The following is a 55,590-nucleotide window of genomic DNA, read 5'->3' on the forward strand; positions in this document are numbered from 1 at the left end:
TGACCGGCCTGGATCGTGTAGGTGAACACCAGCTGGTTGCCGCCGGTCCCCGAGGCGTAGCTGGCCTGCACCGTCGTGCCGCCGATGTTCAGCGCCAGCTGTGGCGTGCCGGTCACCGTGACGGCCTCGTTGAAGGTCACGGTGACGCTGACCACGTCGCCGGCATTGAGCGTGTTGTTCTGCGCGCCCGTCGCGCTGGTGATTGCCTCGGTGCTCACCGTCGGCGCGGCCGTATCGACCTTGAAGCTGGCATTGTCGACCACCGCCGCTGCGGTCAGCACCGCCGCGTTGCCGGCGGCATCCGTGATCGCGCCGCCGTTCAGGCTCAGCGCGTTGGCATCGAGGCTGATGCCGTTGGCGTCGGTCTGACCGGCCTGGATCGTGTAGGTGAACACCAGCTGGTTGCCGCCGGTCCCCGTGGCATAGCTGGCCTGGACCGTCGTGCCGCCGATGTTCAGCGCCAGCTGTGGCGTGCCGGTCACCGTGACCGCCTCGTTGAAGGTCACCGTGACGCTGACGACGTCGCCGGCATTGAGCGTATTGTTCTGTGCGCCGGTCGCGCTGGTGATCGCCTCGGTGCTTACCGTCGGTGCGGCCGTGTCGACCTTGAAGCTGGCATTGTCGACCACCGCCGCTGCGGTCAGCACCGCCGCGTTGCCGGCGGCATCCGTGATCGCGCCGCCGTTGAGGCTCAGCGCATTGGCGTCGATGCTGATGCCGTTGGCGTCGGTCTGGCCGGCCTGGACCGTGTAGGTGAACACCAGCTGGTTGCCGCCGGTCCCCGTGGCGTAGCTGGCCTGCACCGTCGTGCCGCCGATGTTCAGCGCCAGCTGCGGCGTGCCGGTCACCGTGACCGCCTCGTTGAACGTCACCGTGACGCTGACGACGTCGCCGGCATTGAGCGTGTTGTTCTGTGCGCCTGTCGCGCTGGTGATCGCCTCGCTGCTCACCGTCGGTGCGGCCGTGTCGACCTTGAAGCTGGCATTGTCGACCACCGCGGCTGCGGTCAGCACTGCCGCGTTGCCGGCGGCATCCGTGATCGCGCCGCCGTTGAGGCTCAGCGCATTGGCGTCGATGCTGATGCCGTTGGCGTCGGTCTGGCCGGCCTGGACCGTGTAGGTGAACACCAGCTGGTTGCCGCCGGTCCCCGTGGCATAGCTGGCCTGCACCGTCGTGCCGCCGATGTTCAGCGCCAGTTGCGGCGTGCCGGTCACCGTGACCGCCTCGTTGAACGTCACCGTGACGCTGACGACGTCGCCGGCATTGAGCGTGTTGTTCTGTGCGCCCGTCGCGCTGGTGATCGCCTCGGTGCTCACCGTCGGTGCGGCCGTGTCGAGCGTGACGACAAGGGCTGCGGTCGTCGACGTATTGCTGAAGCCGTCGCTGAGCTCTGCAGAGATCGACTTGACACCGTCAGGACCGAGATCACCGTCGGTCACCGTCAAGCTGACGCTCTGGGCGCTGATCTCCGCTGCGGTGATGGTGTGCAACACCGGATGGGCGAACGGCGATCCGGCGAGCAACAGCTGGATCGTATCTCCTGCGGTGACGTTGGCGCCGAGCGCGACCGTGAAAGTCGGTGCGGTTACGTTCGTCGTGTTGTCGCTGCTGGAAATGCCGGAATCGAATGCTGACACCAGGTCCGGCGTACCGCCGGTCGGGGCGTTGGTGTTCAGCGTATAGGTCACAGTGTTGCTGACGCCCTGGTTGCCGGCAGCATCAGTTGCCTGCGCAGTCAGGCTGTTGGCGTCGCTGTGCAGCGTAACGTCCGTGCTCCAGCTACCGTTGGCCTGGATGGTTGCGTGGCCGACGACCGAGGCGCCATCGTCCAGCACGGTCACGATCAAGCCCGCGTCAGCGGGATCCGCGGTTCCGCTAATCGTCTGCAGGGATTGATTGGTATTGCCGCCCGAGTTGCTGATGGCCAGCACGGGGGGGCTTGTGTCGAGCGTGATCGTCAGGGCGTTAGTGGTCGAGCTATTGCCCGCCTGATCGGTGAATTGGGCCGAGATCAGTTTCAGCCCATCAGCTCCGAGATCACCGGAGGTCACCGTGAAACCGATGCTTTGGGCCGCGATATCGCCTGCGGTGATCGTTCGCAGCAGAGGATGCGAGAACGACGCCCCACCGAGCAACAGCTGGACCGTATCCCCCACCGCCACGCTGGGACCAAGCGCAACCGTCAACGTCGGGGCCAATACGTTGGTGGTGTTGTCGCCGCTGGAGGAGCCGGAATCCGAACTCGCAATCAGATCCGGTATGCCGCCGGACGGGACGGTCTGATCCAGTGTGTAGCTGTGGCCGGTACCCGCGGCAACATTGCCAGCGAGGTCGATGGTGCGGACCGACAGAAAGCTGCCACCACTGGAGAGGATCACCCCGGGCGCCGACCATGTGCCGCCTGTCGCGTTTGCGGTCACCCAGTTCGTGCCGTCGATACTGACCTGAATCGACTCGCCTGGCGCCAGAGCGCCCACATACGTTCCGGCCACCGTCTGCGATGCGACATTGGTGACGAAATCGCCCGACGAACTGCCGCTATCCGAACCGAGTGACGTCACCGTCGCAACCGCTGACGGCGCACTGGTGTCCAGCGTGTACGCGTGCCCCGTTCCGGTGAGAGTGTTGCCCGCGAGATCGATCGTCCGAACCGACAACACGCTCCCGGTGGCCGACAATGTCACCCCGGACGCTGCCCAGGTGCCGTTCGACGCATTGGCGACCGCAGTCACCCAAGTTGTGCCGCCATCAGCGCTGACCTGGATGGACTCGCCGCTACCGAGGGCGCCCGAATAGGTACCGCTGACGGTCTGTGACGCGATGCTGGTGACGAAATCACTCGGGGAGGTTCCGCTGTCCGAACCGAGCGCCGTCACCGCCGCCACCGCCGACGGCGCGACCGTGTCGAAGGCATAGCTGTGGCCCGTCCCAGCCTTGATATTGCCCGCAAGGTCGATCGTGCGGACCGACAGCGTGCTTCCACCAGCCGCCAGCGTTATCCCGGAAGCCGACCACGTGCCGTTGGTTGCATTGGCGGCCGCGGTGACCCAGCTCGTGCCACCATCTGCGCTAACTTGAATCGTTTCGCCGAAAGCCAGGGCACCCGTATAGGTGCCGCTCACGGTTTGCGATGCGACGTTGGTGACGAAATCACTCGCGGAGCTGCCGGTGTCGGAGCTTAGCGCCGTGACGGTCCCTATCGCGGTCGGCGCGGTCTGATCCAGCACGTAAGCGGGGCCCGTGCCCGGCGTGGTGTTCCCTGCCGGGTCGATCGTGCGAACCGACAGCAGACCGGCACCGGGCGACAACACGACCCCGGATGCCGACCAATTGCCGCCCGATGCCGTCGCTGTCACCCAAGTCGCGCCGCCATTGGCACTGACCTGGATCACCTCGCCCGAGCCGAGCGCCCCGGTGTAGGTCCCGCTGATCGTCTGCGAGGCGACGTTGGTATTGAAGTCGGTCGACGAGTTGCCGCTGTCCTGGCTCAGCGCCGTGACGGTCGCGACCGCGGTCGGAGGCGTCGTGTCGAGCGAAATGACAATGGTGTTGCTGATACCGACATTGCCTGCAACGTCGGTATCCTGGGCAACCAGGCTATTGCTCCCCTCAGACAGGGAAACGACCGTGCTCCAGCTTCCATCCGCACCGACCACGGCGCCGGCGACGGACTGGCCATTATCGAACACGATCACGGTCGTGCCTGCGTCAGCCAGATCCACTGTTCCAGCAATAATCTGGCTGGCCTGATTGGTCAGACCGCTGCCGCTCGTGATCGCGACGACCGGCGGAGCCGTGTCGATCGTGATCGCCTGAACCGCTGCGTTGATGGTGTTGTTGGCGGAATCGACGACACGCGCTTGATACGAGAAATTCGAGATGTGCACGGCCGGATCGGCCAGGCTCCATGTCGATCCCGACGTCTGAGTGGCATCACTCCACGTGACGCCACCGTCGCTGCTGATCTGAATCTTCTCGCCGGCCGACAGTGTGCCGTTGGTCCCCGAAACGGTCAGTGCTGTACCGTTGGTGACAAAGTCTCCAGCCACACCGCTGTCCGGGCTGATCGACGTAATCACAAGCGGCAGCGCAATGTTGAGATTTGCGATCGAAGCGGCCGACTTGATGGAATCCGACACCGTGTAGTCAAACACGACATGACCGCTAAATCCGGGATCCGGCGTATAGGTCCATGTCAGACCACCGTTCGGGACGAGACTGCCGCCCCCGCTCTTTATCGCCAGCGATGTGATGGTCAGCGACGGTCCGTCGATATCGGCGACACCCCCAAGCAACGCCGCCGACGTGATCGTATACGAAGTGCCCTGCTGACCCTGCGCGAGCGTGACCGGCGCTGCGACCGGAGCCGCATCCACGGTCTGGGTCTTCGGCTGCACGCCGTCATGCACGGTCACGAAAACGGGTATCGTGATGGTGCCATTGTCGGCTGACAGCTTGATGATGAATTCCTGGGTGGCATCCTCACCGAAAGCGAGTGCGGCGAAGTCGCTCTTCGATTCACTGAACGTCCAATTGATGTGTCCGGCGGAATCAAAGCTTGCGCTGAAATTTGGCGTCGAATTGCCAAACTGATCGGTCACGCTGATATCGACACCGGTGTAGTCGCCGGTAATCGCGATCGAACCGTTCGCGGTCAGCACGGCCGGCGATTTCGCTGTTTCCAGGATAATGGCGCTAAGGCCCGAGGTGGGGTCGGCAAAGAAGATATTGTTGCTGTTGCCGAAGGCGACGTACTGGCCGCCGGCGCTGATGGCCGCGCCGCCATTCGAAGCAGCACTCGCACCATCGGAAACCAGCTTGTAGACGGGTGAAGCCGGGTTCGTGACATCGACGACATAGATGTCGGCAAAGCCGTTGTGATCGGCCGACGTCAGCTGCGCGTCGCTGGTAAAGACGATGAAATGCCCGTCGGGGCTCAGCACGGGACTGTAATTGCTGCCTGAGGCGCTCGAGGTATGGAATACGACCGCGCCGGCGTTCAGATCATAGAGATAAACCTCGGAATGGCCGGCGCTGTCGGTGCTCTGGTACGCGACCAGGTGGCCGTCGGCGCTGACGGACGGGGGCGCCGTGCCGGCACCGATGGCAGTGCTCCCGATCGGGGTAATTCCTCCTGTCGACAGGTCGAGCACGTCGAGTTGACCCGCTCCTCCGGACACCGCTGCGACTGAATGCCAGAACGCAACGACATGGCCGTCGGCACTGATTGCGGGCTTCCAAAGCGCCCCCGAGCTTCCGGCGGCGGCCGGCGTGATCACGGCCGTCAGACTGCCCTGCAAATCGTAGATCGCGATATTGCCGTTACCCTGCTCGACCACGATCGAGCTGCCGTCGCCATTGACGGCGGGAGCGCTTCCCGGCGCCAGCTGGGTCTGGACATGATAATGCGCCGGATCGGACGGGTCCGTGCCGTAGACGAACACGAAGCTCCCGCTACCGTCGGATCCCTGATAGACGATATACCGGCCATCGGAACTGATCGTCGGCGTGCCGTAGCTCCAGCCGCCTGACGGAGAGGCAATTGTGGTGGTCGTGCCCGTTTCGCGGCTGAAAAAATAGATGGCGCCGTCGGGATCGTAGACCACGTCACCATTGGCACTCATGACCGGGCCGATGTGATCTCCCGCCCCCGAGGTGATCGCCGCTACGCTCGGCGGTGTGACGACAAACGGTATCGACGACAGCTTGACCGGGATAATGATCGGATCGGCCGTAACAACCTTGGTCGCCGGCAAGCCCGTGCTCGTGTCAGACGGATTGACCGTGACGACAGCTGTCGACGTCGTCGCGCCCGAGGGTTGAACGGTGGTTGTTCCGGCCGGTGGATGATACTCGGTACCGGGCGGCTGGAGCGGCGGACTGCCGGCGAACTTTGTCGTGCTATTCGGACTCGGGTTGTTGTTGTTCTGATCCTTGTTCTCGGTGTGCTGGGGAAGATTTGGAAACATCTGCTTGCCGGAATCATACGTGCTCAGCACTTGCTGGAACGCACTGAATTCCTGCGCGACCTGATCTGTCGTCTTGTTGCTCTGCTGAGCAATCACGTCGAAATTTGCGGTCGGCGTCAGCGTCAGCGTCGATCCGTTGCTCGTGACCGTTCCGATCAAGACGCCGGCCGTGTTGAAAACCTGAACGGCATGCACCTGACCGTCCTGCTGATCGACGACGGAGACTGACACCTTTCCATCGGTCGCAGACACATCGAGAATCACGGCCGTGCCGCGAATGCCGATCGTGGCGGTAGGCGTTGCGACCCGCATATCGCCGGTCTTTGCAACCTGCCCCGCCACGAAGCTGGCGGCGCCCTGAACCAGCGTCATCAGCGAGCTGTTGGAAGTGCTGCTGGCGTCGTAGGTCAGTTCGTTCAACAAGAACCGCGAACTGGCGGAAAGATTGAACGTCGTGCCATCGTCGAGCACCAGACCAAGGGTCGACCCGCTGCCCGTCTGCACCACGTCGCTCTGGTAGACGACATCACCGACATTGGCGACGATCGTCACGCCGTTGCGGACGATGCTTGCGCTGCCGGTCATCTTGACGACGTGGCCGACGACCTTGCCGCCGGCGGCTGGCGCGCCGGCCTGCGCATAATGGGTGTGCCCCGTCAGAGCGTCGACAACGCCGGGGTCGAGTGGCGCTCCTTCCGGAGAAACGAGCAATGGGCGCACGTGGTCGCGAAAATAATTCGGGACGATCACCCGATGAAGCTCGTCCGACAGGATCAGGTCGGCGCCCATACGCTCAAAGTTGCCGGAGAACAACAGATGCGCGTCGGGAATTTCAACGCTGCCCGTGGGCCGATCATCGGCAGCCGAAACGGGGCCGAAATGAAGGGATTGGTGATCCGAGCCGATCGACGGCAATGTGTCGGTGTACTTCAAGGCGCCACCGTAAATAGTTAAAAATAAATTAAATTATTTCTTGGAATAGCATTAGGACGCCCTTCGGAAAAGTGGTCACACGCGCGTTACGCGAGTTTTTCCGCCTGTAATTAATTTGGCGAGCGGCGCAAATTCACAGAACCCGAATTTAAGGCAACAGGCTGATTTTATTCAGTAATCGACATCGACGCCATCAAGCGCCCGCAATTCCCGGCCGTGGTCGGCCAGGAGCAGGCCATGAGGCCAGGTCCGATCGGAGAATGGAGGAGGCTACAACCAGGGCCGCAGAAAAACCCCCGAGGCCTAAAATCCCCGGGCGTCAATGTCTGAAATCCGCGTCAGGCGGGGTGCTGAATTCCCCACTCCGCCTGCTTGGTGTCGGGCCTCCGCGGTACTGAAGAAGTTTGCGGATGCTCTGGCCGACTGTGGTCAGGCTGCACCGTCGAATGTGGCGATCAGCGCCCGCACATCACTTGCAAGAGTGCGATAGCGCTCGCCCAGCCTCAGATACAGCCCACGCTCTCCCTCCTGCACGCGGCTTGCAATCAACTCGCATTCAGCCGCCAGGTCTTCAAAGCGTTCCAGCTTGGCTTGGAAAGCAGTCATGAGACATTCCCCCACTCGTTACCAAAAGGGATAAGAAACTTAACTCTCCAATTGCCGCGGAGTAAACTGTCCTTTGCTGGATTTTCTCGCACGCATCAATTTGGGATCGCTACCTCAGGTCGATTTTGCGTTGCACAAGCGATGTGCGGCGTGCAGCATCAAGACGATGATGGTTCCATCACAAGCTGCCTTGAGGCTGAGCCGAAACGGGTTGCCTCTTCCGCTCGCCCGCCCTTAGGATATCGGCTACCGTCATCGCGCGCGACGGCCTGAGTGAAGGGAGCAGAAGCTATGGCGAAAGCGGAAAGCTTCCCGATCGAAAAGATCCATATTCCAGCGAAAAGAGGCAGGACGCTCCAGCCGGCGCGCGTTCGTGAGCTCGCGGAAAGCATTCTCGAGACGGGCCAGCAAGCTCCCATTTCCGTTCGGGTCGACAAAGACCAGTTCGTTCTGGTTGAAGGACTGCATCGGCTTGAGGCCTGCAGGGCCCTTGGCGAAACCTCCGTCATCGCCGTCGTGGTCCAGGCCGAGGATCCTCAGCACAGAAAGCTGCTCTCCGACAGCACCGAATTGGAGGCCGAGCGCGACAAGATGGTTCGGTTGAGGCAGCTCCGACTCGAGAAAGAGGCCGCCGCTGCGGTCGCCGCCCCGCCTGCAAAGCCCGGCGCCTCCTCGCCGCGACCAAAACGAACGACGCCGGCATCGCGACCCGGACCGCAAACCCTGTCGCAATGGATAGCTCGTCAGAAAAGCGACGGCAGTCGTTACTGATTTTCTTGCGCCCTCCGGGCTAATCCCGACCCACGATTAACTGCGGCGATCAAATTGCGTACCGATCAACTGGCCAATATCTATGTTTGGCCATAGCATCTGTCGCTTCGATGTTGCATCGACCAGGCAGCTATTCGTTATCGCGGAATGGGCGGGACTTGAGATCATTGAGCGAGCGTAGAGTGCTATCACGACGGACGTCATGAACGAGAGCGCGAACACATCTTGCCCCGCCCTCATGGAGGACGAGCAAGCCGACCTTCCCGAGCATTTTGACTGGAGCGCATTGGCGTTACCGCGATCGAAGTTGATTCCGGCTTCAGCAACCAGCGCGGGCAATATCTCTTCGGAACATCACGCCGCATCTGGCGATGACCGGGTTTCACCGCAAACCCCACCGGCGATCGTTGAAGCGGGCCGTCAACCCGACCTTCCAGCACCAGAGACATCTACGGTCATCAGCCAGGAGCCATTGGCCGTCGCCAAACGATTTCATCCACCACTCCCCTTGCCGAAGCATCGCATTCTCCGACTACGATTTTCCGATGTCGGTGAACCCCGCGAACCGGGCGAGCATCGCTCGCACTACGGCCCCGTCGAAATTACCCGACACGATCTCGCCGTCTGGAAGGCGTTTCCGAATGCCATCTTCACGGTCATACAACCGTCGCCCTACTCGAACGCGACGATCTCCCGACTTGGGACTTTCGAGGTTTGATCGGCCTCTGGCCGCAATAACGGTCCATCGCCTTTGAACGAATGTGAATTGGCCCAACGATTACCCCTGAGGTAATCGAATTGGGCCCCGCATCGGCGCATCTTCGGTCACGACTGGAGATGACCATGATCGCGCTGCTGCTCTACCGCTTTCTCGCTGACCATTTCGTGCCCTGGGCCATAACCTTCGCGGCCCGGATGCTGGCGCGTGGGCTCAACATGCCCGAGCCGCTGGTGCATTCGACCGGCGACTATGTCGTCGCGCAGGTCACCGCCTTCGAGCACAGCGTCGCCAGCAGCCTCTGCCCGTTCCGCCTCGCCCGCCTGCTCCGTGCCTGGTGGTGCGGACTGCATTGAGTTCACCCCAAGTCCACTCAAGCCCAACCCAACCACGGAGACCTCCGATGATCGATGCATCCACCTTCCTGCGCCGCGCCCTGCTCGCCGACACCGTCTTCAGTGGCCTCTCCGCAATCGGCCTCACCTTCGCCGCCGGCGCGTTCGCGACGCTGTTCAACCTGCCCGAGGCGCTGTTGCGCGAAACCGGCCTGTTCCTGATTGCCTATACCGCGCTGGTCGGCTGGCTTGCCTCGCGCACAGTGGTGCCGAAGGCGCTCGTGCTGCTGGTCGTAGTCGGCAATGCCGCCTGGACAGTCGGCAGCATCGCCCTGCTGTTCTCGGGCGCGGTGTCGCCAAACCTCACCGGCGAGTTGATGGTCGTGGCACAGGCGATCGCAACCGGCGTGTTCGCGGAGTTGCAATATCTGGGCTTGCGGAAGAGCGGGCGTGTGGTGGCAGCGTGAGGCGCTCGTATCCCGGGCGCGCTGCGTCCGGGGCGCGAGCGGTAAGTAGAGCGCACACCCCTCTCCACGCCGTCATTGCGAGCGCAGCGAAGCAATCCAGAATCCCTCCGCGGGGACGGTCTGGATTGCTTCGTCGCTGCGCTCCTCGCAATGACGGAACGTGCGGAGACGGCGTCGGTCTCTCAACTTGCATCTCCTTGTAGGCATACATTCGCGTTCTCGCGGCGCATTTCGCCCGAGCTTTGCTTCAACGTGCCGCACCTCTTTCGAAAGAGGGTGCAGGGAAGGCCGGGCGCCGGCTGGCACCCGTGGTCCGTGCGCAAGGGAATGCACACGGGTTGGACGACAGGTCAGCCGAGGTTCGGCCTTCCCTGCGCGGTGGTTTTAACGGCTTCCTTCGTGCTCTCCCCGGGGAGCGATGCACTATTGCCCCCGTCGTCTCACGGATGGCTGAAGAGCGCGCCCGGTCGGGCTGCACACCTCACCGCAAGGCTTGACGCACAGACTCCGGGCGCCAGGACCACACGACTTCTCCGTCCGCGGACGGTCCCACCGGGCCCTCGAAAGCTGGCGTGTGCTCGCCTTCGATGCCAATGAGGCCGCTGTTACTGCGCCGTGTCGTACCGCGGATCGCAACGTCTCACGGGGATCGCCCGCCCTGCCATCACGTCGCGCGCCGACGCTGCCGCGTCCACCGCCGCCTGGCCTGCGCTCGTGACGATCGCGAAACGCCCCTTTTGACGGGCCAGGACGGAACAAGCGATACTACAAAACCGAAATTCGGTAAATAAGAATATTTTGGGTTGCGGCGCTTGACACGCTGTGTCGCCCGGCCCCATCGCCGAAATGTTCAAAAGTGAACACAAGACCGCGGCGTCAAAAAGTTCCCGAAATTTAGGAACCATTGGTTCCAGGGGGCGTTCCGCTGATGGTCGAGTTGGGCTCGGCTTTAGGGGCCGAGGGGGAATGCGTCGTCGCCGACGGCGGGACTTCCAACTGATTCAGTGAGATGCAGGCGGGGCGCAGGAATTCCCCGACGATCGCCTGCGCGGTTGAGTGGACGCATTCGTGCGTGCTGAAGGAGAAAATAATGGCTGGGCAGGTCGTAAGTGACGTCGCATCGCTCGTTTCGCGAAACGAGCAAACCATCCTTCCCGAATGGATCGAATTGCAGAAGAAGGCCGGCACGCTCCACACCGGCCGGATCTCGGAAGGCGAACTGCAGTCGCAGTCGAAGAATTTTCTCCATCTGTTTCGCGACGCCCTCGCCCAGGCCGGGGCTGACGCGGCCAATCCAGCCTACGAACCGGCAAAAGCGATGCTGGCCGATCTCTCCCGATCGCGCGCATTGCAGGGCTTTTCGCCGAGCGAGACCGCGACGTTCATCTTTTCGCTGAAGCAACCGTTGTTCAACGCATTGAACCGCGATCGCGCGCTCTCGGCCGACCAGATCGCGACGACCGTGTGGTCGACCACGCTGCTGCTGGATGAGCTTGGCTTGTTCACGCTCGAAATATTCCAGAAGAGCCGCGAAGAGGTCATCGTCCGTCAGCAGCGCGAGATCGCCGAACTGTCAACACCCGTCGTGAAGCTCTGGGAGGGAATTCTGGCCCTGCCACTGATCGGGACGCTCGACAGCCAGCGAACCCAGGTCGTGATGGAAAATCTGCTGCAGACGATCGTCGACACCGAGGCAGAGATTGCGATCATCGACATTACCGGCGTACCGACCGTCGACACACTCACAGCCCAGCATCTGCTGAAAACGGTCGCGGCAGCCCGCCTGATGGGAGCCGACTGCCTGATCAGCGGGATCCGGCCTCAGATCGCGCAGACCATGGTGCATCTCGGCGTCGAACTGAATGTCATCTCCAAGGCGACGCTGGCCGACGCCTTCGCGGTCGCGTTGCGCCAGACCGGTCGCGCCGTGGTCAAGAAGAGGATCGAGGGCGCAACGCTCTCGACCAGCAAGATCGGCGGGCAGGACGCCTGACGATGGATCGCATCCCTATCCTCAAATTCGGCAACGCCCTGCTCGTCACCATCCAGGTCGACATGCACGATCGGCTGGCGACCGCGCTGGAAGAAGATCTCACCAGCAGGATCGTCACGCACAATGCCCGGGGCGTGCTCATCGACATTTCCGCATTGGAGGTCGTAGACAGCTTCATCGGTCGGATGCTGGACAATATCGCCGCCGTTTCGCGTATCCTCGATGCCGATACGGTCGTCGTCGGGATGCGGCCGGCCGTTGCCATCACGCTGGTCGAACTCGGCCTGTCGCTGACCGGCGTCAAGACCGCGCTGAACGTCGAGCGTGGAATGGCGATGATTCAAGGCCGCCTCTCCGCGTCGGAGGCAGACGATGCCGACGACGAAGACTGAGCAGATCGAGATCAGGATCTCGGACGACGTGGTTCGGGTGAGGCAACTCACACGAACGTTCGCGGTCGAGGTCGGGTTGAGCCTGGTCGATCAGACCAAGATCGTTACCGCCTCCAGCGAGCTCGCGCGCAATACGCTCGACTATGGCGGCGGCGGTGAAGTGACCGCCGAAATCGTCGACCAGGGCGGCCGGCGCGGAGTTCGGCTGACGTTCGACGACAAAGGCCCGGGCATTGCCGACATCGAACAGGCCCTCAAGGACGGCTTTACATCAGGCAAGGGCATGGGCCTCGGCCTCGGCGGCGCGAAGCGGCTCAGCAACGAATTTTCCATCGCCTCCAAGCCTGGCGAGGGCACCAAAGTCGTCATCGCACGTTGGAAGTGATCATGAAATCGGTCGGCGTCAACGATCAGAGCGGCGTCGCGGAGGCAAGGCGGGCAGCCACCGATCTCGCGCACCGCGTGGGCTTCAACGAAACCGACACCGGCAAGCTCGCTCTGGTCGCGACCGAACTTTCAACCAACCTCGTCAAGCATGGCTCTGGCGGGGAAATTCTCGTCGGCAGTTATGAGGACAATGAAAGCCAGGGGATTGAAATCATCGCGCTCGACAAGGGCAAGGGCATGACCAATGTCGCGGCATGCCTCGAAGACGGGTATTCCAGTGCGGGCACGGCGGGGCGCGGGCTGGGCGCCGTGGTGCGACAATCTCACTTCGTCGACGTCGGTTCGTGGCCCGGAATTGGCACCGCTGTGCTGGCCCGCGTCGCGCCCGAAGCCCTTCCTGCCGGCAAGCCGCCGACCGTCCCGACCTGGGGCGGCGTGTCCGTTCCCAAGGCGGGAGAGGATGTCTGCGGCGATGCCTGGAGCGTGTCGAACACGGGAGACGTGCGCACGCTCATGGTGGCCGACGGGCTGGGGCACGGGCCGGAAGCCGCTGAAGCGGCCGTCGAGGCCGTTCGGCTCTTCCAACGCTATAACGGCCACACCGTCGCCAACCTGATCGACTACATCCACGGTGGTCTTCGCGCCACGCGGGGGGCGGCTGTCTCGATCGCACGCTTCGATCCTGCCATCGGGAACATCAACTTCTCCGGGATCGGCAACGTCGCCGGCATCATCCTGACCGCCGGCGAGACCAAGCGGATGGTGTCGATGGCCGGGACTGCGGGCTTCAACACGAGGAAGATCCGGGCTTTCGACTACACGTTCACGCATGGCCTGGTCATCCTGCATTCCGACGGGCTGGCGTCGAATGTCATGGTGGATCGCTACCCGAACCTGTCTGCAAGACACCCGTCGCTGATCGCGGCCATCCTCTACCGTGACTTCACCCGGCATCGCGACGACGCGACCGTGCTCGTGGCCAAATGGTGAGGCTCATGGCGGCATCTTCAAAATCATGGCCCATCGTGACGGTGCCGATCGAGAACGAGAGCGATGTCGTCGCAGTCCGCCAGCGCGCCCACCGCGTCGCCGATCTCCTGGGCTTCGACCGGCAGGATCAGACCCGCATCGCAACTGCGGTCTCCGAGCTCGCGCGCAATGCCTACGGTTACGCAGGCGGCGGCCGCGCCGAGTTCATTCTCGATTCCACCACCACACCGCAGCGTTTCGCCATTCGCATCTGCGACCACGGGCCGGGCATCGCCGATCTCCAGCTCATCCTCGATGGGCAATACCGTTCGCCAAGCGGGATGGGGCTCGGCCTGATCGGCGCACGGCGGCTCATGGACACGTTCAGTATCGATTCCAGGCCCGGCGCAGGGACGACTGTGGAGGTCGGACACAAACTCCCGCACCGCGTTCCGCCATGGCCACGTTCCAGGTTGACCGAAATCGTATCCAGCCTGAAGAAGGACACGTCGTCCGATCCCCTCGCCGCTCTGCGCGAGCAGAACCGCGAATTGATGCAGAGCCTGGAGGAGCTGCGACGGCGCGAGGAGGAGAGCCAGCAGCTCAACCAGGAGCTTGGCGATACCAACCGCGGCGTGGTCGCGCTCTATGCCGAGCTCGACGGCCGAGCCGAGCAATTGCGCCAGGCGAGCGAATTGAAGACGCGGTTCCTGTCGAACATGAGCCACGAGTTCCGGACGCCGCTCAATTCGGTGCTGGCGCTGTCGCGCCTCCTGCTCGACCGCATCGACGGCGACCTGACGCCGGAGCAGGAACGTCAGGTCGGCTACATCAGACGATCGGCTGAAAGCCTGCTCGACCTCGTCAACGACATGCTTGATCTCGCCAAGGTCGAGGCCGGCAAGGCCGAGATCAAGCCGGTCCGGTTTGCGGTCACGAGCCTGTTCGGCGCATTGCGCGGTGCGTTGAAGCCGCTGCTGACCAGCACGGCCGTCGAATTGCTGTTCGACGCGCCGAAAGACCTGCCGCCACTCTATACCGATGAGGCCAAGGTGGCGCAGATCCTGCGCAACCTGATCTCGAACGCGCTGAAATTCACCGAGGAAGGCGAAGTGCGGGTGACCGCGCGCACGAGCGAAAAGGGCGCCAGCATCATCTTCTCCGTTCGCGATACCGGTATCGGAATCGCACCTGAGCACCATGAGCGCATTTTCGAGGAGTTCTCGCAGGTCGACACCAGACTGCAGAAGAGAGTGAAAGGCACCGGCCTCGGCCTGCCTCTGTCGCGTTCTCTGGCACGGCTGTTGAACGGCGACCTCACCGTCGAAAGCAGTCCGGGCCAGGGCTCGGTTTTCTCCCTGAAGATTCCTGCCTCGCTCGGCGACCCCAATCGCGAATGGCCGGCGCCGTCGGCCGACGAAAGCAAGAGCGTGCTGCTGATCGACGATGACGAGACGTTCCGCTACGTCATGCGTCAGATCGTCGGAAACGAGACGCGCTACGAGTTCATGGAGGCGGACGGCGGGGAGGAAGGATTGCGGCTGGCGCGCGAGAAGCGGCCCGACGTCATCGTGCTCGACTTGCAGATGCCCGCGGTGGACGGTTTCACCGTCCTCCAGGAGCTGGCTGCCGATGATCGTACGAATACCATCCCCGTGGTCATTTCGACATCCATGACGATCGACGGCGCGCTCAGGTCGCGACTGCCGGAGCACGTGCGGCTGATCTCCAAGAATGCGATTTCCCGCGAGAGCGTATCCTCGTTCCTGCGCGACGCCGTTCAAGGTGTGCCATGAGCGTCAGCGAAAAAATCCTCATCGTGAATGTCGATGATCTCGAATCGCAACGTTATGTGAAGACGCGCGACCTGCAGGCCGCAGGCTTTGCCGTCATCGAGGCCCAGACCGGCGCGGAAGCGCTCCGCCTGATCGAGCAACACAAGCCCCCGGTCGTGCTGCTCGACGTTCAGCTGCCTGACATCAGCGGATTCGATGTCTGCGCCTTCATCAAGAAGAAGTGGCCGGAAGTCATGGTGCTGCAGACGTCGGCAACATTCACGACATCAGAGGACCGCGTGAGCGGGCTGAATGCCGGCGCCGATTCCTACCTCGTGCAGCCCGCCGAACCGCTCGAGCTGGCCGCCGCGATCAATGCCCTTCTGCGGGTCCGACGTTCCGAAGACGCCTTGCGGTCGCTGAACGCCACGCTCGACAAGCAGGTGCAGGCACGCACCACGGAGCTGGAAGAAGCGAACCGCAAGCTGCGTCAGGAAGTTGCGCAGCGCCAGAAGGCCGAGTCCGCGCTGTTGCAGGCCCAGAAGATGGAAGCCGTCGGACAATTGACGGGCGGACTTGCGCACGATTTCAACAATCTTCTGACCGCAGTTGTGGGCAATCTCGACCTGATCCGCGCCCGCGCCACCGAGCCGCGCATTTCGAGACTTGCCGAAAATGCCTTCAAGGCCGCCGAGCGTGGCTCGAAACTGACCGCGCAATTGCTGGCGTTTTCGCGAACCCAGAAGCTCGCAACCCAATCCATCGACATCAATCGTTTGATCACGGACGCATACGAACTCCTCAACCAGTCGCTCGGGGCCAATGTCACGATCAAGACCGATCTCGATGCGAGCACGCCATTTGTCATAGCCGACCACAACCAGCTTGAAGTCTCCCTGCTCAATCTGGCGATCAACGCGCGGGACGCGATGCCCGAGGGCGGCACCCTGACGATCACCACAACCTGCGACGAAGTCGACGATCGCAAAGTCGTGCTGTCAGTCGCGGATACCGGCACAGGCATGCCGCCCGACGTGATTGCACGCGCCTTCGATCCGTTTTTCACCACCAAACCCGCCGGGAAGGGAACGGGTCTTGGATTGTCACAGGTCTACGGACTGGTGCGCCAGATGGGCGGCGACGTCGACATCAAGAGCGAGGTCGGCAAAGGTACCTCAATTCTCCTCTCACTGCGCCGGGCGATCGGCAATGCCGAGACGACTGCAGAAGCTCATGGGGCGGCTGAAAGCGGACATGCCGAGCGCATTCTGGTCGTGGACGATGATCACGACGTCCGCGGTCTCATGACCAGCTTTCTTTCGGAAATCGGATACATCGTTCACGAAGCCGATCACGGCAACGCGGCGCTTGCCATGCAGAGGTCAGTCGATCCGCAATTGATGATCATCGATTTTTCGATGCCGGGCACCAACGGTGCCGAGGTCGTGAAGGCGGCGCGGGCGGTGCAGCCGTCCCTGCCCGTTCTGTTCGTCAGCGGCTACGCCGACTCGGCGGCCCTGGAGGCGGCCATGGGAACCGCGCCGTTTCTGCGCAAGCCGTTCAGGCCGGCCGAGCTCGCTTCGGCCGTTCGGACCGCATTGGACGCGGGCAGATCGAACAAGACGTGATCGCACCCGGCCCGGATTGACCTGGCGGCGGCCAAGCAGAAGTTACGCCTTCGCCCGGCCCGCCTTGCCGTTGAAATGCTTGCCGTTGAGCTTCTGCTTTTTGGCGCTCTTGTTTGCGCTCTTGGCGCCCGCCTTCTGCGCTTTGCGCTCCGCACGTGCCTTCACCTTGGCGCGTTCAGCCCGAGCTTCGGCGCGCTGCTTCTTGCGCTTGTTTTCGCAGGAGGCGCACTTGCAGCCGATCGGCTTCAGATAGGCTTTGAAATAATCGGTGCCGTAGTCGTAGTTGATCTCGTCACCCGGCTCGATGTTCTTGATCGCGCGAATGAACACCTTGCGCTCGCGCGGGCGAACGTCCGATTCCGCGTTCGGCCGGCAGGAATGGTTGATGTAGCGGGCAAGGTTCTTGCGCACCGAGCCGTCAATGGTCCAGCGACCGTTGAGTTCGAACAGATATTTGTTCTCGATGTCGTCCTGCGCAGGAATGCGGCAGTCCAGGATCGGCCCGAAATATCGGATGATCCGGGTGCCCTTCTTGATCGGCATGGTGGCGAAGAGGCCGAGTCCGGTCTTGGAGCGGCCGACGCGATAGGATTTGCTTGAGGCGGTGACTGGCATGATCGAGAGAAATGAGGACGCGAACAGGGCCTGATGGGCCCAAGCGAAGCCGCTCTTCTAGAACGATTCCGCGCTGCTGTCAGGCTAATCCGGACCGGGTTTGATGCTTGCCCACAGTGAAGAATGTGCAAGGCTGCGAGTTCCGCGGCATCTCGTATGATCAAGCACTTTCTTTGATACGCCGATAGCGGGCCAGCAAGCGCTCGCCCTTGGCCGCGATGCGCCGCGCGGCCGCCGCTGTCTTCGGCACCGGCTCACCCCAGGCGTGGGCCGACAGCGCATGCCGCGTCGGCTGGCCCTCGGCATCGACCAGAGGTGGCAGTTTCGCGCGGCCGTAGAAGCGCACGGCCCAACTGCCCTTGCGCCGCATCTCCTGCGGCGTCATCTCGGATTCCCGTTTGGTGACGCCCGGCCGCAAATGAGCGCCCTGCTTGCGCGCAAAGGCCTTGCGGCCCGCTGCGGTCAGGCCGCCGCGCGGATCCTTTTCCGTGGCCGATGCACGGCGCTTGCGTGTCCTTGCGGTCTTCCGCGATGTGGATTTGCGCGCGGTGGTCTTGCGCGTCTTCTTCACGGCTTTCTTCGTGCGGGATTTGGAGGATTTGGCCTTGGTGGTTTTCTTCGCTGCCATGCGCATGTTGTCCACGAGGTTGGGATAGCGGCGTCCGGCGCGGCGGGCGCGCGCCTTCGCCGCCGATTTCTGCGCGGAGGTGAGATGTTTCGACGTCTTGCCGGCCCGCTTGCGCGGGTTTTGACGTTTCCAGGGCGCGCGCGATGATCTTGCCATGGGGCGTCAACGCCCGAGCACGGCAAGGGTTCATGGCGAGGGGTTGCGAACGTTCCGTCCGATCAGGTGCTTGGCAGCTTCCCTGCCACCGTCGACCTCAGGATCGCTTCCAGAAGCTGCTCGGCCGTCGTGCCATCAGGCAGCCGCTCCAAGATATCCCCGAGCCGGCCGTCGAGCAGCAGCATGGTGAAGCCGTGTACCATCGACCAGGCCCGCGCGATCGCGGCGCCCTGCTCGATCGTCAGCGCCTTGCCGGTGATCGGCTCCTGCCGCATCGCGCCGATGGCATTGGCCAATCCGGCAAACGAGGATTCCGCGGCCTCGTGCAGCGAGGGCCTGGAATAGTCGAGCCGCTCGGTGCGGAACATCAACCCGTACATGCCGGGATGGGCCTCTGCATAGGCGACATAGGCCTTGGGCCTCGCCAGTGCCCGCTGCAGCGGCGAGGTGGCCGCGTCGCATGACGCGGCCATCGCCGCATTGAACTGGCGAAAGCCGATCGCCGCGAGTTCGCTGACGAGGCCGGTGAGATCGCCGAAATGATGGGTCGGCGCGGCATGCGAGACCCCGGCCTCGCGCGCCACCGCGCGCAGCGTCAGGCCGGCGAGGCCGTCGCGCTCCAGCACCCGTTCGGCCGCCTGAAGCAGCGCCTCGCGCAAGGCGCCATGGTGATAGGGAGTCTCGGTCTTCGCGCTCGCGGGGGGGCGCGCCGGACGCGATGTTGGCGATGTCTTTCTCGGGTTGCGCGGGCGACGCGCGGTTTCGGCGGTGGTGTCTCTCTTGGCCATTTGCAAGCTATATGACGCAATATTGACAGTGTAAAGATTTCACTTGACGGAAGTCGCGATCGCCTCTATGCCATCTTTACGATGTAAAGATAGGGAGGGACACGCCGTGCAGCAGGATGCGACCACTGAGCGCCGCAACAACATCGCGCCGATTCCGTTCGAGGCGGACGCACCGTTCCTCAGGATCGTCGGCGAATTGCCGCGCGAGCTGAACGGCACGCTCTATCGCAACGGCCCCAATCCGCAGTTCGACGCCCCCGGCGCACACTGGTTCGTCGGCGACGGCATGCTGCACGCCTTCCATCTCGAAGAGGGGCGCGCGTCCTACCGCAACCGCTGGGTCCGCACGCCGAAATGGCTCGCCGAGCACGATGCCGGCCGCGCGCTGTTCGGCGGCTTCGGGCGCAAGCTGCCGGGTGCGCCCGCCCACCTCACCGACGGCGGCGTCGCCAACACCAACATCGTCTTCCATGCCGGCAAGCTGCTCGCGCTCGAGGAGGGACATCTGCCGACCGAGATCGAGCCCGGCACACTGGCAACACGCGGCTACGACAATTATCAGGGCCGCATCGCCGGTGCCTTCACCGCGCATCCGAAGGTCGATCCGGTGACGGGCGAGCTGGTGTTCTTCGGCTACAACGCGGCAGGACCGCTGACGCCCGCCCTCTCCTATGGATCGATCGATGCGAGCGGCAAGGTGACGCGCTTCGAGCGTTTTGAGACGCCCTATGCCAGCATGGTGCACGATTTCATCGTCACCGAAAATCACGTGCTGTTTCCGATCCTGCCCCTCACCGGCAGCATGGAGCGCGCGATGAGCGGCAAGCCGCCCTATGCCTGGGAGCCCGAGAAAGGCGCCTATGTCGGCGTGATGAAGCGCAACGGCACGGCAAAGGACATCGTCTGGTTCCGCGGTGACGCCTGCTACGTCTTCCACATCATGAATGCGTGGGAAGACGGAGGCCGCATCGTCGCCGACGTCATGCAGTTCGAAGAGGCTCCGCTGTTTCCGCATCCAGACGGCCGGCCGACGGATCCGGAGAAATCGCGCGCACGCCACTGCCGCTGGACCTTCGATCTCTCAGGGAATACCGACCGCTTCCAGCAGGCCTATCTCGACGATCTCACCGGCGAATTCCCGCGCATCGACGATCGCCGCGCCGGCTTGAAGAGCCGCCACGGCTGGTATGCCTGCGCCAATCCGCGACTGCCGATGTTCGGCGCGCTCTCCGGCATCGTCCATGTCGACGGCACCGGCAAGCGGCTCGGCCAATATCTGCTGCCGGCCGGCGACACCATCTCCGAGCCCGTGTTCGTCGAGCGATCGAAGGATGCGCCCGAGGGCGATGGCTGGCTGCTCGCCGTTGTCTGGCGCGCGCGAGAGAACCGCAGCGACCTCGCCGTGTTCAACGCCACCGACATCGAGGCCGGTCCCGCCGCGCTGGTCCAGCTCGGCCATCGCGTGCCGGACGGATTCCACGGCAATTGGGTGGGAGCGCAGTAGTTCTCCCCGCCACGCCATTGCGATGTCATCAGGGAGACTTCGCATGCACGTCCCCACCGTCACGGCGAACTATCTCGCCATCCTCGCGCTGATCTACGCCGCGCTCGCGTTGCAGGTGATCCGGCTGCGGCGGAGCAGCGGGGCGCCGTTCAACGACGGCGGCAACGAAGGCCTGCGCAGCGCGATCCGAGCCCATGGCAACTTCATGGAATACGTCCCCATCATCACGCTGATGGTCGCGTTTCTCGAAATGTCCGGCGCATCGCCCACACGCATTCACCTGCTGATGGGCGCGCTGGTGCTGTCGCGGCTGCTGCATCCGCTCGGCATGTACGCGACGCCGGGTTCGGTCAGGTTCATGATCTGCCGCGGCGGCAGCATCTTCCTGACCATCGGCCTGTTGATCTCTGGTGCGCTGACCGTCCTGTCGCGCCTGCCCTGGGCTGCCGTCGCCGATGAATTGGCGGATCAAGCCATTGCGACCATTCAATTTTTAGAGGTCATTCACGTCATTTTGACACTGTAAAGATTTCGCTTGACCGTGCATTGGGCCTGAATTATCAATCTTGACATCGTAAAGATTGGTTCGACCGAGGCGACCATGACGATCTTCCTGATCCTTGCCCCCTACGGCGTCTACACCGTCCTGATGTTCATGACTTCCGCTACGGTCAGTGTGTTCGCGGCCTCCGCGATCTGCCTCGCGACCATCGCGATCGACGTCGCCCATGGCCGCTCGGTGAAGATCCTGGCCGCGGGCTCGGCGATCCTGTTCGCGGCCATCGGCCTCTACCTCGCGCTGCTCAATCCTTCGCTCGGCACGCTCGGCGTCAAGCTCTCGGTCGATATCGGCGTCTTCATCATCTCGCTCGGCTCGATGCTCGTGCGCCGGCCCTTCACGCTGCAATATGCGATGGAGTCCGTTCCGGCCGAAACTGCGGCGATGCCCGGCTTCCTCACCGCCAACTACATCATCACCGGCGCATGGACCGTGGCCGCCTTGTTGATGATGGCCGCCAACATCGTGCTGCTCTACTTCCCCGGCCTGCCGGTCTGGCTCGGCCTCGCGGTCGCCTTCGCCGCCCGCAACAGCGCGATCTATTTCACCAAGTGGTATCCCGAATATCGCCAGATCAAGCATGGTGCGCCCGCCGGCGCGCTGCCCGAAGCCCAGTGAGACAGGACCGACAATGAAGGACGTATTCGCCCGCCTCGCCTCCGACTTCCTCTCGGCCATCGTCTTCCTGGTGATCTACCTCGTCACCGACAACGTCATCCTGGCGACGTCGGTTGCGATTGCGGGCGCGATCGCGCAGGTGATCTACGCGCGCGTCAAGGGACGCGAGCTCGGCTACATGACCTATGCGAGCGTGGCGCTCGTCATCGTGCTCGGGACAGTCACGCTGCTCACCAACGATCCCCGCTTCATGCTGGCCAAGCCCGCGATCGCGCATTTCGCGATCGGCGTGATCATGCTCAAGCGCGGCTGGATGCTGCGCTACATGCCGCCGATCGTGGTCGAGACCGCGCCGGAATATGTCACCGCTGCGGGCTATGCCTGGGCGGCGCTGATGTTCGTCCTCGGCGCCGGCACGATCGCGGTCGCTGCCACCGGCGATCTGAAGCTGTGGGCGTTCTACATCTCCGCGGTCGCCGGCGGAGCCAAGGCGCTCGCCTTCGCCGTGCAGTACGTGGTGTTCAGGCTCGTCGTCACCAGCCGCCGGCGCGCCGCCGCCCGCGCCTGATTGCCGCTTCAGGGGCGTTAGGAACCTACCGCGAGTTGCGCTATAGGCTCAACCCAGGACGGGCTGCGGATCATCGCAGTCCGCCGGGATCATGTTCGGGGAGACGCGAATGGCCGTGGACGGCAACTGGAATCTGACCATGACGACACCGATGGGCGAACGCCAGGCGACGCTGAGCCTGAAGGCTGCGGGCGGCACGCTCACGGGCACGCAAGGCGCGGAAGGCAATACCGCCGAGATTTTTGACGGCACCGTCAACGGTGACAGCGTCTCCTGGAAGGTCTCGATCACCAACCCGATGCCGCTCACGCTCGAATTCACCGGCATCGTCGCCGGCGACAGCATCAGCGGCGAGATGGGCATCGGCCCGATGGGAAGCTTCCCGTTCACCGGCGCGCGGGCGTAAGGCTGCTTCCTCGCCCCGCTCTTGCGGGGCGAGGTGAAGAGCGACCTAGCCCAGGTTCAGCTCCTTGAAGAAGTCATTCCCCTTGTCGTCGATGATGATGAAGGCCGGGAAATCGACGACTTCGATGCGCCAGATCGCTTCCATGCCGAGCTCGGGATATTCGAGCACCTCGACCTTCTTGATGCAGTGCTCGGCGAGGTTCGCGGCCGCACCGCCGATCGAGCCGAGATAGAAGCCGCCATACTTCTTGCAGGCTTCGCGCACGGCCGGCGCGCGGTTGCCCTTGGCCACCATCACCATCGAGCCGCCGGCGGCCTGGAATTGGTCGACGAAGGAATCCATGCGGCCCGCGGTGGTCGGACCGAACGCACCGGAGGCGTAGCCCTCGGGCGTCTTGGCCGGACCGGCGTAATAGACCGGGTGGTTCTTGAAATAATCAGGCAGCGGCTCGCCCTTCTCCAGCCGCTCGCGCAGCTTGGCGTGCGCGCTATCGCGCGCAACGATCATGGTGCCGGTCATCGAGACCCGCGTCTTGGTCGGGTACTTCGAGAACGTCGCAAGGATGTCCTTCATCGGCTGGTTGAGGTCGATCTTGACGACCTCGCCGCCGAGCGACTGCTCGACCTGCGGCAGATATTGCGCCGGGTTATGCTCGAGCTCCTCGAGATAGACGCCATCCCTGGTAATCTTGCCAAGCACCTGGCGGTCGGCCGAGCACGACACGCCGAGCCCGATCGGCAGCGAAGCGCCATGGCGCGGCATGCGGATCACGCGCACGTCGTGGCAGAAATACTTTCCGCCGAACTGCGCGCCGACGCCGAGCGACTGCGTCATCTTGTGGATTTCCTTCTCCATCTCGACGTCGCGGAAGGCGTTGCCGTCAGGCGAGCCGTGGGTCGGCAGCGCATCGAGATAGCGTGCGGACGCCAGCTTCACCGTCTTCATGCAGAGCTCGGCCGAGGTGCCGCCGATCACGATGGCGAGGTGATAGGGCGGGCACGCGGCGGTGCCCAGCGTCAGGATCTTCTCCTTCAGGAAAGCGAGCAGCCGATCCCTGGTCAGCACCGAGGGCGTGGCCTGGAACAGAAAGCTCTTGTTGGCGGAGCCGCCGCCCTTCGCCATGAACATGAACTTGTAGGCGTCGTCGCCCTCGGCGTAGATCTCGCACTGAGCCGGCATGTTGTTGGCGGTGTTCTTCTCCTCGTACATCGACAAGGGCGCGACCTGCGAGTAGCGCAGATTGCGGCGCAGATAGGCATCACGTGCGCCTTCCGACAGCGCCGCCTCGTCGTCGCCGTCGGTGATGACGTTGCAGCCCTTCTTGCCCATGATGATCGCGGTGCCGGTGTCCTGGCACATCGGCAGCACGCCGCCGGCGGCGATGTTGGCGTTCTTGAGGAAGTCGAGCGCGACGAACTTGTCGTTCGGGCTCGCCTCGCCGTCCTCCAGGATCGCGCGGAGTTGCTTCAGATGGCCCGGGCGCAGATAGTGATTGATGTCGCCAAAAGCCGCCTCCGACAGCGCCCGCAGCGCCTCGCGCGACACCACCAGCATGTCTTTCCCCAGGACTTTCTCGACCCGGACACCCTCGGCCGTGATCTTCTTGTAGGGCGTCTCGTCCTGGCCCAGCGGGAACAGCGGGGTGTGCTTGTAGGGCGGAACGGGCTTGGACGGGTCGGGAAAGGCGGTGGGAGCGTTCATGGTGCGAATCTCGCGTTTTGGAGCCGTTTTTGCAGGCGCCTAGGATAGAAGCGTTCTAAGCATTTTTGTCATAAAGGGAAGGCGCTCTGGCGCGGCCAGGGCATCCCGTTTCGGTACCGTGGAGGCGATTTTCCGGTCCCCTCCTTCGGCCGGCGCCTGGCTGTGGTTGTGCCCCCGTCAAGCAGGGTTGCACCCCTTGCGCTTCACGCGCGGCAACGGTTGAATGCGTCCCCTAAGGGGCTTTTCATCATGATTTCCAGACTGCACCTCCGCGGCGCGATGTTGGTCGCCGCCGCAATCATCGGCCTTGTGACCCTCGCCGCGCCGGCGCGCGCGGATCAGTGCGACGATATCGCCAAGCAACTCGCCAGCGGTATCGACGGGCTGAAGGTCAACTTCAAGGCCTCCAACATCATCTACCTGACCCATCCGGCGGCAAAGGAGCTGTCGCTCGGCTGCCGCGCGCAGGGGCAGACCTATTCCAACGAGCTCTATGCCAAGGGCGACCGCAAGCCGACGCCGGCGTTCTATAATCTGGTCGCCTCCGCGGCCGCGATCATCTTCACGGTGACGAAGGACGACACCACGACCGGCGCGACGCGCTGCCTGAAACGCATGGGCCTGTTGCGCGGCGACAAGGTCACGATGCGCTACAAGCGCCTCAACATGGAATGCACGCGCACCAAGACCGATGCGGCAATCGCGATCACGCGACCGAAGGACGAGTAGGCCGAGCTCACGACACATTCCGTCATTGCGAGCGCAGCGAAGCAATCCAGATTCTTTCCGCGGCGACAGTCTGGATTGCTTCGTCGCAAGAGCTCCTCGCAATGACGCGGAGAGAGCTGTGCGCACCGGACACCGCGCAATGCGAGGCGCGAAAGCGGCCCTCCACCATCGCACCAGATCGCTTGCATTTTAACGATCGGCTTGACGGAAGTTTCGTCCCTTCCGGCGCAGGGTCAATTGTTCAATCTGTGAGGATTTGTGGATGAGCGTTTCAAGTGTTGCGCCGCCGCCGGTCACGATCGTGGTCCCTAGCTACGACACGACCAAGCAGCAGGACGACCAGACCAAGACCAAGGACAATGACCCGACCTATCAGCCGACGCCGCCCGCGCCGCTACCGCCGGGACAGGGCACGCGGATCGATCAGCTCGCCTGATCGCGTCTGCCTGCGATGGATCGCCCGGTCTTGACGACCGGGCCTTTCGCGCGTCCGGCCGCATCTTTGCCGGATAGCGCAGCCAGACTCGTGCAAGACTGCCCGGGGAACCGCGCATGATCGCACGCCTCTTGTTGCAAAACACATTCTTCACCGCCGGGATGGGCGCGCTGCTGTTCGCGTCCGCCGGCACGCTGCATTGGCCCGGCGCCTGGGTGTTCCTCATCACCTGCATTCTGCTCGGCCCGCTCTGTGGCTGGTGGCTCTACCGGATCGACCCGGCGCTTCTGGCCGAACGTATGCGGCCCGTTCTGCAGAGAGATCAGCCGGCCGCCGACAAGGTCTTCATGGTTGCATTCATCGTGGCGATGCTGGGCTGGCTCGTCGCGATAGGACTCGACCGGCGCCAGCTTGCGTCCCACATGAGCGTCGCGTGGCAGGTGCTCGGATTCGTGCTGTTCCTCGCCTCGACCTTGTTTACGCTCTGGGTCTTTCGCGAGAACTCGTTCGCCGCACCCGTGGTCAAGCTCCAGACCGAGCGCGCGCAGCGCGTGATCTCGACCGGGCCTTACGCCCATGTCCGCCACCCCATGTACAGCGGCATGGTCCTGTTCTTCGCCAGCGTGCCACTGATCCTCGGCTCGTGGTGGGGGTTGGCGATCGCGCCGGTCTTCCTCGTGCTGCTTGCGCTTCGCATCCGCATCGAGGAAAGCACGCTGACGGCGGGCTTGCCCGGCTATCCGGACTATGCAGCACGGGTGCGCTACCGCCTGCTGCCCGGATTGTGGTGAGAGGGCTTGGGCGACCGATCGCGCCTGTCCGGCTAATTGTCCAACTCGCGATAACGCCGGAAGATGCCCTGCTCGTTGAACGGAATGCGGCGCTCGCTTGCGAGATAGGCCTTGATGCTCGGCCGCGCCGCGACGCGGTCGTACAGGCCGACGAGACCAGGGATCTTTTTCTCGAACACCTTCATCCGCCTGGGAAAGGCGTAGCGCAGGCCGGCGACGATCTGGAATAGGGAGAGGTCGACATAGGTCAGTCTGCGGCCGGTGACATAGGCGCCGCCATTGTCGTCGAGAAGCTGCTCGAAATAGCCGAGATATTTGGGCACGCGCTCGTCCCAGAAATCTGCGGTGCGCTTCTTCGCCGGCGGCTTCTGGTCTTCGTAGTACATCGATGGCCCGAGCGGATGATGGGTGTCGTGGATCTCGACCACGAGGTCGGTGATCGTCAATTGGAGCTGGTGCACCCACAGTTTGCCGGCTTCCGTCTTCGGCGCGAGGGCGTGACGGCCGCCGAGGTAGAGCAGGATGTTCGCGGTCTGGCCGATGACGAGCTTGCCGACTTTCAGGAACGGCGGCGCAAAGGGCGGCGTGCCCTTATGGGCCTCCATCATCTTCATCATCGCGCCGCTGCCGCGCCGGCCGCGTGCGACGTCGACATAAGCCGCGCCCGCCTCCTCCAGCGCCAGTCGCACATATTCACCGCGGCCCTGGATCTCGGGCCAATAATAGAGCTCGTACTTCATGGGAAGTGGTCCGTGAGCGAGGAAGCGTCCGAACCAATGTAGCATGCGGCTCAGGGTTCCGTCAGGGTGAGACAGAACCATCTCGCAACACGCTCCGTCATTGCGAGCGCGAGCGAAGCAATCCAGAGTCTTTCGCAGAGACAGTCTGGATTGCTTCGTCGCTACGCTCCTCGCAATGACGATCGTGAGAACTCGGCGCTTCAATTCGCCGCGAAACAATACAGCAGGCCGTCGCCGCCGGTAGTCTTCAGATCGGCCTGCGAGCAGCCGCCGTCAGGGCCACGCGAGGGGTGAGAGCTGTTCCAGGATTTTGACGGCTCGTCATCGCGCAGGCCTTGACGATCGACATGGCCAAGCATCGCCGCGCCCTGCGTGCTCGACGTCCAGTTCTTGCAGGTCTTGTCCTCACCTGCGGCAAAGGCGGTGCCGTCGGCTTGCGATCCCGTGAGGATGTCATGACGGTTCGGCGTATCGCCGCGGCCGTTGATGACCTCGCCCTTCTCGCTGAGCGCAGTCTGCTTGGTGAGATTGTTTGAGGCGCTGTGCAGGTCGGCGACGTCCTTGGCGACCACCACGCCCTTGGCGTTCTGCCACGGTCCCTTGCCGATGCGGTCCTTTGCGTTGACGGCGGGCTTGCCGTCGGCGGCTTGCGTCGAGAGATAGGCGTGCCAGGTTTTTGCGGTGGCGCCGCCGGTCTGCGCCAGCTTCTGGCACTGCGCGTCGGCGCCGTCGAGACCGCCGAGGTCGGCGCCCTTGCCCGGTCCGTTGGAGGTCACAAAGAAGGTCATGCCGGCCGACTGCGCTTGCGCCGCTGGCGCCGCAACCAAAGCCAAAACGAGCGCGAGGCCTGACATCGTTACGGATCTGTCGATACGAATCATTCTGTCCTCCCAGTTGTAATTGTTGTTGGTCGCTTGATGTGAACCCGAAGCATGCCCGCTTATTCCGATGCCGCGATGCGAGAGGTCCAAAGAAAAAGGCGCCGTGCCGGAAGCACGACGCCCTGGTTTCTCATGACGCAGGCGATCAGTTGGTCTGCTGGATTGCCGACAATTCCCACGGGCTGCCCGGACGTCGGGCGAAGGTCCAGACCTCGGTAACTTCGGCCGGCTGCTCGCTGCCGGCGACGAGTGCGCCGGTGTTGCGGTCCACCGTCTTGTCGGTGAGCGCAAAGCGCAGCGCCACCGTGGCGTAGTCGGTCTCGCCTTCGCGCCAAGCCTCTGCAAGGTCACCCTGCAACAGCTTGACGTTGGTCACCTTGTTGACGGCATTGCGCGCACGGTTCTCCGCGAGATCCCTCTCGAAATAGGAGACCATTTCCGGCGTCGCGAGCGTGTGCAATTTTGCCACATCCTCGTTCGACCACGCGGACTGGATGTCGCCGAGCAGGCGCTCGAACGCCTCGTAGTCATCAGGCTTGATCTCAAGCGGCGCGTTGTTGGCGCCGAAACCGAAGCCGCCGCCAAGACCACCGCTCGTTCCGCCACCGAGGCCGCTGCGATAGTTCGTCTGCGGACCCGGACCAGCGTCAGCGCCGCTGGCGTAGGCCGCCTGCGGCGAATTGCGCCGCTGCCACCAGGACATCGCCAGCCGCACCACGAACACGACGAGCACGATCTGGATGATCAGGCCCAGGATTGACGAGAGCCCGCCGAGGCCGCCGAACAAGCCGCCGCCAAACAGCATGCCCAGAAGGCCTGCGCCGAGGAAGCCGGCCGCAAGACCACCGAGGAAACCGCCGCCGCGACCGAACAGGCCGCCACGCGAAGGCGCAGCATTGTTCATGCCGGCGCCGGGCTGGCTGTAAGTCCGGTTGAATTGCGAGGTCGAGCCCGGTGCGGTCGTGGTCGACGGCGGGGCCGAGAAGGTCCGCGAACCGCGCGAACCCGACGAGAAGCCGCCGCCGACGCGGGCGTCAGCAGAAGAGATCGCAAGCGCCGTCGGCAGCGCGAGCGCCAGGACGACGGCAATCGTCTTCACGAGACTGCGGGACCATTGCGAGAACTTCATGTGTGTTTCCCAAATCCCCGGCATGGGGACGTCCCAGTAACATGGGCAGCCTTCACCAAAAAGGAAGCCGGTTTCGGAACCCGCGGCTGCGGCCCTCAGTCGCGGGGATGTGGCAAAAGCCCATATTTACCGGGGGGTTGGCCGAGTATGAGCGGGAACCATGGTTGCAGGTTACCGGCAGCTTGAGGCCAAAATTCGCTCTCTCCTCGTCATCGCGAGCGCGGCGAAGCAATCCGGAGATGTTTCCGCAAAAGGATTCCTGGATTGCTTCGCTGCGCTCGCAATGACGGAGAATGGGAGGCCGGCCGTCCAGCTTCACCCCTGCTTCGTCATCGTCTCCTTCACCGCCGCCACGAGTTGGCTGAGCGTGAACGGCTTTGGCAGGAAGTCGAACTGCTGCCCCTCGGGCAGGCTCTTCTCAAAGGCGTCCTCGGCGTAGCCGGAGACGAAGATGAAACGGATATCGGGGTTCTTCTCCCGCATTGCCTTGAGCAGCGTCGGCCCGTCCATCTCAGGCATGACCACGTCGGAGACGACGAGGTCGATGCCGCCGCTCTGCTCGCCAAGCACCTCCATCGCCTCGACGCCGTTCTCGGCCTCGACCACGGTGTAGCCGCGCGAACGCAGTCCGCGGGCGTTGAGCGCACGCAGGCCCTCTTCGTCTTCCACCAGCAGGATGGTGCCCTGACCGGTGAGATCCGTGCGAGGCTTTGCCTCCGCGACCGCAGATGCGACTTCCTTTGCCGCACCATTGGTAACCGTTGCCGGCTGCTCGACCTGCACGTCCGGCTCGGCGTGATGGCGCGGCAGGAAGATATGGAACGAGGTGCCCTGCCCCGGCGCGGACTCGACGTAGATGAAACCGCCGGTCTGCTTGACGATGCCGTAGACGGTCGAAAGGCCAAGGCCGGTGCCCTTGCCGACTTCCTTGGTCGAGAAGAACGGCTCGAAGATCTTGTCGCGGATGTCGGCGGGGATACCGGTGCCGGTGTCGGCGACCTCGATCCGCACGTAATCCGCGGCCGGCATTCCCTTGTAAGCGAGCTTGCCCGCCTCGTCGGTCGCGACATTGGCGGTGCGGATGATCAGCTTGCCGCCATCGGGCATGGCATCGCGCGCGTTCACCGCGAGATTGACGATGACCTGCTCGAACTGGGAGACGTCGACCTTGACCGGCCAGAGATCGCGGCCGTGGATCAGGTCGAGCTTGACCTTCTCGCCGATCAGCCGGCGCAGCAGCATGGTGAGATCGCTCAGCGCGTCGCCGAGGTCGAGCACCTGCGGCCGCAGCGTCTGCCGCCGCGAGAACGCCAAAAGCTGTCGCACCAGCGTCGCGGCACGCGTCGCGTTCTGCTTGATCTGCATGATGTCCTGGAACGACGGATCGGTCGGCTTGTGCGCGTTCAGCAGGAAGTCGTTCGCCATCATGATGGCGGACAGCACATTGTTGAAGTCGTGAGCGATGCCGCCGGCGAGCTGGCCGACGGTCTCCATCTTCTGCGACTGGTTGATCTGGTTCTCCAGCGCGCGCCGCTCGGTGGTCTCGAGCATGTGCACGATCGCGGCTTCCGCGTCGTTCTCGGCGGCATCGACAGGCGTGACGAAGAACTGGCCCCAGCGCTCCTTGGTCCCCTCCAGCGCCACCTCGACCGGCGCAATGTCGGCCTGGCCTTCGGCGGCCTGGTTGATGGCCGCGATCACCAGATGGCGATCCCGCGCGTTGATGGCGCGGAAGATCGACTTGGAGGCGCTGTCGAGCCCGAGGCCCTGCGCGAGCTTGGCGTAGCGCGCATTCGCGCGCACCACATTGCCGCCGCGATCGACGGTGGCGATCGCCATCGGGGTGTGGTCGAAGAAGCGCATGAAGCGCACTTCGGCGGCGCGATCGGGATCGCTGCGTTCGTCGCGGGCGCGGCTGATGACGAGCGTGCGTGACGGCCCCGGCGCGCCATCGGCACCGAAGGCGAGCTTGTGATAGAGCCGGACCGGCATGGTCTTGCCGGTGCGCATGCGCAGGTCGATGTCGAAGACTTCGGTCTTCACCTCGCCCGGCACCGCCACGATCGCGCTGAGCAGCGAGGCGCCGTCGCCGGAGACGATGTCAGCGAGCCTCAAGCCGCCCGAGCCGATCTCGGCAAGATCATGGTCGAGCCAGTTCGCCAGCGTCGCATTGACATAAGCAAGCTCGCCGGCGGGATTGACCGAGAAGAAGCCGCACGGCGCGTGATCGAGATACTCGATCGCGTGCTGGAGTTCCTGGAACACGTCCTCCTGGCGCTCGCGATCGCGGGTGATGTCGGCGATCGACCACACCGCATACTTGGCCTCGCGCTTGCCGGTGCCGAGCGGACGCACACGCATGCGCAGCCAGCGGCCGTGGCTGCCATCCTGACCGGAAATGCGCACTTCTTCCTGCTGACGCTTGCCCTCGCGCGCCGCCTTGAGCAGGCGGAACACCGCTTCGGAAACATCGGGATTGCCGATGAAGACGCGCTCCACCGGGCGCACGTCCTGCGGGCCGGAAGCACCGGTCAGCGTCAGATAGGCGGCATTGGAATAAACCACGTGACCGCGCGGATCGGTCACCGCGAGGCCGTCGAAGGCGTGGTCGGCGATGCGCCCCATCACGGGATCGTCGAGATTACGGTCGACGAAGCGGATGATGCCGGCGGCGAAGGCGAACAGGTTGAACAGGCCGATCATCGCCAGCACGGCGAGGATGCCGAGGATATACGGCTGCGCTTGCGCGCGCCCCAGCGTCATCAGCCCGATGGCGACCGCAACGAGGCCGGTGGCCACCAGAAGCACCAGCGCAATGCTGCCCGAGCGCGGCGACGGCTCATTCGCCGCAACGGGCTCGCGTGACAGGTCGTGGTCGGTCTCGGCGGTCATTTCACGCAGGTTCAGCCTGTCGGCAGAGAATCAACGTGCGACGGGGCACGCGGGGTCCTCCCTGCCTGAATCGGACCCGCAGACGCAAGGGCGGCAGGGCGAAAGCGTACGCTGATTCCCAGTTTACAGCCATTTCCGGTATTTTTCGGGGGTTTTATTGCCGCGCAGCGCTAAAACCGCGCTTCATCCGCATGACGTAGCCGATGACTTCGGCGACTGCATGGTAGTGCTCCATGGGAATTTCCTGGTCGATCTCGACCGTGGCGTAGAGCGCGCGGGCCAGCGGCACGTTCTCGACGATCGGAATGTCGTGCTCGCGCGCGATCTCCCGGATCTTGAAAGCGACGTTGTCGACGCCCTTGGCGACGCAGATCGGCGCCGACATGCCGCGCTCGTAGGACAGCGCCACCGAATAGTGAGTCGGGTTGGTGATGATCACCGAGGCCTTGGGAACCGCCGCCATCATGCGCTTCTTGGAGCGCTGCTGGCGCAGCTGCCGGAGCTTGCCCTTGATGTGCGGGTCACCTTCCGACTGCTTGAACTCTTCCTTGATCTCCTGAAGCGACATCTTCTGCCGCTGGAACCAGCTGCGATACTGGAAGAAATAGTCGCCGATCGCGATGATCGCGAGGGCTGCGACCACAGCGCCGAGCAGATGGACGGTCATGCCGGTGGTGGCGCCCAGCATCGCCATCGGGTCGAGCTTGACCATCGCCTCCATGCGGTGCCGCTCCGGCCACAGGATCGTGGTCATGACCGCACCGAGCACGACGAGCTTGCCGATGCCCTTCAGGAAGTTGGCCCCCGCCTGCTTGCCGAAGATGCGCTTGAAGCCGGCCGCCGGCGAGAGCTTGCTGAATTTGGGCGTAAGGGATTCGGCCGACCACACCAGCCGGTGCTGGAGCATGTTGCCGGCAATGGCGGCGATCACCAGCATCAACAGTGGCACACCGACCGCGGCGAGGACTGCGACTTCGATCTGCTTCATCAGTGCGAGCAGGTTCCCGGGATCGGTTTTGATCATCCAGGAATTGGCGAGCAGATTGCGCATCGGCGTCAGCAATCCACTGCCGACCGAGCCGGAGAAGGTCGAGACCACGAGCGTGCCGCCCGCGATCATGAACCAGGTGTTGATCTCCTGGCTTTTGGCAACGTCACCACGCTCGAGCGCCTGTTCGAGGCGTTTTTGCGTCGGGTCTTCTGTTTGACTCTCTGGATCGTTGTCTTCCGCCATCGATCACCTACCTGAGTGGCAGCATCTGGTGCATGACACCGATGAAGTAGTCGAGATAGGTGCCCATCATCGCCGTGAGCACCACGGCCAGCACCATGAAGCCCGCGAAGATCGACAGCGGCACACCGACGAAATAAACCTGCATCTGCGGCATCAAGCGCGCCAGCACGCCGAGCCCGATATTGAAGACGAGGCCGAATACCAGGAACGGTCCCGACAGCTGCAAGCCGAGCAGGAACGCGGCGGAAAAGGCGCGCGTGGCAAGCGAGGCGACATCGCCGCTCGACATGGTCTCGCCCGGCGCGAAGATCGAATAGCTGTCGTTCAGCGCGGCGATCACCAGATGATGGCTGTCGGTGGCAAACAGCAGGGTCACGCCCAACATGGTGAGGAAGTTGCCGACCAGAACGCCCTGCTGCCCTTGCGTCGGATCGACCGAGGTGACGAAGCCGAGCCCCATCTGCTGCGCAATCACGGCGCCTGCGACCTGCAGCGCCGACAGCGTCACGCGCGCAGTTGCGCCCAGCACGATGCCGATCACGATCTCGTGCAGCATCAGCACCAGCATCGGCGCGAGCGAGCCCATGTCGACGTGATAAGCGTTGCGATGCAACGGCAGGATGATCAGCGTGAGCAGAAGCGCAATCGACAGCTTCACCCGCGTCGGAATGTTGGTCTCGCCGAGACCCGGCAGCAGCATCACCATCGCGCCGACCCGGGCGAAGGCGAGCATGAAGGCTGCGGCAAGCGCCGGCAGCAGCGAGACGTCGATGCGCATGACGGGCGCATAGTGCCTCAGCCGCCGATGATTCGCGACGAGATCCGCAGCATGTGGGCATGGAGAGCGTCTGCCATGAACGGCAGCGCCAGCAGCATTGTGGCAAAGATGGCCAGAATTTTCGGCACGTAGACCAGCGTCTGTTCCTGGATCTGCGTCAGCGCCTGGAACAGCGACACGATCACGCCGACCACGAGCCCGACCACCATCAGCGGCGAGGACACGATCACGATGGTCCAGATCGCATCACGGGCGACGTCGAGGGTCTCAGGTCCGGTCATTTGCACTTCCCTTATTCAAGTCACACTTCCCGCCGACACCGACGAGGAACGAAAGCGATCTCGCCGTCATTGCGAGCGAAGTGAAGCAATCCAGAGCGTCGCCGCGGAGAGATTCCGGATTGCTTCGCTTCGCGCGCAATAACGATGGAGGCCGAAATCAGATCGGCATCTTCATGATGTCTTCGTACGCCGCGATCACACGGTCGCGGACCGAGACCAGCGTGGACACTGCAACATCGGTATCGGCGACCGCCGTCACCACGTCCATCACGTTGGCCTTGCCGTTGGCCATCGCCACGGTTTGCGCATCCGACTTGCGGCCGGATTCCATCACGCTGCCGACGGCGTCCTTCAGCAGCGAGGCAAAGGACTGCCCGCTCGCTTCGCTGCCCTTGCCGGCGCCGGTGCTTTCCAGCACGCGCGCAAGGTTGGCATAAGCATTGGCTGCGATTGTCGGTGTTGCCATGGCCTAGATGTCCTGTTCAGCTCTTGAGGATGTCGAGCGTGCGCTGGATCATCCGGCGCGTCGCACTGATGATGTTGACATTGGCTTCGTAGGACCGCTGCGCATCGCGCATGTCGGTCATCTCGACCACGGAATTCACGTTCGGATATTTGACGTTGCCGCTCGCATCGGCCGCCGGATTGCTCGGCTCGTACTTGACGCGGAAATCGGATCGGTCGGGCTTGATCTTGCCGAGCGTGACGACCTGCGCATCGAGCGTCCGGTCGAGCGCCGAGGAGAACGTCGGCACCTTGCGCCGATAGGGATCGCCACCTGCGGTCGCCGCGGTCGAATCCGCATTCGCGATGTTTTCCGAGATCACCCGCATGCGCCCGGCCTGCGCCCGCAACCCGGAGGTCGCGATCGCCATCGAACGGGCAAAGTCACTGCTGTCATTCGCCATCGTCTGCGTCCCCTAGCTCTAGCCCTTGCCGATCGCGGTCTTCAGGAGATGCAGGCTCTTCGAATAGAGCGAGGTCACCGCCGCGTAATCCATCTGGTTGTTGGCAGACTTCATCATCTGCTCTTCGAGATTGACGGAATTGCCCGCGGGGCGGGTCTCGAAACCCGCGTTCCTGTTGTCGAAGCTCGAGGCCGCACCTGACGCCGTCATGTGGGACGCGCTGGTGACCGTCATGGCCAGGGTCCCCATCGAGCCCGTGGTGGCGCCGTTCTTGTCGAACTTCGGTTCGACCAGTTCGCGCGGCCGAAAATTGGGGGTGTCGGAATTGGAGACGTTTTCGGACAGGACGCGCTGGCGTTCCTGGTGCCACTGCATCTTGGTGCGAAGCGCCGACAGCACCGGAAGATCGTTGATGGACATCGTTGCGGCTCCTTCCGCCTCTTGCGGACCCTGCGGTCCGAAGCTAGGCAGAATTTGCCGCGTGTATGGTTAACAGGTGGTTAAGGCGCGGCGGATGCGTGTTTCCGATTGAAACATGCAATGCTTGACCCGTGATTCTACGCATTCCAAAAGCCGCATTAACCCAACCGCTTGGCGGTGCGCGCACAGGCCAAGAAGTCGTTTTGGATCGGGCGATTCATAGGTTATTAAGAGTTGGGGACGGCAAAACTTGCCGCGGGACGTTAAGAAATCGCAGTTTTGGGGCATCGCACGCCGGTGGTCGGCATCCGACCATAGGAACGACAGAAGCGCCATTTACCGGGGACAGGTATGAACGGTAGCCCTATCACCTTCATCGTCGCGTTCATCGTCGTTCTGGCGTTGATCGGCGTCGCGGCGTGGCTGGTCCGCCGATTCGCGAATACCCGGCTCGGCGCCAACACCCAGCGCGGCAGGATGCCCCGGCTCGCCGTGATCGACGCGGCCGCGGTGGATGGCCGCCGGCGCCTGGTGCTGGTCCGCCGTGACAATGTCGAACATCTCCTGATGATCGGCGGCCCCACCGACATCGTCGTCGAACCGAACATCGTGCGCGCCGCCGCCGGCCGCGACCAGATTCCGCAGCGACCCAGCGCCGCCGAGCCGCCGCGCCTCGCCCCGATGCCCGACGCCGGCAGCTGGGCCGACGAGGCGCCGCGCCCCGAGGTGCTCGACCATCCCGACGCGCAAATGCCGGAGCCGCCGCCGCGGCCCAATCGTCCCTCTTTCGCCGACGACGTCCGCCGGCCCACACCCGCTCTGGTCGAGCGCCGCGGCGAGCCGCAACTCGGCGGCTTCTCGCCCGAGCCGATGCCGCCGCGTCTCGAGCGTGAGCCCCGTCCCGAGCCGATGCCGCCGCGCGTGGCCCGCAGCGAGCCGCCGCTGATGCCGCGCCCGCCGCGTCAAAGCGAGCCGCCGAAGATGCCGCCGATCCGCGCCGAGCGTGCAGCCGCGCCGCCGCCCCCTCCGCCGGTCCCGCAGGCGCCACCCGTTCCGCCGCCGGCCCCAGCTGCTGCCGCGCCGTCGAGTGCCGAGCAAAATCTCGCCGAGATGGCCCAGCGCCTCGAGGCGGCGCTGCGCCGTCCGGCCGGCGACACCGTCGCCCCGCCGGTCGCGCCGGATGCGCCCGTGGCCCCACCGCGCGCCGCACGCGCCGAGCCTCCGCCCCCTCCGGCGCCGGCGGCCAAGCCGGCTGCGGAGAAGACCAGCTTTGAAAATCTCGAAGACGAGATGGCCTCCCTGCTCGGCCGTCCGAAGCCGTCTTCGTGAGGCTGCCGTCCTTCCCGCGTAGAGTATTCTTTTTTTCTGTCCTGATCGCCGCGGCCTCGGTCGCGTTGCCTGCGCATGCGCAGGACATCAGCATCAATCTCGGTGGCGGCGGCGCTGGCGGCGGTGGCGTCACCGAGCGCGCGATCCAGCTGATCGCGCTGCTCACGGTGCTATCGATCGCGCCGTCGATCCTGATCATGATGACGTCGTTCACACGCATCGTGGTCGTGCTGTCGCTGCTGCGCACCGCGATGGGCACGGCGACCGCCCCGCCCAACTCGGTGATCCTGGCGCTGGCGATGTTCCTCACATTCTTCGTGATGGGGCCGGTGCTGCAAAAGTCCTACGACGACGGCATCCGCCCGCTCGTCGCCAACCAGATCAGCGTCGAGGACGCGCTCCAGCGCGCCTCCGTCCCCTTGCGCGGTTTCATGCAGAAGAACGTGCGCGAGAAGGACCTGAAGCTGTTTCTGGATCTCTCCGGGGAACCGCCGCCGGCGACGCCCGACGAACTCGCGCTGCGCATCCTCGTCCCCGCCTTCATGATCTCCGAACTCAAGCGCGCCTTCGAGATCGGCTTCCTGCTGTTCCTCCCCTTCCTGATCATCGACCTCGTCGTTGCCTCGGTGCTGATGTCGATGGGCATGATGATGCTGCCGCCCGCGACGATCTCGCTGCCGTTCAAGCTGATCTTTTTCGTGCTGGTCGACGGCTGGTCACTCGTGGCGGGAAGCCTGGTGCAGAGCTACGGGGGATAGCGGCCCCTGCCCTCTCCCCGTCTTTGCGAGGAGCCCTTGCGACGAAGCAATCCCCTCCGCGGAAAGATTCTGGATTGCTTCGCTGCGCTCGCAATGACGGAGAACGAGGCCAGCGCTCGGGCCGCGCCTTGCGCGGAGCGGAGGCCCGTTGGCCCCTACCCCGTCACATCATATTGCTTGCTGAGGTGATCTCCGATCTGCACCAGCATGGCAACGCTTTCAGGGAAGCCGGGCTTGGCGCGCGTCTCCTGGTCCGCATCGGCCCGGAACTCCCAGCTGTCACCGTCGCGAACGATCGAGATGGCGAGGCCATCAGGTCCGTCGGCATGGGCCTTCAACTCGGCCCGCGCCATGGCGATGAGTTCGGCTTCGGTCTTGGCAGGCTTGCTCATATCAGCGCTCTCCGGGCATGAGGCTGCACAGTGCCGTCTCGCCCGGCACCTGTCGAGAGGCCAGAAGTAGCAGGATTCCTATCGCGTCATCTTGATCTGCCGCACGACGGGGATCGTGGGCAGCGAGCCGGTGTGCTCGGTCTCGTCCTTGGCCTGCGGCGAGGCCGGGGCGCGCGCTGTGGCGTCGGGGAAGCGCTGCTTCATCTCGCGAAGGAAGCCGTCGAGCGTGTCGACGCTTGCAGCGAGCTTAGCGATTTCGGCGAATTCAGCGCTGGAGGAGGCTGCCGGCTTGCTGGCGATGTCGAAGGCGAGCCGGTCGGCGCTCTCGCTCATCAGGGGCGCGTATTTCTCGCGGAAGCGCGACAGCCCGATCGAGTCGTCGGCGAGAGCATAGCCGACGGCGGCGCGGATGATGTCGCTCTTCTCCACCGCATTGAGCGGCTTGAAGTCGCGGAAGCGCTCGCCGTAATAGAGTTCGATCTGCTCGGCGGACTCGCGCCAGCGCCGCGCGGCCCAGAAGATATCAGATCGCAGCCTCAGCACCTCGCGCCCCGAGACGTTGGAGACGATATCGAGTGCGAGGTCATGGCGGCCGACGTCGCTCTGCGCGCGCGCCTCGAGCAGCAGGCGCTGTTGCCGCAGCTCGCCAGAGAGGTCGCTGATGCGGCTCGCCCGCAGCGCCGTGATCGCCATGTCGGGCTTGCGATTGGCAAGGTAGATCATGGCAAGACGCGCGGCGACTTGCGCGCGCGCCGCGCCTTCGAGGCGATGGTCGACCTGGTATTGCAGGAGCTCCGCGGCCTGATCGAGCAGGTCGATCGAGGCGAGGCGATCGGCCAGACGGCGGATCAGCTCGTCACCACGGCGGCCGATCGGCGTCAGCTCGCGAAACTCGTAGAACATCCCGAGGGCCTCGACCGGCGGCAGTTCGTCGCCCTTGGGGCCCAGGAAGATTTGCGTGAACAGATCCGACGCCAGATCCTGCGCCTGGCGCGAGGCTTCCGCGTTCGGCTGCAGCCTGGTCGCGGTGCGTGCCGCGGTGAGCGCGTCGCGATAGCGCCCGTTCTCGGAATAAAGCTGCGACAGCATCTGCAGTGTCTTGACCTCGATCGCGTCGCCGCGCCAGGTCATCGACAGCGTTTCGAGCTCGCGCAGCGCGTCTTCCTTGCTGATCTCGTCGCGCTTCTGCCGCAGCGCGACCTCGAGCTGCTTGGCTTCGGCGGCCGCGGGCCGGTCGTTCGAGGCGACCGCGAACTTGTAGTCGTCGAGCGCGTCCTTGTCGTGACCGAGTGCCTCGGCGAGCCTGCCGCGCAGCACGGCAAAGCCGGGCGCGGCCTCCGCCGACACGCCGACCACCTCGATCTCGCCGCGGCGCTTGGAGGCGCCGGCATAGTCCTTGACCTCGAGCGAGGCACGCATCGCATCCATCGTCACGATACGCTGGATGTCCAGCGGCAGCGAGGCGATCGCGAATTCGACGTTCTTGAATTTCTCGCGGGCGTCCGCCCATTTGCCCTGGCGCGCATAGGCGAGCGCCTTCCAGAGCTGGGAATCGTGACTGTTGCCGATCACGGGATTGGCGAGATCCTTCAGGCCCTGTGCCGGCCGGCCGATCAGGATGCTCGCGATCGCGTGGATGATCAATGCGCTGCTCTCCTCCTTGTTGAGGGGATCGGTCAGCATCACATCGGTCACGGACTTGGCTTCGTAATACATCGCGCGCGACATGTAGAACTGGGCGAGGTCGAGCCGCGGGAGCGAGCGCTGCGCCGGCTCGACAGCCGAGATCGCCGTGATCAACTCGCTCTGGCGCGTCCAGAAATCTTCCGACTGGCCCTTGCGCCAGCCCTCGGGATTGAAGACCGGCCGCACCGCAGTCGGTGCGCGTTCGGCCGAGACGTCGACCGGCGACAGCGTCAGGCCGCCCTTCTTGCCGAGAATGATCTTGTCGGATCCGACCTCGACGCCGACCTCGTCGGAGTTGGGCCGGATCGCGATGCCATGGGCGGATTCCAGCAGCGAGAGATCGACCAGATCCTGCCGCTTGATGAAGCCGCGAACCGGCCGCTTTGCGGTGACGACGTAGAGCATGTCGCCGGCATCGGGATCGATGAACTTGTGCAGCAAGCCCGGATTGGCGAAGGGGATGGCGATGTTGGCGAGCGCGGGATCGGTGATGTTGCGCGACATCATCAGCGGCAGCGGCGTCGCCTGGATCTTGTCGGCGAGCGTCAGCAGCCAGTTGGTCTCCTTCCCGACCTCCTCGCTGGTCAGCGAATAGACCAGCGGACGGGTGAGGCGGATGCGCACCGCCTGCCCCTTGTCGAGCGGCATGCGGCTGACGTCGCCGATCATCGCGCCACCCCGGGTGCGGATCGATTCGAGATCGATCGGCTTCGGCGAGTCGAACACGAGCCACACCGTGTCGCCACGGCGGAATGCTGCGGCCGGCGTTGCGACAGACAGCGGGAACGTCACGCGCAGACCGTCGCTGTCGCGCCGTGCGTCGACGCTGGCGACGGGAGGCGCGGGCGCGGCTTGCGCTTCCGCCGGTGCAGCTTTGGCAGGCGCAGGCTTGGCCTCGACCTTCGCGGCATCTTTTGGTGCGTCCTTGACCGGCTCCTTGGCCGCTTCCTCCTTGGGCGCTTCGGCAACCGCGGGCTCCGCCGGCTTGACGGGCACGACCGCCGCTTCCTTCGCGGGCGCCGCGGGCATCGCAGTTTCCTTGGATGCCTCCGCGGCGGGCGGAGCCACGGTCATGGGCTCCGCAGCCGCTGGTGCCGGCTTCGGTGCCTCGACGAGTGGCATCGCGGCGGGAGCTTCCGGCTTGACCTCCGACTTCACCTCGGGCTTGACGTCGATTTTGGCTTCGCGCGCGATCACCTCCGAGGTCGGCGGCGTGATCTCGCTATGGGCGTCCTTCGGCTTCGCGACCGCCGGCTTCTCTGCGGCACGCGCCGGTCCGTGAGCACCGGCTTCGGCCTTCGCGATCGCAGCTTCAGCCGTCGTGGCAGTCTTGCCCTTGTCAGGCTGGAAAGCGATGTCGACGACATAGTTCTTGTCGTCGCGGAAGGAGTGCACGTCGGAATCGCCGATCAGCGCAATCTCAACGCTGGTCTGGTCGATGTCGGCCTTCTGCTTGATCGAGGCAACGTTCGGAGGCGCTGCGACGACGGCATCGGCGAGGTCGAAGTTGAGATTGGCGTTGAAGGCGAGCGTCAACTTCTGCTCGTTGAGCACCGAGGAAACGCCGACGCCATCGGGCATCTCGAACACAAAGCGCACGAAGGTCGGCTGCACCGAGGCGCGTACGCGGATCGGCGGGCGCTTCTTGGTTTCCGCCGCGGCGCGCTGAGCGCGTAGCGCGCGCTCGGCAGCACGGGCGCGCTCGGCGAGTTCCTTGACCACTTCCTGAGGCAGGCTCGGCGGCGGCCCTTTCCAGCCTTCCGGCATCAAATCAACGAAGGTGCGCTCGCCGGCATTCATGGTGTTGACGGTGACGCGCCGCGCCAGCGACAGCCGGATCGCGCTGCCGTCGGGATCGCGACGCGCGGAGTTGACGTAATCGGGCGCGCCTTCCGGCACGCGGTCGACGGGAACGTCGACCGGGCGGTCGAAACGAATGATGAGGATGGAGCCGGCGGTCGTCACCTCGGACGGGACGTCCTCGCCGAGCTTGATGACAAGACGGGCAAAGCCGCCGCCGGCCGAGAAGGTCGCCTCGCCCCGGACCGCATCCGCGGCGCGAGCATCAGCATTGAGGCCGATCAGCAGGCAGGCTGCCAGCACAGGCGCCTTTCGGACATGACGCGACAGCCCCAGCGCCAGGGCGCGGGCTCGCGACACAAATCCAGCGGCAGCCTCTCGCGCCATTCGCGGCATTTCTTCCGGTTCGACGGGTCCACGCCGGCACTGATGCCGGCCCATGCCTTCGAATGTAGGTTTTGCCAATTAAGGACTTCTTAAGTATGAGCTCTCAATTCGGCTTTTGCGTCGGCTTGCCGTCGATCTTGGGGAGATCGCCGGCGGAGGCGGACTGATCCCCGCCCCCATTGGCCCGGCGCGCCATCTCGACGGTCAGGCGCTCGGCAGCTTCCGACGACATCAGTCCCAGGATGTCGGACATCTTTCGCGGAGCGATCGCCGAGGCGATCTCGATCAGCACGCTCATCTCCAGCCGGTCGAACACCCGTGCGGCGTCCTTTGGCTTCATGCCTTCATACATCGTCACAAGGCCCTTCAAGCGCTGGGCTTCGGCGGCCTTCTGCTCGGCCTGGGTCGCGGTGATGCGGGATTCCACCGCCTTCATCTCCTCGACCTTGCCTTCGATCCGTTTCTCCGCCGACTTGAGCAGGCTCTCGCGGATGTCGATCTCGCGCTGACGTGCCTCGATCTCCTGGCGGCGCGCCTGCAAGCGTTCCAGGATCGCGCGCTCCGACGCCGAAACCTGCGGCTGGGTCTCGTCCATCTTCACCGGCGTGCCCTCGAGCTTGGTTTCGGGCGCGGCCGGCTTCGGCGCTTCCTTCGGCTCGCCATGCGTCGAGCCGGTGATGTCAGGGTCGTCCCGCCCTGTCGGGAAGTTCAGGTTCTCCTGTGCCCACGACTTCTTCAGCGTATTCGGCTGGTAGTCGAAGACATAGCCGCCATTGAGCACGAGCCCCGCCACTTTCAACGTGGCGAGGCCTGCGACCGCAACGAGAACGACCGGAATGACGCGGATGTTACGAAAGGACTTCATACCCTGACTTTATGCGGCGAGACCGTTGGACCTTCGGCGCTCGGAAAAGGCTTCGGCGGCGGCGGCCACCGCCTTTGCGGGCGACGGCTTGGCGACGGGAGCCGTGGCCGCTTCCGGATTCGTTACCGGACGCGCCGCGACCGCTATCTTGGAGAGGCGGCGCACCACGTTGTCGGCTTCGCCAAGCTGCTTGTAGAGCTGGTCGGACATCTGCGTCGCGGCGGCAAGCTGGTTGCCGAGATTCTCGTTGACGTCGCGCACCGCGAGCTTCAACCCGCCGATCGCGCGCTCGGCGATCTCGGTCGCGGTGATCAGTTCGCCGATCACGGCCTTCAGCGAATGCTCGTCGGCCTTCAGCCGCGTCAGCCGCTTGTTGAGCAGCATGCAATAACCGATCGTGAGCATCAGCAGGATAGCCACAAGCGTCTCGATCGCCATTCCCAGGGAGTGGTTCATGGGGCCTCCATCAGCTTGTTCTGTTCGTCCACCTTCTCGAACATCGCAAGTGTCGTACTTGGCTTGCGCAGGGGTTTCGTTACGCGGATTGCAACGCGCTCGCCGACCCGGCCCATGCGTCCTTCGGTGATGGTGACGTCGCCGCAACGCACGGTGACGTTGGCATCGGCGCGCATGTCCAGCGGCAGCGTGTCACCGACCTTCAGCCGCATCAGCTGCTTGAGCGGGATGTCGGCCTCGTAGAGCACGGCGTCGACTGAAATCTCGGCCTGCGCGATCTCGCTGGCGAAATGGCCTTCCCAGATCGGGTCGCGGCCGAACTTTTCGCCCATGAACATCTGAAGCAGGACGGGCCTGATCGGTTCGATGGTCGCGTAGGGAAGCAGCAGCTCGATATTGCCGCCACGGTCTTCCATGTCGATGCGCAGACGCACCAGGATCGCGGCGTTGGCGGGACGGCTGATCGCGGCGAAGCGCGGATTGGTCTCGAGCCGGTCGATCGTGAAGGTCACCGGCGACAACGGCCGGAACGCCTGCTCGGCGTCGGCCAGCACCACCTCGACCAGGCGCTTGACCAGTTCGGTTTCGATCGTGGTGTAGGGCCGGCCTTCGATGCGCAGCTGGCTCGAGCCGCGGCGGCCGCCGAGCAGCACGTCGATCATCGAATAGATCAGGTTGGAATCGACCGTCGCCATGCCGAAATTTTCCCACTCCTCGGCCTTGAAGACCGAGAGCACGGCAGGCAGCGGGATCGAGTTCATGTAGTCGCCGAACCGCACCGAGGTGATGCGGTCGAGCGAGACTTCGACGTTGTCGGACGTGAAATTGCGCAAGGAAGTCGTCAGCAACCGCACCAGGCGGTCGAAGACGATTTCGAGCATCGGCAGACGCTCGTAGGAGACCATCGCGGAGTCGATGATCGCGCGAATGCCACTGTGATCGTCGAGCGTGACGTCGCCGACGGTGAAGCCGAGGAGATTGTCGATCTCCTCCTGCGACAGCACGCGCTCGCCGGAGTTCTTGCCATTGCCGAGATCGCGGCTGCCGTCCTCGACCATGGCCGCCCATTGCAGGGCCATGGTCTCCGATAGTTCGTTTTCGGCAGCAGCCTTCGCGGCCTCCGCGGGGTCCTCGGAATCGAGCGACGCCTCCCATTGGGCGGCAATCGCATCCTGGTCCATCTGCTCGTTGCCGGCCATGACGCTAGCCCGTACCCTTCCGCAGCATCCTCACTGGAGCACGACTTCCTTGAACAGCACCGCGCTGACCTGGATCGGCGCGACCGCAGCGTTGACGCGCTTGGTCAGCTCTTCCCGAAGGCGGAAGATGCCGGCGGAGCCGTTGAGGTCGGAGGAGCGCAGCTCGCGCACATAGGTCTGGAAGATGTCGGTGACGCGCGGCATCGACGGCTTGATCGCCTCGATCTGCTTCTCTTCCTTCAGCTCGAGCACGATCTTGAGCTTGAGATATTGCACGCGCTCGCCGGGCGCACCGGCGAGGTTGACCATCATGTCGGGCACGTCGACGAAAGCTGGCGGCTTCGGCGGGGGCGCGGCCTCGGCGTGATGCTCGTCGTCGCCGTGGCGGAAGAACAGGAACCAGCTCGCAGCACCGCCGCCGAGCACGACCAGCACGCCGACGATGATCAGGATCAGCTTGAACTTGCTTTTGGGGGCAGCGGCTTCCGCGCCTTCGGCGGCTGCGCCACCTTCCGCTTCATCTGCCATGATCGTCCGGGCTCGCTCATCTCATAAAGGGTCGAAAGAGCGAAGGCTCCTGGCAGACAGTGACGCGATACAAATGCCCCAGCGCAAAGCGCTCCTCTTCAGCGCAAACGCTACGGTAATAATGGTTAACGGAACCTTTCGATCGGGCTTCCGCTAGGAAAAATCTGCCGGGCAAACATGGCTAACAGAACCTTTCTGCCCCCCGCCGGCGACGCCGGAAAATAGCCAAGGCATTGTAAATACGAACCATTTCGAGTTGGCACGGCTTTCGCTGAGAGAGGGCCGAGACCGAACGGTTTGGGAGAACCCGCCGGCCTCGTTCACGGGACCGGCCAGGGCGCTTGGGAGAGCGAATTGGTCGAGCTCACGCAGGGGAGATTGACCGATGCAGAATGCGCTTCTGATCGGATTGTCACGGCAGATGACGTTGGAGCGGCAGATGGATGTCATCGCCAACAACGTCGCCAACGTTAATACCAACGGCTTCAAGGCCGACCATTCGCTGTTCGAGGAGTACCTCAACTCGAACGCGCATGAGGACAATTTCATCGGCTCCGACCGCCGGGTCTCCTATGTGCAGGACCGCGGCACCTACCGCGACGTCGGCCAGGGGCCGATGGAGGCGACCAACAATCCGCTCGACATGGCGATCAGCGGCAACGCGTTCTTCGCCGTGCAGGCCAATGGCGCCGAGCGTTACACCCGCGACGGCAAGTTCGCGCTCAGCAGCACCGGCCAGCTCATGACCTCCGACGGCAATCTCGTGCTCGGCACCGGCGGTCCGATCGTGTTCCAGCCGACCGACCATGACATCAACGTCGCCCCGGACGGCACCGTCACCGTGCTCGAGGGTACGGCCAAGACCGACTCGATCCGCGGCAAGATCAAGATGGTGACGTTCGACGATCCGGCCAAGCTGACGAAGCTCGGCGCCAATCTCTACGGCGCCGGCTCTGCCAACCAGCAGACCGACAGCAAGTCCACGCTGCAACAGGGCTACATCGAGAAATCGAACGTCAATTCCGTCGGCGAGATGAGCCGCATGGTCGAGGTGATGCGCAGCTACACCGCGATCGCCAACCTGCTCCAGCAGCAGAGCGACCTCCACAAATCGGCGATCGAAAAGCTCGCCGACGTTCCGGCCTGATTGAGGGAGAACTGACATGCAGGCGCTTCACACCGCAGCGACCGGAATGGCGGCACAGGAATTGAACGTTCAGGTGATCTCCAACAACATCGCCAACTTGCGCACGACCGGTTTCAAGAAGCAGACCGCGGCGTTCCAGGACCTGATCTACGAACACGTCCGCCGCGTCGGCGCCCAGGCCTCGGACCAGGGCACCATCCTGCCTGTCGGCGTCGACATCGGCGGCGGCGTCAAGACCGTCGGCACGCCGCGCAGCATGACCCAGGGTACGCTGTCGCAGACCGGCAACGACCTCGACCTCGCAATCTCCGGCGAAGGCTTCTTCAAGATCCTGATGCCCGACGGCACCTACCAGTACACCCGCGACGGCACGTTCCAGATGGACAATCAGGGCCGCGTGGTCACCGCCGGCGGCAACCCGGTGCAGCCGACCATCACGATCCCGAACAACGCCTCGGGCATTACCGTCAACGAGCAAGGCCAGGTTACCGTGACGCTGCCGGGATCGTCGAGCAACACCGTTCTCGGCCAGATCGGCGTGACCCGTTTCATCAACAAGGCGGGCCTGCAGCCGGTCGGCAGCAACCAGTTCGTCGAGACGACGTCGTCGGGCACGCCGCAGGACGGCACCGCGAACTCCGAAGGCTACGGCAAGATCACGCAAGGCAGCCTCGAACAGGCCAATGTCGATGTCGTCTCGGAGATGAGCGACCTGATCGCCGCGCAGCGCGCTTATGAGATGAACGCCAAAGTCATCAGCGCCGCCGACCAGATGATGCAATCGACCACGGCGCTGTTCCGCTGAGGTGATGGCCATGATCCGCACCACGCTTCTCGCCCTCTCCGCCCTGCTCGTGCTGGCCCTGCCGGCGCAGGCCGCCGACGACGGCATCGCCGCGCCGACGCTGCGCGCCAGCGTCACCGTCACCTCCGACGTGGTGCGGGTCGGCGACCTCATCGACAATGCCGGCTCGGCCGCGCTGATCCCGGTCTATCGCTCGCCCGACCTCGGCACCACCGGCGCGCTGCCGGTCGCCCAGGTCCTGAGCGTGCTCCGCGCCAAGCAGGTGATCGGCGTGATGACCGGCGACATCCGGGAAGTCCAGGTCACCCGCCTCGCCCGCACCTTCGCCAACAAGGATCTGGAAAACGCGGTCGCCTCCGCGCTCGAGCGCCGCTTCGGCCTGGGTGACGCCGCCAACATCAGCGTCACCTTCGACCGCGGCATCTCCGACATGCGGCTCGATGCCTCCAACACCGGCGCGCTCCAGCCGGTCGCGACCCGCTACGATGCGCGCGGCGGCCGCTTCGACATCGCTTTCGAGATCAGCAACGACAGCAACTCCGCGCCGACCAAGCTGCGCTTGACCGGCACCGCGATCGAGACCGTCGAGGTCGCCGTCCTGACCCGCGACATCGATCGGAGCGAGATGCTGAGATCCTCCGACGTCGCGCAGGAGCGCCGGCCGAAGGCGGAAGTGACCGGCGAGCCCGCGCTGCGCGAGCGTGCGGTCGGCATGCAGCTGCGCCGGCCGATGCGCGCCGGCACCCCGATCCGTGTCGCCGACATCGCCAAGCCCGAATTCGTGTCGCGCGACCAGAGCGTCACCGTCATCTACCAGGTCCCCGGGATCTACCTCACCACCCGCGGCAAGGCGATCGAAAGCGGCGCCGAGGGGGACACCGTGAGCGTTCTCAATCTGCAGACCAAGCGGACGCTGACCGGCGTCGTCACTGCCCGCGGCCAGGTGACCGTGCAGGGTGCCAGCCAGTCAGCGCCGATGCCGGCTGCGGTCGAACAGACTTCCTCGCTCAAGCGTGACGAAACGCCCGCCCCCGTCGACACGGCAGCGCTCCTCCGGAACCTGGTGCAGGCTCCTGCGTCGCCAGCCCAAGCCGCTCAAGCTCACGTCGCAGAAGCCCAGATCCCGCAAGCTCGCGTCTCGCAAGCTCAAGCCAAGTAAGAGTTAGTCATGTCCGCTTTCAGTTCGGCTTACCGTCTTCGTCGCATCGCGATCTCTGCCCTGCTACTGGCAGCCAGCGCGCTGGGCGGCTGCTCCTCGATCGACCGCCTGTCGCAGATCGGCGAGCAGCCGAAGCTGTCGGCGATCGACAATCCGACGACGCAGCCCGGCTACAAGCCGGTGCAGATGCCGATGCCGAAGCCGGAAGTCGCCTCCTACAATCCGAACTCGCTGTGGCGCAGCGGCAGCCGCGCCTTCTTCAAGGATCAGCGCGCCACCCATGTCGGCGACCTCCTGACCGTGACCGTGAACATCACCGACAAGGCCAACCTCTCCAACGAGACCCAGCGCAGCCGCACCAACTCGGAAGATTCCGGCATCACCGATTTCATCGGCGCAAAGACACTCGGCGTCCAGGCGCAGAAGGTGCTGCCCGGCCGCATCCTCACCGCCGACTCCACCGCCTCCAGCGACGGCAAGGGTTCGGTCAATCGCACGGAAGCGTTGCAGACCAACGTCGCGGCCGTCGTGACCCAGGTGCTGCCGAACGGCAACCTCGTCGTCGAAGGCAAGCAGGAGATCCGCGTCAACTACGAGATCCGCGAGCTCGTGGTCGCCGGCATCGTCCGCCCCGAGGACATCCAGAGCGACAACACCATCGATTCCAGCAAGATCGCGCAGGCCCGCATCGCCTATGGCGGCCGCGGCCAGATCACGGACGTACAGCAGCCGCGCTACGGCCAGCAAGTCATGGACGTGCTGCTGCCCTTCTAGTCTTCTTTAGAGCTCCCACATCGTGTTCGCGAACCTAGGCGCGAACGACGATGTACTACGCGGCCCTCGCTAGCTCCCCTGGCGAGGGCCGCATGTATTCTGGCGCCAGCGAGACGAAGCAATCCAGACTGCCACTCTAGAAAGATTCTGGATTGCTTCGCTGCGCTCGCAATGATGGCGCGGAGAGATCTCTACGTAAACTCCGCCTCCACCACGCCCAATCCGTCCAGCTCCATCCGCACCTTGTCGCCGGCTTTCAGCCACAGCGTCTTCACCAGGCTGCCGGTCAGCACGAGCTGCCCCGCATGCAGGCCCTTGCCGTCGGCGGCGAGGTGATTTGCGAGCCAGGCGAGTGCGTTGTGGGGATGGCCGAGCACGTCGGCGCCGGTGCCGTGGCTGACCTCCTCGCCGTTGACGAGAGCGCGACCCTTGACCGCTTTCAGATCCGGAACCGACGAACGCGGCACCGCTTCGCCGAGCACGCAGCCGGCGGCGAAGAAATCGTCGGCGATCAGCGTCGGCGCGCCCATCGTCTCCCATTTCACGTAACGGTCGTCGACGATCTCGATCGCGGGATGATAGGCCTCGACGGCTTCACCGACCCATTCGGCCGTGAACGGCGCCTCGCCGGCGGCGAGGTTGCGCTTCAGGCGCACCGCGATCTCGCATTCGACGCCGACACGGACATAGTCGGACGCCGCGAGCCTGACGCCGCTGTCGTGCACGCCCTTCTGGAACACGCCGCCGCCGCAGGGGTGCGGGATGCCGATGTACTCCTGCATCACCTGGCTGGTGCAGCCGATCTTGTAACCGACCAGCGGGCCGGCATTCTTCAGCAGAAGGTCGTGCAGCGCGCGCTGGACCTGATAGCCCTCGGCCTCGTCATCAGGAGGAACCGCGAGCGCCGCGAGCGGCGCATGGTTGCGGCGCGCCAGCGCGATCGCCTTTGCGGCTTCGAGAATTTTGTCCATCGGCGCCGCCTCCCACGCTACGCAAATCAAGGGGCGGCACTTCAGCATCCCCGCCCGGGCCTGACAAGCGCGGGCGGCGTGCGCACATCGGCCCTTGCCCGGGCCGAGCCGGATCAGGCTTTCAGTCGTGGCGAGGATTGCCTCGTCGTTGGAACAGGATTGCCAGCCCAGCACCGACCTCGCCGTGGCCTGCTGCCTGCTGCCTGCTGCCGGCGCTTAAGGAAATATTGAGCTGATCCAGGCTTTATGGAGAAGCGCGCCTTGCTGCGACGCACGAGACATGATTGCGGTGAAACTTGATGCCGCTCGAACTCTGTCTCAGCATCCGAGTCGATCTCGTTGATGCGACTCCCAAAACCTCGCCGCACCTGAAGTGAAGGCTGTTTCTCATGTGAACTCACGTGAGCTATCAGGAATCGACCCTAGCCTATTGATCGTGATTCACTTTTCGCAATTGTGCACACGCGTCGTCGCATGCGGGCGCAAACGACAGTCAAAATGCTGATCATGGCGCGAAGCAGCACCATGAGCTCAAAAACAAAGAGCCGCATCGCTGCGGCTCGGACTCTATTCGTCGCGATAGACCTTCTCGCGTTTCTCGTGGCGCTCCTGCGCTTCCACCGAGAGCGTTGCGATGGGACGGGCTTCGAGCCTTTTCAACGAGATCGGCTCGCCGGTGTCCTCGCAATAGCCGTAGGTGTTGTCCTCGATACGCTGGAGCGCGGCGTCGATCTTGGCGATCAACTTGCGCTGGCGGTCGCGGGCGCGGAGTTCGATGGCGCGGTCGGTTTCGGACGATGCTCGATCGGCGAGATCGGGGTGATTCACATTCTCCTCCTGCAGAGCCTGCAGGGTGAGCTTGGACTCCTTGAGGATCTCATCCTTCCAGGCGAGGAGCTTCAAACGGAAGTACTCCTTCTGCCGGTCGTTCATGAAAGGCTCTTTTTCGGTCGGTCGGTAGTTTTTCAACTTTTCCAAGGGCGGCCTATCTTTTTAAGCAACGACTCGCAACGGAACGGGGTCCGTTGAGCCGGGCCTTATATAGTGGCCTCCTGTGACAGACAATATTTCCTTAATGGCGCAGTTACCGCCCCCAAGCCCTTGCACAGGAAGGTTTTATCCGGGAGAGCCCGGGGGCGGCCAAAAGCCTAGTAACCGACGGTGAAACGCTGCCTCAAATGGGCCGGCTTCTCGATTTCGTCGGCAAGTGCGATGGCGTAGTCGGCGAAGCTGATCCAGCTCTTGCCGTTCGCATCTGCGAGAAGCTGATCGGTGCCGAGCCGGAACTTGCCGGTCCGCGCCTCTTCAACGAACAGCGCCGAGGGCGAGATAAAGGTCCAATTCAAGTCCTTTTCCTGCCGCAGCAGGTCGAGGAACACAGAGCCCGCCTCCGCCTCGGCTTTGTATTGAGCCGGAAAACCGGGGGTTGTGACCAATTTGACGCCGGGCGCGACCTCGAGGCTGCCGGCGCCGCCGACAACCAGATAGCGCCCGATCTTGGAGTCCTTGGCCGCGCCAATCAGCTTATGCGGGTCGCTGGCCAGGAAGTGCACGGAACTCACCGCGACGTCGTGCCCGGCCCAGAGTTTGGCCAGACCGACCTGGTCGAGCACATCCCCCTTCGTCGGCGTCACATTCGGCAGGCCTGCAATCTTCTCCGGGTTGCGGGCAATGGCGGTGACCGCGTGGCCACGGCGGGACAGTTCCCTGGTGATCTCCGACCCGGCCCGGCCCGAGGCGCCGGCGACTGCGATTTTCATGGAAGGATCCTTTGCTTCTATAGTAACCAATAGTTACTAGATATCGCAAAGAACGCTGGTGTTAAGAGAGCACTTTGTGCTTACCTGCTTACGCAGGAGTAACCGGCAACGAGCCAGTGCGAGGAACCAGGATGAAACCTAATGTCTATGCCGCCGAGTGCCCGACGCGGCAAATCCTCGATCGCGTCGGCGACAAATGGGCCGTGCTGATCCTGTTGCTGCTGCGCGAGGAGCCGATGCGCTTCAATCAGTTGCGTCGCACGATCGAAGGTATTTCGCAGAAGATGCTGAGCCAGGTTCTCAAGTCGCTCGAACGCGACGGCCTGCTCAAGCGCCGCGCCATCGCGACCGTGCCGGTGACGGTCGAATATTCGATCACGCAGCTCGGCGTGACACTCGCCGCCGCGGTTGATCCGCTGCGCGATTGGGCCGAGGAAAATCTGAAAGACGTGCTCGCCGCCCAGCGCCGCTACGACACGCAGCAGAAGGAGGAAGCAGCGTAAGGTGCGCGAGCAACGATTCTGAGACTACCGTTTATGGGAGCTCTGTCTCTCAGCCCTGCCCGGCCTTCGCCAGTTCGACCTCGACGCGCAGTTCGATTTCGGACAGGACGGAATCCAGACCGGGATCGCCGGAGGATGATTTCAGGTTCGCCGCCGCATCGCGCAGCCGCATCACGGTCGATGCGTCGAGATTGCCGGACAGAAGTCCCATCTTGAGATCGTCGAGCACGTCGAGCGCGGTCCTGCCGCGGGCGACCGAACGCTTGCGGCGCTCGACCAGATCTTCCTCGATACCTTGCAGCGCGAGCAGCCCGTCGATGTTGGCGGTCGCCTTCGGTGCGGCGGCGCTTCGTGACTCCTGCGCCGAGGAGGTGTCCGGCAGCACGAAGGTGCCGGAGCTCGTTCGCCTGGCCTGGCTGGCCGGCGTCCCAAGCGTGGTGCCATTCGGTCCGTAGATGCGCATCGAAGCAGTCCGGGTGATCGATGCGCCACATTCGCCGCTTTATGGTTAACGGGGCGTAAACGGCCCGGCAAAATCTGCCGACACACGGCAGTTTCGCTCCTCAGCGACAACAGCCGCTGTCACAGGAGGAAACAAATTTACTCAACCTATTCAATCGCCTAACCCCGCCGCCCCGCGTTGGCACGGCGCTCGCAAGGACAGCGTCGGACCAGCTCGTCATGGGAGTGTCTGGCAGGTCCGAGATGTGAGGAGCCTCGGGGAGCAGAGGATGCCAGGCGTTCGTTGGGTGAAGATTCTGAGCGGGTGTTTTGGGGTGGCCTGCGCCGCGCTGTCAGCGCTGGTGCTCTCGGCCGCGCCTGCAAGTGCGACCTCGCGCATCAAGGATCTCGCCAATATTGAGGGCGTGCGGCAGAACCAGCTCATCGGCTATGGACTCGTGGTCGGCCTCAACGGAACCGGTGACACGCTCAACAACATCCCCTTCACCAAGCAGTCGCTGCAGGCGATGCTCGAGCGCATGGGCGTCAACATCCGCGGCGCCACCATCCGTACCGGCAACGTCGCCGCTGTGATGGTGACCGGCAATCTGCCGCCCTTCGCGACGCAAGGCACGCGTATGGACGTCACGGTGTCGGCCCTTGGCGATGCCAAGGATCTGCGCGGCGGAACCCTGCTCGTCACCCCCCTGCTCGGCGCCGACGGCAACGTCTATTCCGTCGCCCAAGGTTCGCTCGCGATCTCCGGCTTTCAGGCCGAGGGCGAAGCGGCCAAGATCGTGCGCGGCGTTCCGACCGTGGGACGCATCGCCAATGGCGCCATCATCGAGCGCGAGATCGAGTTCGCGCTCAATCGCCTCCCGAACGTGCGGCTGGCGCTGCGCAACGCCGATTTCACCACCGCCAAGCGCATTGCATCCGCGATCAACGACTATCTCGGCGTCAAGAGCGCCGAGCCGATCGATCCCTCGACGGTGCAGCTGACGATCCCGCCGGAGTTCAAGGGCAACGTGGTCGCGTTCCTGACCGAGATCGAGCAGCTTCAGGTCGACCCGGATCTCGCGGCCAAGATCATCATCGACGAACGCTCGGGCATCATCGTGATGGGCCGCGACGTCCGCGTTGCCACCGTCGCGGTCGCGCAAGGCAATCTCACGGTCACGATCTCCGAGAGCCCGCAGGTGAGCCAACCCAACCCGCTGTCGCGGGGCCGCACAGTGGTCACACCGCGCTCCAGCGTCGGCGTCACCGAGGACGGCAAGAAGTTCGCCGTCGTCAAGGACGGCGTCTCGCTCCAGCAGCTGGTCGACGGCCTCAACGGCCTCGGCATCGGCCCGCGCGACCTCATCAGCATCCTCCAGGCCATCAAGGCCGCCGGGGCGATCGAAGCCGACATCGAGGTGATGTGATGCAGACCGGCATGCTCAGCTCCGCGCGCGTCGCCTCCGCGGCCCTCTCCTCGAATCCCGCCTTCTCCGTGGAGAGCCGCAACGGCCGCCCCGACTTCGAGCTCGCCGCAGCCCTTCAGAAGGTTTCGCCGCAGCAACAAGCCAAGGCGCAGAAGACCGCCACCGACTTCGAGGGCATGTTCCTCAACAGCATGTTCGCGCAGATGACCTCGGGCCTGAAGGGCGAAGGCCCGTTCGGCGACACGCCGGGCACCGGCGTGTGGCGCTCGATGCTGACCGAGCAATATTCCAAGAACTTCGCCAGCGCCGGCGGCGTCGGCGTCGCTCGCGACGTCTACCGTACCCTGATCATGCAGCAGGCCAAAACCACTCTTCGTACGGCATAAGGTCAAACGAGATGAACCACTTCAACGCGTCACGTCAGCCGATGCCTGCGCAGCGCGCGAACAACACGCCCGGCAGCGCCGAGGCACGCAAGCTCGCCGAAGACCTGATGGACGCGATGAGCGCGCTGCTCGGCCTGGTCGAGCGCGAGACCGAGCTGGTCCGCGCCGGCAAGGTCCGCGAGGCGATGACGCTCGAAAACCAGAAGCAGGAGCTGTCGCGGCGCTACGTCGCCGCCGTCAGCCAGTTGAAGGCGAACCAGGAGAAGCTTGCGAAATCCGCGCCCGAGCTGCTCTCGACGCTGCATCGCCACCACGACGCCTTCCGCGCCATGCTCCAGGTCAATCTCACCGTGCTCGCGACCGCGCATGCGGTCTCCGAAAGCGTCGTACGCGGCGTCAACGCCGAGATCCAGAAGCGCAATGTGCCGAACACCTATACCGCAGCCGGACGCCGTGCGACTCCCGGCCCGCGCCACATCACGCCGCTTGCGGTCAGCCGCTCGCTCTGAGCGCGCACAATAACTGTCTCCAATTTTACGAAAAACCGCGCGGCGAAAGCGTCGCGTGGTTAGGCACGTTTCCTTACCGGGTGTTCAATCCTGGTGTTCCATGGTTGCGTATTGAGAGGGGTTGGGATTTGACTCACGCAAGGCAACCAGGAGGCTGCCATGAGTACAGATTTCAGCATCAGGCCGGTGGGGATACCGGCCCCAGTACAGATCGACACGACGTCGAATTCGGCGGCGAACGATGCCGTGCAAACCGATTTGCCGGTGAGCCAGACGGTCGCCGCAAGCGATACGAGCGCACCTGCGCGCAATGATTTGCAGAGCAACGAGAGCATCTCGCGCCAGGTCGTGTTCGACCAGGCGGCTGCATCCATGGTCTTCCAGGTCGTCAACGACAAGACCGACGCGGTGGTCAACCAGTTCCCCGACGAGGCGATGCTGCGCCGGCGAGCCTATTTCCACGCACTGGATTTGAAGTCGGAGCCCTCGCGTCCGCTCAACACGGACCTCAGCGCTTAAAGCGCGCCAGCCGATCAGCTGTCGAGCGTGGCCTGGGCGGTGTCGAGATAGCTCGAACCGGTCGCCGGGTCCGTAACGACGTTC

The 55,590-nt window shown here is 64.0% G+C and carries 56 protein-coding genes (1 of these 56 only partly in view); 29 read left to right on the top strand and 27 right to left on the bottom strand.

Annotated features, from left to right (window positions below):
* Both JQ631_RS31275 and JQ631_RS31280 read right to left on the bottom strand, forming a co-directional pair.
* A partial coding sequence (locus JQ631_RS31275) for an Ig-like domain-containing protein (protein ID WP_212333658.1) occupies positions 1–6,902 on the bottom strand: 6,902 nt, incomplete at its 3' end.
* Between the two features lie 429 nt (positions 6,903–7,331).
* The gene (locus JQ631_RS31280; RefSeq protein ID WP_212333660.1) at positions 7,332–7,508 is read right to left on the bottom strand and encodes a hypothetical protein; all 177 of its coding nucleotides are present in this window, start codon (positions 7,506–7,508) and stop codon (positions 7,332–7,334) included.
* Between the two features lie 291 nt (positions 7,509–7,799).
* Between JQ631_RS31280 and JQ631_RS31285 the strand changes: the two genes are divergently transcribed.
* The 10 genes from JQ631_RS31285 (at position 7,800) to JQ631_RS31330 (ending at position 16,943) form a co-directional block, all read left to right on the top strand.
* Positions 7,800–8,279, top strand: a complete 480-nt coding sequence (locus JQ631_RS31285; protein WP_212333663.1) for a ParB N-terminal domain-containing protein — start codon at positions 7,800–7,802, stop codon at positions 8,277–8,279.
* Between the two features lie 202 nt (positions 8,280–8,481).
* Positions 8,482–8,997 carry a hypothetical protein gene (locus JQ631_RS32445; protein ID WP_249161342.1) on the top strand — a complete coding sequence of 172 codons (516 nt, stop codon included), beginning with the start codon at positions 8,482–8,484 and terminating at the stop codon, positions 8,995–8,997.
* Between the two features lie 125 nt (positions 8,998–9,122).
* Complete coding sequence (locus tag JQ631_RS31295; RefSeq protein WP_212333666.1) at positions 9,123–9,353, top strand: hypothetical protein; 231 nt, start codon at positions 9,123–9,125, stop codon at positions 9,351–9,353.
* Positions 9,354–9,400: 47 nt separating this feature from the next.
* Positions 9,401–9,799 (top strand): hypothetical protein, encoded by a 399-nt coding sequence (locus tag JQ631_RS31300; protein WP_212333668.1) that lies wholly within the window; start codon positions 9,401–9,403, stop codon positions 9,797–9,799.
* A 1,090-nt stretch (positions 9,800–10,889) separates the two neighbouring features.
* Positions 10,890–11,792, top strand: a complete 903-nt coding sequence (locus JQ631_RS31305; RefSeq protein WP_212333670.1) for an STAS domain-containing protein — start codon at positions 10,890–10,892, stop codon at positions 11,790–11,792.
* Positions 11,793–11,794: 2 nt separating this feature from the next.
* Complete coding sequence (locus tag JQ631_RS31310) at positions 11,795–12,184, top strand: STAS domain-containing protein (RefSeq protein ID WP_212333672.1); 390 nt, start codon at positions 11,795–11,797, stop codon at positions 12,182–12,184.
* A complete protein-coding gene (locus tag JQ631_RS31315) occupies positions 12,165–12,569 on the top strand; it encodes an anti-sigma regulatory factor (RefSeq protein ID WP_212333674.1) in 405 nt (134 codons plus the stop codon). The genes JQ631_RS31310 and JQ631_RS31315 overlap by 20 nt, the downstream gene beginning before the upstream one ends.
* Positions 12,570–12,571: 2 nt before the next feature.
* On the top strand, positions 12,572–13,561 hold the full coding sequence (locus tag JQ631_RS31320; protein WP_212333677.1) for an ATP-binding SpoIIE family protein phosphatase: 990 nt from the start codon (positions 12,572–12,574) through the stop codon (positions 13,559–13,561).
* 5 nt (positions 13,562–13,566) lie between these two features.
* On the top strand, positions 13,567–15,336 hold the full coding sequence (locus JQ631_RS31325; RefSeq protein ID WP_249161344.1) for an ATP-binding protein: 1,770 nt from the start codon (positions 13,567–13,569) through the stop codon (positions 15,334–15,336).
* Positions 15,333–16,943, top strand: coding sequence for a response regulator (locus tag JQ631_RS31330; protein ID WP_212333682.1), 1,611 nt, complete (start codon positions 15,333–15,335; stop codon positions 16,941–16,943). Before JQ631_RS31325 ends, JQ631_RS31330 begins: the two co-directional genes overlap by 4 nt.
* A 42-nt stretch (positions 16,944–16,985) precedes the next feature.
* Here JQ631_RS31330 and JQ631_RS31335 read toward each other — a convergent pair whose 3' ends face one another.
* The 3 genes from JQ631_RS31335 to JQ631_RS31345 form a co-directional block, all read right to left on the bottom strand.
* On the bottom strand, positions 16,986–17,558 hold the full coding sequence (locus JQ631_RS31335) for an SET domain-containing protein (protein ID WP_212333685.1): 573 nt from the start codon (positions 17,556–17,558) through the stop codon (positions 16,986–16,988).
* A 160-nt stretch (positions 17,559–17,718) separates the two neighbouring features.
* Positions 17,719–18,342 (bottom strand): DUF6321 domain-containing protein, encoded by a 624-nt coding sequence (locus tag JQ631_RS31340; RefSeq protein ID WP_212333688.1) that lies wholly within the window; start codon positions 18,340–18,342, stop codon positions 17,719–17,721.
* Between the two features lie 62 nt (positions 18,343–18,404).
* Entirely contained in the window at positions 18,405–19,130 is a 726-nt protein-coding gene (locus JQ631_RS31345; protein WP_212333691.1) for a TetR/AcrR family transcriptional regulator, read from the bottom strand.
* A 106-nt stretch (positions 19,131–19,236) separates the two neighbouring features.
* Here JQ631_RS31345 and JQ631_RS31350 point away from each other — a divergent pair, with 106 nt between their 5' ends.
* From JQ631_RS31350 to JQ631_RS31370, 5 genes are all read left to right on the top strand, one after another.
* Entirely contained in the window at positions 19,237–20,634 is a 1,398-nt protein-coding gene (locus tag JQ631_RS31350) for a carotenoid oxygenase family protein (RefSeq protein WP_212333693.1), read from the top strand.
* Positions 20,635–20,677: 43 nt separating this feature from the next.
* Entirely contained in the window at positions 20,678–21,160 is a 483-nt protein-coding gene (locus JQ631_RS31355) for an MAPEG family protein (RefSeq protein ID WP_212333696.1), read from the top strand.
* A gap of 75 nt (positions 21,161–21,235) precedes the next feature.
* The gene (locus JQ631_RS31360) at positions 21,236–21,811 is read left to right on the top strand and encodes a hypothetical protein (protein WP_212333699.1); all 576 of its coding nucleotides are present in this window, start codon (positions 21,236–21,238) and stop codon (positions 21,809–21,811) included.
* Positions 21,812–21,824: 13 nt separating this feature from the next.
* Positions 21,825–22,379 (top strand): inner membrane-spanning protein YciB, encoded by a 555-nt coding sequence (locus JQ631_RS31365; protein ID WP_212333702.1) that lies wholly within the window; start codon positions 21,825–21,827, stop codon positions 22,377–22,379.
* Positions 22,380–22,488: 109 nt separating this feature from the next.
* Positions 22,489–22,785, top strand: a complete 297-nt coding sequence (locus JQ631_RS31370; RefSeq protein WP_212333705.1) for a hypothetical protein — start codon at positions 22,489–22,491, stop codon at positions 22,783–22,785.
* 45 nt (positions 22,786–22,830) lie between these two features.
* On the opposite strand, the gene JQ631_RS31375 is transcribed toward JQ631_RS31370, so the two are convergent.
* Positions 22,831–24,486 (bottom strand): fumarate hydratase, encoded by a 1,656-nt coding sequence (locus JQ631_RS31375; protein ID WP_212333708.1) that lies wholly within the window; start codon positions 24,484–24,486, stop codon positions 22,831–22,833.
* Positions 24,487–24,735: 249 nt separating this feature from the next.
* On the opposite strand from JQ631_RS31375, the gene JQ631_RS31380 reads away from it, so the two are divergent.
* From JQ631_RS31380 to JQ631_RS31390, 3 genes are all read left to right on the top strand, one after another.
* Complete coding sequence (locus JQ631_RS31380; RefSeq protein ID WP_212333711.1) at positions 24,736–25,215, top strand: hypothetical protein; 480 nt, start codon at positions 24,736–24,738, stop codon at positions 25,213–25,215.
* 262 nt (positions 25,216–25,477) lie between these two features.
* Positions 25,478–25,651 carry a hypothetical protein gene (locus tag JQ631_RS31385; RefSeq protein WP_212333714.1) on the top strand — a complete coding sequence of 58 codons (174 nt, stop codon included), beginning with the start codon at positions 25,478–25,480 and terminating at the stop codon, positions 25,649–25,651.
* A gap of 116 nt (positions 25,652–25,767) precedes the next feature.
* Positions 25,768–26,442, top strand: a complete 675-nt coding sequence (locus JQ631_RS31390) for a methyltransferase family protein (protein WP_212333717.1) — start codon at positions 25,768–25,770, stop codon at positions 26,440–26,442.
* Positions 26,443–26,474: 32 nt separating this feature from the next.
* Here JQ631_RS31390 and JQ631_RS31395 read toward each other — a convergent pair whose 3' ends face one another.
* From JQ631_RS31395 to flgB, 10 genes are all read right to left on the bottom strand, one after another.
* Complete coding sequence (locus JQ631_RS31395; RefSeq protein ID WP_212333720.1) at positions 26,475–27,182, bottom strand: glutathione S-transferase; 708 nt, start codon at positions 27,180–27,182, stop codon at positions 26,475–26,477.
* Positions 27,183–27,382: 200 nt separating this feature from the next.
* Positions 27,383–28,063 (bottom strand): lectin, encoded by a 681-nt coding sequence (locus JQ631_RS31400; protein ID WP_212333723.1) that lies wholly within the window; start codon positions 28,061–28,063, stop codon positions 27,383–27,385.
* Positions 28,064–28,208: 145 nt separating this feature from the next.
* On the bottom strand, positions 28,209–29,216 hold the full coding sequence (locus JQ631_RS31405) for a Tim44 domain-containing protein (RefSeq protein ID WP_212333726.1): 1,008 nt from the start codon (positions 29,214–29,216) through the stop codon (positions 28,209–28,211).
* A 291-nt stretch (positions 29,217–29,507) separates the two neighbouring features.
* Positions 29,508–32,084 (bottom strand): cell cycle histidine kinase CckA, encoded by a 2,577-nt coding sequence (gene cckA, locus JQ631_RS31410; protein ID WP_212333729.1) that lies wholly within the window; start codon positions 32,082–32,084, stop codon positions 29,508–29,510.
* 154 nt (positions 32,085–32,238) lie between these two features.
* On the bottom strand, positions 32,239–33,318 hold the full coding sequence (flhB, locus tag JQ631_RS31415) for a flagellar biosynthesis protein FlhB (protein ID WP_212333732.1): 1,080 nt from the start codon (positions 33,316–33,318) through the stop codon (positions 32,239–32,241).
* Between the two features lie 7 nt (positions 33,319–33,325).
* A complete protein-coding gene (gene fliR / locus JQ631_RS31420; RefSeq protein ID WP_212333735.1) occupies positions 33,326–34,096 on the bottom strand; it encodes a flagellar biosynthetic protein FliR in 771 nt (256 codons plus the stop codon).
* A gap of 17 nt (positions 34,097–34,113) precedes the next feature.
* Complete coding sequence (gene fliQ / locus JQ631_RS31425; RefSeq protein ID WP_212333738.1) at positions 34,114–34,377, bottom strand: flagellar biosynthesis protein FliQ; 264 nt, start codon at positions 34,375–34,377, stop codon at positions 34,114–34,116.
* A 157-nt stretch (positions 34,378–34,534) separates the two neighbouring features.
* Positions 34,535–34,843 carry a flagellar hook-basal body complex protein FliE gene (gene fliE, locus JQ631_RS31430; RefSeq protein WP_212333741.1) on the bottom strand — a complete coding sequence of 103 codons (309 nt, stop codon included), beginning with the start codon at positions 34,841–34,843 and terminating at the stop codon, positions 34,535–34,537.
* Between the two features lie 16 nt (positions 34,844–34,859).
* Positions 34,860–35,285: a flagellar basal body rod protein FlgC gene (gene flgC / locus JQ631_RS31435; RefSeq protein WP_212333744.1), complete on the bottom strand. Its 426-nt coding sequence runs from the start codon at positions 35,283–35,285 to the stop codon at positions 34,860–34,862.
* A gap of 18 nt (positions 35,286–35,303) precedes the next feature.
* Entirely contained in the window at positions 35,304–35,705 is a 402-nt protein-coding gene (gene flgB / locus JQ631_RS31440; protein WP_212333746.1) for a flagellar basal body rod protein FlgB, read from the bottom strand.
* 351 nt (positions 35,706–36,056) lie between these two features.
* Here flgB and JQ631_RS31445 point away from each other — a divergent pair, with 351 nt between their 5' ends.
* Positions 36,057–37,034 (top strand): flagellar biosynthetic protein FliO, encoded by a 978-nt coding sequence (locus JQ631_RS31445; protein WP_212333749.1) that lies wholly within the window; start codon positions 36,057–36,059, stop codon positions 37,032–37,034.
* Positions 37,031–37,792 carry a flagellar type III secretion system pore protein FliP gene (gene fliP / locus JQ631_RS31450; protein WP_212333750.1) on the top strand — a complete coding sequence of 254 codons (762 nt, stop codon included), beginning with the start codon at positions 37,031–37,033 and terminating at the stop codon, positions 37,790–37,792. The genes JQ631_RS31445 and fliP overlap by 4 nt, the downstream gene beginning before the upstream one ends.
* Positions 37,793–37,947: 155 nt before the next feature.
* Here the strand turns inward: fliP and JQ631_RS31455 are convergent, their stop codons facing one another.
* From JQ631_RS31455 to fliL, 6 genes are all read right to left on the bottom strand, one after another.
* Positions 37,948–38,184 carry a hypothetical protein gene (locus JQ631_RS31455; RefSeq protein ID WP_212333752.1) on the bottom strand — a complete coding sequence of 79 codons (237 nt, stop codon included), beginning with the start codon at positions 38,182–38,184 and terminating at the stop codon, positions 37,948–37,950.
* Between the two features lie 78 nt (positions 38,185–38,262).
* A complete protein-coding gene (locus JQ631_RS31460; protein ID WP_212333754.1) occupies positions 38,263–42,057 on the bottom strand; it encodes a tetratricopeptide repeat protein in 3,795 nt (1,264 codons plus the stop codon).
* 103 nt (positions 42,058–42,160) lie between these two features.
* Positions 42,161–42,922, bottom strand: coding sequence for a MotE family protein (locus JQ631_RS31465; RefSeq protein ID WP_212333756.1), 762 nt, complete (start codon positions 42,920–42,922; stop codon positions 42,161–42,163).
* A 9-nt stretch (positions 42,923–42,931) separates the two neighbouring features.
* Positions 42,932–43,378 (bottom strand): DUF6468 domain-containing protein, encoded by a 447-nt coding sequence (locus JQ631_RS31470; protein ID WP_212333758.1) that lies wholly within the window; start codon positions 43,376–43,378, stop codon positions 42,932–42,934.
* Entirely contained in the window at positions 43,375–44,577 is a 1,203-nt protein-coding gene (fliM, locus tag JQ631_RS31475) for a flagellar motor switch protein FliM (protein WP_212333760.1), read from the bottom strand. The genes JQ631_RS31470 and fliM overlap by 4 nt, the downstream gene beginning before the upstream one ends.
* Before the next feature lie 30 nt (positions 44,578–44,607).
* Complete coding sequence (gene fliL / locus JQ631_RS31480; RefSeq protein ID WP_212333763.1) at positions 44,608–45,105, bottom strand: flagellar basal body-associated protein FliL; 498 nt, start codon at positions 45,103–45,105, stop codon at positions 44,608–44,610.
* Between the two features lie 385 nt (positions 45,106–45,490).
* Between fliL and flgF the strand changes: the two genes are divergently transcribed.
* From flgF to flgH, 4 genes are read left to right on the top strand one after another with little or no spacing between them, the layout of a single operon-like run.
* The gene (gene flgF, locus JQ631_RS31485) at positions 45,491–46,252 is read left to right on the top strand and encodes a flagellar basal-body rod protein FlgF (RefSeq protein ID WP_212333765.1); all 762 of its coding nucleotides are present in this window, start codon (positions 45,491–45,493) and stop codon (positions 46,250–46,252) included.
* Between the two features lie 16 nt (positions 46,253–46,268).
* Positions 46,269–47,057 (top strand): flagellar basal-body rod protein FlgG, encoded by a 789-nt coding sequence (gene flgG, locus JQ631_RS31490; RefSeq protein ID WP_212333769.1) that lies wholly within the window; start codon positions 46,269–46,271, stop codon positions 47,055–47,057.
* Between the two features lie 10 nt (positions 47,058–47,067).
* Positions 47,068–48,216 (top strand): flagellar basal body P-ring formation chaperone FlgA, encoded by a 1,149-nt coding sequence (gene flgA, locus JQ631_RS31495; RefSeq protein ID WP_212333773.1) that lies wholly within the window; start codon positions 47,068–47,070, stop codon positions 48,214–48,216.
* A gap of 9 nt (positions 48,217–48,225) precedes the next feature.
* The gene (gene flgH / locus JQ631_RS31500) at positions 48,226–48,990 is read left to right on the top strand and encodes a flagellar basal body L-ring protein FlgH (RefSeq protein WP_212333776.1); all 765 of its coding nucleotides are present in this window, start codon (positions 48,226–48,228) and stop codon (positions 48,988–48,990) included.
* A gap of 191 nt (positions 48,991–49,181) precedes the next feature.
* Here flgH and JQ631_RS31505 read toward each other — a convergent pair whose 3' ends face one another.
* From JQ631_RS31505 to JQ631_RS31515, 3 genes are all read right to left on the bottom strand, one after another.
* Entirely contained in the window at positions 49,182–49,961 is a 780-nt protein-coding gene (locus tag JQ631_RS31505; protein ID WP_212333779.1) for a 2-keto-4-pentenoate hydratase, read from the bottom strand.
* 567 nt (positions 49,962–50,528) lie between these two features.
* Positions 50,529–50,894, bottom strand: coding sequence for an RNA polymerase-binding protein DksA (gene dksA, locus JQ631_RS31510; protein WP_008554760.1), 366 nt, complete (start codon positions 50,892–50,894; stop codon positions 50,529–50,531).
* Between the two features lie 215 nt (positions 50,895–51,109).
* On the bottom strand, positions 51,110–51,721 hold the full coding sequence (locus JQ631_RS31515; RefSeq protein WP_212333782.1) for an NAD(P)-dependent oxidoreductase: 612 nt from the start codon (positions 51,719–51,721) through the stop codon (positions 51,110–51,112).
* 131 nt (positions 51,722–51,852) lie between these two features.
* On the opposite strand from JQ631_RS31515, the gene JQ631_RS31520 reads away from it, so the two are divergent.
* Positions 51,853–52,224: a winged helix-turn-helix transcriptional regulator gene (locus JQ631_RS31520; protein ID WP_212333784.1), complete on the top strand. Its 372-nt coding sequence runs from the start codon at positions 51,853–51,855 to the stop codon at positions 52,222–52,224.
* A 49-nt stretch (positions 52,225–52,273) separates the two neighbouring features.
* Here JQ631_RS31520 and JQ631_RS31525 read toward each other — a convergent pair whose 3' ends face one another.
* Entirely contained in the window at positions 52,274–52,687 is a 414-nt protein-coding gene (locus JQ631_RS31525; RefSeq protein WP_212333787.1) for a flagellar assembly protein FliX, read from the bottom strand.
* 268 nt (positions 52,688–52,955) lie between these two features.
* Between JQ631_RS31525 and JQ631_RS31530 the strand changes: the two genes are divergently transcribed.
* The 4 genes from JQ631_RS31530 to JQ631_RS31545 all read left to right on the top strand — a co-directional run bounded on the left by JQ631_RS31530 (position 52,956) and on the right by JQ631_RS31545 (position 55,506).
* Positions 52,956–54,092: a flagellar basal body P-ring protein FlgI gene (locus tag JQ631_RS31530; RefSeq protein WP_212333790.1), complete on the top strand. Its 1,137-nt coding sequence runs from the start codon at positions 52,956–52,958 to the stop codon at positions 54,090–54,092.
* Entirely contained in the window at positions 54,092–54,478 is a 387-nt protein-coding gene (gene flgJ / locus JQ631_RS31535) for a flagellar assembly peptidoglycan hydrolase FlgJ (RefSeq protein ID WP_212333793.1), read from the top strand. The genes JQ631_RS31530 and flgJ overlap by 1 nt, the downstream gene beginning before the upstream one ends.
* Before the next feature lie 11 nt (positions 54,479–54,489).
* Positions 54,490–54,987: an MCP four helix bundle domain-containing protein gene (locus JQ631_RS31540; RefSeq protein ID WP_212333796.1), complete on the top strand. Its 498-nt coding sequence runs from the start codon at positions 54,490–54,492 to the stop codon at positions 54,985–54,987.
* Between the two features lie 159 nt (positions 54,988–55,146).
* Positions 55,147–55,506 (top strand): hypothetical protein, encoded by a 360-nt coding sequence (locus JQ631_RS31545; protein WP_212333799.1) that lies wholly within the window; start codon positions 55,147–55,149, stop codon positions 55,504–55,506.
* 14 nt (positions 55,507–55,520) lie between these two features.
* Here the strand turns inward: JQ631_RS31545 and JQ631_RS31550 are convergent, their stop codons facing one another.
* A protein-coding gene (locus JQ631_RS31550; protein ID WP_212333802.1) for a hypothetical protein crosses the window boundary here: on the bottom strand, positions 55,521–55,590 show its 3' portion. 299 nt of this gene lie beyond the right edge of the window; the window shows 70 of its 369 coding nt (coding positions 300–369); the start codon falls outside the window, past its right edge; its stop codon occupies positions 55,521–55,523.

Source organism: Bradyrhizobium manausense, assembly GCF_018131105.1.
Taxonomy (GTDB): Bacteria; Pseudomonadota; Alphaproteobacteria; order Rhizobiales; family Xanthobacteraceae; genus Bradyrhizobium; species Bradyrhizobium manausense_B.

Excerpts from the sequence above, each read along its gene's own strand:
- JQ631_RS31280 (WP_212333660.1), bottom strand. The coding sequence starts at position 7,508 with ATGACTGCTTTCCAAGCCAAGCTGGAACGCTTTGAAGACCTGGCGGCT.
- JQ631_RS31285 (WP_212333663.1), top strand. The coding sequence starts at position 7,800 with ATGGCGAAAGCGGAAAGCTTCCCGATCGAAAAGATCCATATTCCAGCG.
- JQ631_RS32445 (WP_249161342.1), top strand. The coding sequence starts at position 8,482 with ATGAACGAGAGCGCGAACACATCTTGCCCCGCCCTCATGGAGGACGAG.
- JQ631_RS31295 (WP_212333666.1), top strand. The coding sequence starts at position 9,123 with ATGATCGCGCTGCTGCTCTACCGCTTTCTCGCTGACCATTTCGTGCCC.
- JQ631_RS31300 (WP_212333668.1), top strand. The coding sequence starts at position 9,401 with ATGATCGATGCATCCACCTTCCTGCGCCGCGCCCTGCTCGCCGACACC.
- JQ631_RS31305 (WP_212333670.1), top strand. The coding sequence starts at position 10,890 with ATGGCTGGGCAGGTCGTAAGTGACGTCGCATCGCTCGTTTCGCGAAAC.
- JQ631_RS31310 (WP_212333672.1), top strand. The coding sequence starts at position 11,795 with ATGGATCGCATCCCTATCCTCAAATTCGGCAACGCCCTGCTCGTCACC.
- JQ631_RS31315 (WP_212333674.1), top strand. The coding sequence starts at position 12,165 with ATGCCGACGACGAAGACTGAGCAGATCGAGATCAGGATCTCGGACGAC.
- JQ631_RS31320 (WP_212333677.1), top strand. The coding sequence starts at position 12,572 with ATGAAATCGGTCGGCGTCAACGATCAGAGCGGCGTCGCGGAGGCAAGG.
- JQ631_RS31325 (WP_249161344.1), top strand. The coding sequence starts at position 13,567 with ATGGCGGCATCTTCAAAATCATGGCCCATCGTGACGGTGCCGATCGAG.
- JQ631_RS31330 (WP_212333682.1), top strand. The coding sequence starts at position 15,333 with ATGAGCGTCAGCGAAAAAATCCTCATCGTGAATGTCGATGATCTCGAA.
- JQ631_RS31335 (WP_212333685.1), bottom strand. The coding sequence starts at position 17,558 with ATGCCAGTCACCGCCTCAAGCAAATCCTATCGCGTCGGCCGCTCCAAG.
- JQ631_RS31340 (WP_212333688.1), bottom strand. The coding sequence starts at position 18,342 with ATGGCAAGATCATCGCGCGCGCCCTGGAAACGTCAAAACCCGCGCAAG.
- JQ631_RS31345 (WP_212333691.1), bottom strand. The coding sequence starts at position 19,130 with ATGGCCAAGAGAGACACCACCGCCGAAACCGCGCGTCGCCCGCGCAAC.
- JQ631_RS31355 (WP_212333696.1), top strand. The coding sequence starts at position 20,678 with ATGCACGTCCCCACCGTCACGGCGAACTATCTCGCCATCCTCGCGCTG.
- JQ631_RS31360 (WP_212333699.1), top strand. The coding sequence starts at position 21,236 with ATGACGATCTTCCTGATCCTTGCCCCCTACGGCGTCTACACCGTCCTG.
- JQ631_RS31365 (WP_212333702.1), top strand. The coding sequence starts at position 21,825 with ATGAAGGACGTATTCGCCCGCCTCGCCTCCGACTTCCTCTCGGCCATC.
- JQ631_RS31370 (WP_212333705.1), top strand. The coding sequence starts at position 22,489 with ATGGCCGTGGACGGCAACTGGAATCTGACCATGACGACACCGATGGGC.
- JQ631_RS31375 (WP_212333708.1), bottom strand. The coding sequence starts at position 24,486 with ATGAACGCTCCCACCGCCTTTCCCGACCCGTCCAAGCCCGTTCCGCCC.
- JQ631_RS31380 (WP_212333711.1), top strand. The coding sequence starts at position 24,736 with ATGATTTCCAGACTGCACCTCCGCGGCGCGATGTTGGTCGCCGCCGCA.
- JQ631_RS31385 (WP_212333714.1), top strand. The coding sequence starts at position 25,478 with ATGAGCGTTTCAAGTGTTGCGCCGCCGCCGGTCACGATCGTGGTCCCT.
- JQ631_RS31390 (WP_212333717.1), top strand. The coding sequence starts at position 25,768 with ATGATCGCACGCCTCTTGTTGCAAAACACATTCTTCACCGCCGGGATG.
- JQ631_RS31395 (WP_212333720.1), bottom strand. The coding sequence starts at position 27,182 with ATGAAGTACGAGCTCTATTATTGGCCCGAGATCCAGGGCCGCGGTGAA.
- JQ631_RS31400 (WP_212333723.1), bottom strand. The coding sequence starts at position 28,063 with ATGATTCGTATCGACAGATCCGTAACGATGTCAGGCCTCGCGCTCGTT.
- JQ631_RS31405 (WP_212333726.1), bottom strand. The coding sequence starts at position 29,216 with ATGCCGGGGATTTGGGAAACACACATGAAGTTCTCGCAATGGTCCCGC.
- cckA (WP_212333729.1), bottom strand. The coding sequence starts at position 32,084 with ATGACCGCCGAGACCGACCACGACCTGTCACGCGAGCCCGTTGCGGCG.
- flhB (WP_212333732.1), bottom strand. The coding sequence starts at position 33,318 with ATGGCGGAAGACAACGATCCAGAGAGTCAAACAGAAGACCCGACGCAA.
- fliR (WP_212333735.1), bottom strand. The coding sequence starts at position 34,096 with ATGCGCATCGACGTCTCGCTGCTGCCGGCGCTTGCCGCAGCCTTCATG.
- fliQ (WP_212333738.1), bottom strand. The coding sequence starts at position 34,377 with ATGACCGGACCTGAGACCCTCGACGTCGCCCGTGATGCGATCTGGACC.
- fliE (WP_212333741.1), bottom strand. The coding sequence starts at position 34,843 with ATGGCAACACCGACAATCGCAGCCAATGCTTATGCCAACCTTGCGCGC.
- flgC (WP_212333744.1), bottom strand. The coding sequence starts at position 35,285 with ATGGCGAATGACAGCAGTGACTTTGCCCGTTCGATGGCGATCGCGACC.
- flgB (WP_212333746.1), bottom strand. The coding sequence starts at position 35,705 with ATGTCCATCAACGATCTTCCGGTGCTGTCGGCGCTTCGCACCAAGATG.
- JQ631_RS31445 (WP_212333749.1), top strand. The coding sequence starts at position 36,057 with ATGAACGGTAGCCCTATCACCTTCATCGTCGCGTTCATCGTCGTTCTG.
- JQ631_RS31455 (WP_212333752.1), bottom strand. The coding sequence starts at position 38,184 with ATGAGCAAGCCTGCCAAGACCGAAGCCGAACTCATCGCCATGGCGCGG.
- JQ631_RS31460 (WP_212333754.1), bottom strand. The coding sequence starts at position 42,057 with ATGGCGCGAGAGGCTGCCGCTGGATTTGTGTCGCGAGCCCGCGCCCTG.
- JQ631_RS31465 (WP_212333756.1), bottom strand. The coding sequence starts at position 42,922 with ATGAAGTCCTTTCGTAACATCCGCGTCATTCCGGTCGTTCTCGTTGCG.
- JQ631_RS31470 (WP_212333758.1), bottom strand. The coding sequence starts at position 43,378 with ATGAACCACTCCCTGGGAATGGCGATCGAGACGCTTGTGGCTATCCTG.
- fliM (WP_212333760.1), bottom strand. The coding sequence starts at position 44,577 with ATGGCCGGCAACGAGCAGATGGACCAGGATGCGATTGCCGCCCAATGG.
- fliL (WP_212333763.1), bottom strand. The coding sequence starts at position 45,105 with ATGGCAGATGAAGCGGAAGGTGGCGCAGCCGCCGAAGGCGCGGAAGCC.
- flgF (WP_212333765.1), top strand. The coding sequence starts at position 45,491 with ATGCAGAATGCGCTTCTGATCGGATTGTCACGGCAGATGACGTTGGAG.
- flgG (WP_212333769.1), top strand. The coding sequence starts at position 46,269 with ATGCAGGCGCTTCACACCGCAGCGACCGGAATGGCGGCACAGGAATTG.
- flgA (WP_212333773.1), top strand. The coding sequence starts at position 47,068 with ATGATCCGCACCACGCTTCTCGCCCTCTCCGCCCTGCTCGTGCTGGCC.
- flgH (WP_212333776.1), top strand. The coding sequence starts at position 48,226 with ATGTCCGCTTTCAGTTCGGCTTACCGTCTTCGTCGCATCGCGATCTCT.
- JQ631_RS31505 (WP_212333779.1), bottom strand. The coding sequence starts at position 49,961 with ATGGACAAAATTCTCGAAGCCGCAAAGGCGATCGCGCTGGCGCGCCGC.
- dksA (WP_008554760.1), bottom strand. The coding sequence starts at position 50,894 with ATGAACGACCGGCAGAAGGAGTACTTCCGTTTGAAGCTCCTCGCCTGG.
- JQ631_RS31515 (WP_212333782.1), bottom strand. The coding sequence starts at position 51,721 with ATGAAAATCGCAGTCGCCGGCGCCTCGGGCCGGGCCGGGTCGGAGATC.
- JQ631_RS31520 (WP_212333784.1), top strand. The coding sequence starts at position 51,853 with ATGAAACCTAATGTCTATGCCGCCGAGTGCCCGACGCGGCAAATCCTC.
- JQ631_RS31525 (WP_212333787.1), bottom strand. The coding sequence starts at position 52,687 with ATGCGCATCTACGGACCGAATGGCACCACGCTTGGGACGCCGGCCAGC.
- JQ631_RS31530 (WP_212333790.1), top strand. The coding sequence starts at position 52,956 with ATGCCAGGCGTTCGTTGGGTGAAGATTCTGAGCGGGTGTTTTGGGGTG.
- flgJ (WP_212333793.1), top strand. The coding sequence starts at position 54,092 with ATGCAGACCGGCATGCTCAGCTCCGCGCGCGTCGCCTCCGCGGCCCTC.
- JQ631_RS31540 (WP_212333796.1), top strand. The coding sequence starts at position 54,490 with ATGAACCACTTCAACGCGTCACGTCAGCCGATGCCTGCGCAGCGCGCG.
- JQ631_RS31545 (WP_212333799.1), top strand. The coding sequence starts at position 55,147 with ATGAGTACAGATTTCAGCATCAGGCCGGTGGGGATACCGGCCCCAGTA.